Here is a 57,671-nt window from a genome sequence, read left to right as displayed (position 1 = left end):
AGGCTGCCTTGTAAGTTCACTGTCGCCACTGTTACTTGTCGCTCTTCTCGGTGGCGGGCCGGGCTTTGACGTGGCCGTAGGTGCGCGGCACGGTGTAGTAGTCGATAAACGGCGCGGCGATGTTCATCAGTAGCACCGCGAAGGCGACCGCATCCGGGTAGTTGCCCCAGACTCGAATCACATACACCAGGATGCCGATGCCGGCGCCGTATATCAGCCGGCCGCGCTTGCTCACCGCCGACGATACCGGGTCGGTGGCGATAAAGAATGCGCCCAGCATGGTGGCGCCAGAGAGCAGGTGCAGCCAGGGTGAACCGCCGCTGTTGGAGCTGCCGTTATCGTAAAACAGCACCGACATCAGGAAGATGGCAGCCAGCATGCTGACCGGGGTGTGCCAGGTAAATATCTTGCGGTAGAGCAGGTAGCAGCCGCCCAGCAGGAAGCCGATATTGACCCACTCCCAGCCCGCCCCGGCCCAGCGCGCGGTGGCGTACAGGGGCTCGCTGGCGTAGAGGTGTTCCACCAGCAGCGAGTTGTTCTGCTTGAACAGGTCCAGCGGCGTGGCGCCGGTGTAACCGTCCAGCGGCAGGTCAAACCAGATGTGGCCGAGGCCGCTGAGCGGCCCTACCAACTGCTGGCCTTCGGCCAGCACGGTGCGCGGCGCGGCCCACTGGGTCATCTCCACCGGAAAGGATATCAGCAGGATGACATAGCCCACCATGGCCGGGTTAAAGGGGTTGTAGCCCATGCCGCCGTAGAGGTGCTTGGCCAGGATAATGGCCGAACCGGTGCCGATGGCGACGATCCACCAGGGGCAGTAGGGCGGCAGGGCCAGCCCCAGCAACACACCGGTCACCAGGGCGCTGTAGTCCTGCAGGAAAAACATAACCGGGCGGCGGCGCAGTTTCAGCACCGCGGCCTCGCACAGCACCGCGGTAAAACCGCACATGACCACATTGATGACGCTGCCGGGGCCGAAGAAATAGCTCAGTGCCAGCAGCCCGGGAATGGTGGCCAGCAGCACTTGCTGCATGACGTCGGCGGTACTGGTGATCCCGTGCGCGTGGGGCGAAGACGCCTTCATAAAAGCCATTACTGCTCGCTCTCCAGTTCGGCGCGGGCCTGCTGCAGCCGGGCCCGGGTTTTTTCGACGCCAGTGCGGAAGGCGTCGAGGTTATCGTCGTTGTCGGCCTCGGCTTTGGCCAGCCGCTCCAGGGCCTTTTCCAGCCGCCCCTCCAGTGACTTCACTTGTTGGTGCAGCTTGTCGCGCGGCGCCATGCTGGCCAGGGCGGCGGCGCGCTGCTGGGCCTTGGCGATGGCGACGCTGGCGGCATCCGGTTTCTCCGGCTTGGGCGCGGCTTTTACCGGGGGTACGGCCGGGGACGGAGCGGCGGCGGTGGGGCGGGCTGCGGGTTCAGGTTTGGTTGCCGCAGTCGGCGCCGCCAGCGCGGCCAGCTCCTGTTTGGCGGCGGCAATTTTCTCGTTCATCTTGTCGACGCCGGCCTGCAGGGCCGCCACCGTGTCGCCGTCGTTGGCCCTGGCGGCGGCCAGTTTGGCTTCCGCTTTGGCCAGCCGCTGTTGCAGAGAGTCGATGTTGGCCTGCAGTTTTTCTGCCGGCGGCATGCTCATTTTGGCCTGGGCGCGGGCAATGGCGGCGGCCACCGGGTCGTTGGCATCGGTAGTCGCGCTGGCTGCAACGCCGGCCACCGCCTCGGCCGGTGCCGGAATGGCCTGCCTGGCGTCCAGCTTGGCCTGGGCCTCTTGCAGGCGCAGGGCCGCCTGTTTCAGCTGCGCGCTGAACTTGTCCCGCTGCGCCGCATCCTCGCTTTCGTCGTGCTTCTGCTGCAGCTTCTCCAGCCGATTCTGGGCGCTGGCCACGGCGCGCTGCAATTTGGCCAGTTCGTCTTCGGCCGATATCGCTTTCGGCTTCGCGCTGGCCAGTGCCGCGCTCACGACATCCGCCTTGGCCGCGCCTGGTTTATCGGCCTGCTGCTGGCGCGCCTTTTCGGCGGCTTTTTTCCGCGCCAGGCGCTTGGCTTCTTTCTCGGCTTCGGCGCGGGCGATGCGCTCCTGGCGAAACTCAAAGCGCTGGCGTGAGCGATCGGATTTTTGCCGTTCGATGTCCATCTGCCGGAGGGTGCCCTTGGCAGCGCGGTAGTATTGCACCAGCGGAATATTGCTCGGGCAGACAAACGAGCAGGCGCCGCACTCGATGCAGTCGCCGATGTTGTGGGCCTTCAGACGGTCGAAGTCTTCCGCCTGGGCGTACCAATACAGCTGCTGGGGCAGCAGGCTGGCCGGGCAGGCCTCGGCGCACATGCCGCAGCGGATGCAGGCCTGCGCCGGTGCCGCAGGCGGCAACTCGGTTTTGCTCGGCGCCAAAATGCAGTTGGTCGATTTGACCACCGGCACGTCCGGGGTGTCCAGGGCGAAGCCCATCATGGGGCCGCCCATCACCAGGCGCGAGGCCCGCTTGGCCTGGAAGCCGTGTTCGGCGAGGATGTGCGCTACCGGAGTTCCCAGTCGCACCAGTATGTTGCGCTGGGTGTCCAGCGCCTCGCCCACCACGGTGGTGATGCGCTGGATCAGAGGCTTGCCGAAGCGCAGCGCCTCGTAGGCCGCCACCGCGGTGCCGACATTCTGCACCACCACGCCGATGTCGGCGGGCAGTTTCCGGGACGGCACTTCGCGCCCGGTGAGAATCTGGATCAGTTGTTTTTCGCCGCCCGAGGGGTACTTGGTGGGAAACGACACCACCTCGATGGCTTTGCCCTTGGCTGCCTCGGTAACCGCGGCGATGGCCTTGGGCTTGTTGTCTTCGATGCCGATCACCACCCGCTCCGGGTCACCCAGAATATGGGCCAGCAGTTCGGCGCCCAGCACCACGTCGGCGGCGCGGGTTTGCATTAGCATGTCGTCGGCGGTGATGTAGGGCTCGCACTCGGTGCCGTTAAGAATAAAGGTGTCTACCGGCTGGTTGGACTTGGGGTTGAGCTTTACCGCGGTGGGGAAGCTGGCGCCGCCGAGACCGGTGATGCCCGCCGCCCGCACTCGCTTTACCATTTCCGCCTTACTCAGCTGCATATAGTCTTCGCAGGCCTGGTAGGCGATGTGCTCATCCTCGCCGTCGGCTTCGATAACGATGCATTCCCCCGGCATGCTGGAGGGGTGGGGCAGCGGGCGCTCTTCGATGGCGCTGACAGTACCCGAGGTGGAGGCGTGGATGGCGGCGCTGAAGATGCCGTGGGCGGCGGCAATCAGTTGCCCGCCCAGTACCCGTTCGCCCACCTTGACCACCGGGTCGGCCGGGGCACCTATGTGCTGGCTGAGGGGGAACACCAGTTCTTTAGGCAGGGCGATTTCCGCCAACGGCAACTGCAGGGATTGTTCTTTGCGCTCTTCCGGGTGGACGCCACCGGGAATGGTCCAGATTTTCGTCACGCCGCGGCTCCGCTGGTTTTGTCGCTGGCAATTATGTTGCTGGCACGTTGGTAGTAGGGTTCGGGCTTGTGCCATTTCCAGTCGCTAACGGTACTTTCCACCGGCAGCATGTCGATGCAATCCACCGGGCAGGGCTCGACACAGAGGTCACAGCCGGTGCATTCGCTGGCGATGACGGTGTGCATTTGTTTGGCGGCGCCGAGGATGGCGTCCACCGGGCAGGCCTGGATGCATTTGGTGCAGCCGATACACTCGTCTTCGCGAATGTAGGCGACCTTTTTGACTTCCGATTCCTCGCCGTGTTCTTCGTCGAGGGTGGGGGCTTCCACGTCCAGCAGGTCGGCGATGGTGTTGATGGTGGCCTGGCCGCCGGGTGGGCATTTGTTGATGGCGTCGCCGTCGGCAATGGCCTGGGCGTAGGGGCGGCAGCCGGGATAGCCGCACTGGCCGCACTGGGTTTGCGGCAGCAGGGCATCGAGCTGTTCGACGATGGGGTCGCCTTCCACTTTGAATTGCACCGCGGCGTAGCCGAGCACGGCGCCGAAGGTGACGGCCAGTGATACCAGCGCTACCAGCGCCGACAGGAACGGGTTGTCGAGGAGGAATTGAATCATGTTGTTACACCAGTCCGCTGAAGCCCATAAAGGCCAATGACATAAGCCCGGCGGTGATCATGCCGATGGCGGCACCCTTGAAGGGCAGCGGCACGTCGGCGGCGGCGAGGCGTTCGCGCATGGCGGAGAAGAGTATCAGCACGAAGCTGAAGCCGAGCGCGGCGCCGAAGCCGTAGAGGGCGGATTCGGCAAAGGTGTGGGCCTTGGCGGTGTTTTGCAGGGCTACGCCGAGGACGGCGCAGTTGGTGGTAATCAATGGCAAAAAGACGCCCAGCACGCGGTAGAGCAGGGGGCTGGTCTTTTCGATAAACATTTTGGCAAATTGCACGACCACGGCAATAACGAGGATAAAGGCGATGGTCTTGAGGTATTCGAGCCCGAGGGGCTGGAGTACGAAGTTGTGTACGAGGTAGCTGCAGATGGAGGCAAGGGTGAGCACGAAGGTGGTGGCGCCGCCCATGCCGATGGCGGTTTCGAGCTTGTTGGAGACGCCCATAAAGGGGCATAGCCCGAGGAATTGGACCAGTACGAAGTTGTTGACCAGGATGGTGCTGATCAGTATCACCACAAAGTCAGTCATAGACCTTCTGCTTGGTTGGTTGCAATGGACAGGTGTGCGCTCATAATTTTAATTGATAAATCAGTGTGTTGTTAACGGTTTTGCCTGTTAGTGATAGCGGTTGAACGGGTTTGTTTGCCTGGCTTGTCGCCATGGTGCCGTCTTTGTTGCCATGGCGCCGTCTTTGTTGCCATGGTGCCGCCGGGGCTGGCGCTGGCAGACACGCCGTGAATCCGTCCTTGGAGGCTCTCTGTGGCCGTCCTGGCCACAGAAGGTCTGCCAGCGCCAGCCCCGACGACACCTTGGTAGTCTGCTGCCGTCTGTGATAAAAAATACCTGAAACACTTTATGTGAGTCTTGTATTAGCACTATCCATTGCCATAGAAGGTCAACTAATACCAATCCCGGCAATGCTCCGGAGTTCACGTGGCTGGCCAGGTTTTTAAAAAACTAAATTGCTAGCTAGTGTTCCTCAAGAAACATGTTTTTTGTCATCCCCGCGCAGGCGGGGATTCAGTAAGTACTTGAAACCTATGGGGTTCTGGATGCTGAGCTGCCGTCCCAGTTTCTACTAACAGATCAAACCCAGTGTAATCCTGCGCGCAGAGCCTCTGCCGCAGTCTGCGGTGGCCGACTAGAGCTCTGCGGAGCTCGCTGCCTACATTATCCTCTGCCCCGGCTTGGCGCCGCTGTGGGGTTCCAGCAGGTAGATTTCTTTTTTGCCCGGTCCGGCGGCCAGTACCATGCCTTCGGAGAGGCCGAATTTCATTTTCCGCGGGGCCAGGTTGGCGACCATGACGGTGAGCTTGCCTTCCAGGTCTTGCGGTTGGTAGGCACTTTTGATGCCGGAGAAGACGTTGCGGGTTTCGCCGCCCAGGTCGAGGGTGAGGCGCAGCAGTTTGTCGGCGCCTTCGACGTGTTCGGCTTTGGCGATGAGGGCGACGCGCAGGTCGACTTTGGCGAAGTCGTCGAAGCTGATTTCGGCGGCGATGGGGTCTTTGGCCAGTTCGTCGGAGGCGGTCGCGGCGCTGGCCTGTGGGGCTGGAGCGGCGAGGGCTTCTTTGCTGGCTTCGAGCATGGCGTCGACTTTGTCGGCTTCGATGCGGGTCAGCAGGGGTTTGAATTTGTTGATGGCGTCGCCGCCGCGGAAGGTCACGGGCTGGCGCCAGTCGAGGCTTTCGCCGAGGAATTGTTCGGCGTCGGCGGCCAGGGCCGGCAGCACGGGCTTCAGGTAGGTGACCAGGGCGCGGAACATGTTGATGCCGAGGCTGCAGACGTCGAGCACTTGTTGTTCGGTGCCTTCCTGTTTGGCCAGTGACCAGGGGGCCTGGGCGGCGATGTATTCGTTGGCGAGGTCGGCCAGGGCCATGATTTCGCGCATGGCTTTGCCGAAGTCGCGGGCTTCGTAGTTGGCGGCGATCTGGCTGTCGGCGTCGCGGAATTTTTGCCACAGGGCTTGGTCGGCGACGCTGTTGGACAGGGTGCCGCCGCTTTTCTGGATAAATTTGGCGGTGCGGCTGGCGATGTTGACCACTTTGCCCACCAGGTCGCTGTTGACTCGTTGGATGAAGTCTTCGAGGTTGAGGTCGAGGTCGTCGACGCCGCCGCTGAGTTTGGCGGCGAAGTAGTAGCGCAGGTACTCGGGGTTCAAGTGTTCCAGGTAGGTGCGGGCGTTGATGAAGGTGCCGCGGGACTTGGACATCTTTTTGCCGTTGACGGTGAGAAAGCCATGCACGCAGACCTTGGTGGGGGTGCGGAAGTCAGCCGAGCTGAGCATGGCGGGCCAGAACAGGGCGTGGAAGTTGACGATGTCCTTGCCGATAAAGTGGTACAGCTCGGCGCTGGAGTCTTTGCCCCAGTACTCGGCGAAAAGGGCGTCTGCGTCGACGCTGGCGTCGGCTGCGGCGCGGCGGTCGAGCAGGTTTTTGAAGCTGGCCATGTAGCCGATGGGGGCGTCGAGCCAGACGTAGAAGTATTTGTCTTCGGTGCCGGGGATCTTGAAGCCGAAGTAGGGGGCGTCGCGGGAGATGTCCCACTCCTGCAGGCCGCTGTCGAGCCATTCGGCCAGTTTGTTGGCCACTTCGTCCTGCAGGTGGCCGGCGCGGGTCCAGTCTTGCAGGAAGGCGGTGAACTCCGGCAGCTTGAAGAAGAAGTGTTCGGATTCTTTCTCGATCGGGGTGGCGCCGGAGATGGCGGACACCGGGTTGATCAGTTCGGTGGGGGAGTAGGTGGCGCCGCAGGCCTCGCAGTTATCCCCGTACTGGTCTTCGGTTTTGCACTTGGGGCAGGTGCCCTTGATGTAGCGGTCGGCCAGGAACAGTTGCTTTTCCGGGTCGAAGGCCTGGGTGATCATGCGGCTGGCGATGTGGCCATTGGCCTGCAGGCGGCTGTAGATCAGCTCTGACAGCACCCGGTTTTCCTCCCCGTGGGTGGAGTGGTAGTTGTCGAAGTTGATCAGAAAGTCGCCGAAGTCGCGCTCGTGCTCGGCCTTGACCCGGGCGATCTGCTCTTCCGGGCTGATGCCCAGTTGCTCGGCCTTGAGCATGATGGCGGTACCGTGGGCGTCGTCGGCGCAGACGTAGGTGCAGTCGTGGCCGCGCAGTTTCTGGAACCGCACCCAGATATCGGTCTGGATGTATTCCACCAGGTGGCCCAGGTGAATGGAGCCGTTGGCATAGGGTAAGGCACTGGTGACCAGAATTTTGCGGCGTTCTGTCATGACGATCGGTTACTCACGGAAATGGGTGTTAGCGGTAAATTGACGCAGGGCGCTAAAAAAAGCGGGAGACTATAGCATTTTTTGCCGCCGGTATCAGCGTCAGGCGGCGATTTGCGCCCATCAGGGCCCGGATTTTTTGCGGCGGGCCTTGGTTTTTTGGCGGCGGGCCTGAATAATAGCCGCCTTTGGTGTGTGCAGAGTGTGTGCCAGCGCCGTCCTCAACGTCTCCCGGGAGTCATCATGACCGACAATAACATGCAGTTAACCCTTGAATCGCGGCTGTTGCCCCTGCGCCTGCCCGACAGCGAGGTGGCGCTGGGCGACGTCGGCCGCATTGCCCGGTTTGAGCACAAGGGCGCTGAACTCACCGTGTTTGTGACTCTCGCCATTCCGGCGCGGGGTCTGCAGGAGCAGCTGGCGGAAGCCATCTGGCAGGCGCTCAACGACCTCGACGGCATCGACAAGGTGATTGTGGATATCGGCTGGGAGGTGGCGGCGGCCAAAGTTGTGGACCAGGCCATGGCCGTGCCGAAAGTAAGAAACATCATTGCGGTGGCCTCCGGCAAGGGCGGGGTGGGCAAGTCCACCACGGCGGTCAACCTGGCGCTGGCACTTGCGGCGGAAGGGGCCCGGGTGGGCATCCTCGACGCCGATATCTATGGTCCCAGCGTGCCGACCATGCTGGGGGTGGCCGAGCAGCGCCCCAATATCATCGACAACAAGTTTATGCAGCCGGTGCCGGCCCACGGTATCTGCTCCATCTCCATGGGCTATATGGTCAACGAGAAGACCCCCATGGTCTGGCGCGGGCCCATGGCCAGTGGTGCCCTGCAGCAGTTGTTGCGCCAGACCGCCTGGCCGGAGCTGGACTACCTGGTCATCGATATGCCCCCGGGCACCGGTGATATCCAGCTGACCCTGTCCCAGTCGGTGCCGGTGACCGGCTCCATCGTCGTCACCACGCCGCAGGATATCGCCCTGCTGGACGCCAAGAAGGGCATTGAGATGTTTCGCAAGGTGAATGTGCCGGTGCTGGGAGTGGTGGAGAATATGGCCACCCACATCTGCAGCAACTGCGGCCACGAGGAGCATATTTTCGGCAGCGGTGGCGGCGAGCGCATCGCCCGGGATTACGACACCCGGCTGCTTGGGGCCCTGCCGCTGGCACTGACCATTCGGGAGCAGGCCGATGGCGGCAAGCCCAGTGTGGCGGCGGATCCGGAGTCGGACATCAGCCTGGTCTATCGCCAGATCGCCCGCCGCCTGGCCATTGCCCTGCACCTGGCCAACCAGCAGGCCAGCGTGCCCAGCATCGAGATCAGCGACGACTAGCAGCGCCGGGCTACGGGTTTTGCCCGCTGCGGCTAAAGCCAGTAGAATCCCGGCTTTTGCCGCGCGGCAATATTAGCTGCAGCGACAGCAGTAGCAGCAACGAACGACTAACCTATGACGAATTGGGGAAAACATGGCCATTAAATCCGATAAGTGGATTCGCCGCATGGCGGAGAATGAAGGGATGATCGAGCCCTTCGAGCCCGGCCAGGTCCGTTTTGGCGGCGACAGTGAGCGCATCGTGTCCTACGGCACCTCCAGCTACGGCTACGACGTGCGTTGCGCCAACGAGTTCAAGATATTCACCAACGTGCACTCGGTGGTAGTGGACCCCAAGCAATTCGACGAGAACAGCTTTGTCGATATCCAGGAAGACGTGTGCATCATCCCGCCCAATTCCTTTGCCCTGGCCCGCACGGTGGAATACTTTCGCATTCCCCGCAGCGTGTTGACCATCTGCCTGGGCAAGTCCACCTACGCCCGCTGTGGCATTATCGTCAATGTGACGCCGCTGGAACCCGAGTGGGAGGGACACGTGACCCTGGAATTCTCCAACACCACCCCCCTGCCGGCCAAGATCTACGCCAACGAAGGGGTGGCGCAGATGTTGTTCTTCGAGTCCGACGAGGTTTGTGAAACGTCCTACAAGGATCGCGGCGGCAAGTACCAGGGCCAGACTGGCGTCACCCTGCCGCAAACTTGATCGCCGCAGGCGTTCGGCCCCGGCTGTTTGACTCGCCGGGCCGCGCATCCCAACAGAGACGCTGCGCATGACATCCAGTATTCCCACCCAGGCCGATGTCATTATCATCGGTGCCGGCGCCGCAGGTCTCATGTGCGCCATCACCGCCGGCCAGCGCGGTCGCAAGGTGCTGGTGCTGGACCACGCCAACAAGGTGGGCAAGAAAATCCTGATGTCCGGTGGTGGGCGTTGCAATTTCACCAATATGTATTCGTCCCCCGCTGACTTTCTCTGCAGCAACCCGCACTTTGCCAAGTCCGCATTGGCTCGTTACACCCAGTGGGATTTTATCGAGCTGGTCAACCAGCACGGCATTCCCTACCACGAGAAGAAGCTGGGCCAGCTGTTTTGCGACAATAAGGCCAGCGATATTCTCGCCATGCTGCTGGATGAATGCGCCAACGCCGGTGCCGAGATTTATACCCACTGTGAAATTACCCGTGTCAGTGCGGCTGACTCCGGCTTTAATGTCGCCACCTCTCTCGGTAACGCGAGTTGCGAATCGCTGGTGGTGGCCACCGGCGGACTTTCCATACCCACCATGGGTGCCACCGGCCTGGGCTATGAATTGGCCGAGCAGTTTGGTTTGCGCCTGTTGCCGCGCAGCGCCGGTCTGGTACCCTTTACCCTGGACAAGCAATTGCAAGAAGTTCTCACCCCGCTGGCGGGCAGCTCAGTGGAGGTGGAAGTAAGTTGCGGCGAGCGCAGCTTTCGCGAGAACCTGCTGTTTACCCACCGCGGCCTCAGCGGCCCGGCCATACTGCAGATTTCTTCTTACTGGCGCCCCGGTCGGGAGATCATAATCAACTGGTCGCCGGGCACAGACCTGGCCGAGTGGCTGCTGGCCGCGCGGCAGGAGCGGCCGAAGGCGGAGTTGCGCACAGTGCTGGGGCAATTGTTTACCAAGAACTGGGCCGGGGTATTCTGCGAGCAGTGGCTGCAGAGCAAGCCGCTCAACCAGTATAGCGACACCCAGCTGCGCGCCATCGCCGACCAGCTGCACCACTGGCGCCTGCGGCCGGCGGGCACCGAGGGCTACCGCACCGCCGAAGTCACTCTCGGCGGGGTCAACAGCGACGATCTCTCCTCCAAGACCCTGGAAGCGAAAACACAAAAGGGGTTGTACTTTATCGGTGAGGTGGTGGACGTGACCGGCCACCTCGGCGGTTTCAATTTTCAGTGGGCCTGGGCATCCGGGTTCGCAGCCGGCGGATATGTGTAGATACTATGAAAAACCCAAGTAAAGATCCGCTGCCGCCGAAGGCCGACCAGGTCGCGGAAAAACCGGCCCCTAAAAAGAAGGTCGCCAAAAACCAGCCCGCCAAAAAACAGGCGGCAAAAAAGCGCGGCGGGAGCCGGGAGCGTCTGCCCGCCTACTTGTCGAGCCTGGACAAACGTGAGCTGGTGGAGCTGGTGCTGGACCTGCTGCCGGGTGACAAGGTCCGTCAGCAAGAGCTGGCCTTGCAGGCAGACCTGGCCGCCGACAAATTAACCGCGCCGGCGCTGAAAAAGCGGCTGACTGCGGCCATCCCCTATAACCGCTACCTGCATCGCTACCCCCAGGTGCGCAGTTATTTCCAGCAGCTGGAAACCACCCTCGAGACCCTGCGCCCCTTTCTAGTCAAGTTGCCGCCGGAGCGCACCCTGCAATTGCTGGACTACGCCCTGCAGCGGATTGCCCGGGCGCTGGAAACCATCGACGACTCCGGCGGCTTTCGCCTGCCGACACTGGAGCTGCTGGGCGATTTGCACATCGACGCCCTCGGCCGGGTGGAGTGGCCCGGGGCGCGGCGCATAGAGTACCTTTTCGGCATCTACAGCCAGCCGCTTGGCGACCTGTACCCGCCCATCCCGGAAGCCTATCGGGATGCCCTTGGCGACGCCGGTATGGATGCCTACCTGGCGATGGTGCAGCAGCAGTGGGATGCGCTGCCGCCACTGCAAGGCGACGAGTGGGAGATGGAAAGCCATTATATGCACCTGGCCTCGCCCCTGCTGGAGCACGCCCGGGAGCAGCAGGACAGCGCCAGTGAAATCGCCATATTGACCAAACTGGCCAACCGCTTCTACGACTACCTGCAGCTGTCCGAACTCTGTCTCGACGCCGGAGAATTGGAGCAGGCGCTGCACTGGCGCCGGCTCGCCGAGCAAGCGCCGCAGCGGCCGCAACAGGGCGAGCTGGCGCTGGAGGACAACCAGATCTCCATCTGGTGTCACACCGGTGACTTCGCCACTGCCGAAGCCATGCTCTGGGAGCGCTTTAGCGAAACCCCCGATTTCGACACCTACCTGGCCATTGAGCAGTTGCCGCGGCAAAGGCGCGGCGGTGATCGCCAGACCAAAGCGGTGCAGCTACTGCACTTCAAGATCGAAGCCCCGTCCGCTGACCAGAGGGAAAAACTCAACACCATCGGCACTCTGGCTCACCTCTACCTGCACATGCAGCAGCCGCTGCTGGCGCTGGAAGTGGCCGACAACAGTGCCATGGAGCCGTACCTGTTACTGGCGGTGCTGGAAGCCAACGACATCGAGGAGCCGCGAGTACTGCCGCTCTATTTCCAGCTGGCCGACTTCTGGGTCAACCGCGGCGATCGCGAAAGCTACCGCGAAGCCATCCGCATACTGCAGAGCCTGCGCAATTTAATGCCGGATGATATGCGCTCGCTGTTTGTCGCCGGCCTGATCGATTTGCTTGACAGCTACCCGCGCAAGCGTAATTTTTGCAAGTGGTTGAACGAGGCGTTCGGGGATTTGCTGGACGGGGAGTGAGTAGGGAGACGGTCTTGCTCCGTGCCAATTGGTTGTTTACTCAACGAGTGAGCAGGGGGGTGAGCAGGGGGGCACCCATTGCCTGCCAGGCTAAAAGGTAAGGTCTATGTCAAATTTGATCAGAATCCTGGCGGCGGGGATGACGCTGCAGTTGTTGGTTGCCTGCAACACCCTGCAGCCGGCGCGAATGGCGTTGCCGACTCAACTGGCGCAAGGCGCGCAGGTGGTGGAAATTGAAGGTGTCGGTGGCGGAACCCGGGGTGAATTTACTCTGGGCCAGAGGCCTGGTAAGTTTTTCCGCTCCTCGTCGCGGCTCCAAATTTTTGATATCTACGATGGCCGGGGCGCTCGCCTGGAGTATGAATTTGATGGCGTGAAAGCCACTTGCCAGGCACGGGAGCGCCAGCTCAATTTGTCATTCCTTAACTTTTCACCAAAACCCATGGCGTATGCCTGTTCCTTCAGCGCAGCGGGTAAGCCAGTAGCCACCTCCCTCGAACTGCAAGAGAACAAAGCGGGAGTCGCCGGTGCCCTGGGGCAGCAGTCACGGCGCGGGCAGTTGCTGTTCAGCCAGAGCCTGCTACAGATTACATCGGTGCATGAGTTGCAGGGCAGCCCGATCCGGTTGCGCCAGCCGATTGGTTATCGGTTTGAACTGGAAGGTAAAGTCATCGGCGCAGTGGAAATCAATGGCGGTGCAAGAATCATTTATCCGCACGGCCAGCCCCCGGAAGTCCGCAAATCGGTGGAGCTGGCGTCACTGGCGCTGGGGTTATTCTGGGATCCGGGGGAGTATGACCTGGTTGAGTAGAGGTGGTGGTGCTGTTTATTCCAGAACCACGGAATACTGGAATTTTTCCAGGACCTGCTGCAGCCACTTCAGCTGGCACTCCGGAAACAACAAGCCATGGCCTGAAGAGTCAGCGCGAAGGCTAAAAAAAACCCTGTATTCTCGCGTTCGTCAAAAATACAGGGCAACTGCGGAGCAGAGATTTCAGGGTTAAATCGCGTTAAAACCAGATCTGGTTTAATTGCCCGGATTCGAGCTCATTGGCATAGCTGAGGTAATAGTTGCGGTTGGGGGCGTTGTATTCGCGCTCAGCCAGGCCGCGCAGGGCCTTGATTTTTACCTCACGGGCCAGCTTTTGGTCTCCGTCAGGCAGCCATTTCACCTGGTCCGCAAGCTCCAGGGCCCACTGGTAATCGCGCTTCTTTAATGCCCCTTGCATCTGCCTGGTCAGCTTGCGGGTACCGCCGGCGAGCTCGGCAATTTTCTCCGCCCTCAACCTTGGCTCCAGCGGATTCAAGGTGGTCGGGTTGCCATCGAACCAGCCCAGCAAGCCCACGTAAATCGCTCGCACCGCATGGTGTACCGTACCGTAGAATTCAGTGAGGTAGGGCTTGTCGCGCAAGTGCTCCGGCAGCGCGACTTCATGTGCGATCTGCTCCGGGCTCTTGCCCTCGTTGATACCCGTCACGGTTTGATCATACACGCTGCGTATCGCCTCACTGTAATCCGCCAGTGCGGTGGTGGCAGCAGCACCCTGAATTGGCAGTGTGTGCCCGGGTACCAAAGAGCGCGGCTTCAGCTCGGCCATCTTCGCGACGCTTGCTGACCAATCCAGAACATCGCGATAGGCGGTGCCGCGGATTGCATACAGGTTGGGAAACGCGCTGTAAAAATTATCGCCGGAAAACAGCACCTTCTCGGCAGGCAGCCAGACAAACATGGCGTCGTCGGTTTCACCCGGCCCATAATGAAATTCGAGATCCACACCGGCGATCGTTGTTTTGTGAATGCCGTGGGGAATTTTTACCGTGGGAGCCAGGAAACCCGTGCCGCCATCCCGATCCTCGGTGCCCGCCGGGGCAACACCCCGGTTGGTTCTTTCGTGTGGTGGGAGGTTGCGACCGAACTGGCGCACATTGCGCTTTATCTTGATGGGATTTACCGACTTGTTCAGGCCTTCTTCGGCGCTGCCGAAGCTCTCCATGGCATAGATTTCGACCTGTTCAGCGCCGGTAAAGCCACTGGCGCCGCCGATATGATCCCCGTGACTGTGGGTGTAGATGATCGCCTTGACGGGCTTGTCACTGTACGCACGAAATGCGCTGTAGGCGCTGGCCGCACTTTTCGGCCCTCGTAGCGTGTCGACGATAATGACGCCGTCGTCTCCCACAATCATCGAGGTATTGGCACCGTGAAAGCCAACTGCGGTGTAGACGTTGTCGGCAACCTTGACCACCTGCTGCTCAAACTGCTGGTTCTGCGCCTTGAGCATGCTCAGTGCGGTGGCTGGATCTACCTGTGTGCCCGCAGACACGCCTTGAGACGCGGCCAGCGACAAAGCCAACACGCCCATAAAACCTGATTTGATCGTCATTTCCAGATATCCCCTATTGTGTGCAGATATACAGAGCCCTGAGCCCCTGACATGCCGGGTAGTTACTATAGTTGGTAACCACACAGGCAACAATGCAGCACTGTGCATACACAGCGTTCTTAAAATTCGAACGATCTGCGAATCTTGCAGCAGCGGCGGGGTCTTGCCCCCATAGCGGCATCGCCACCCGCGGGCATGACTCGATCCGGTAATTCTCCGGTTCATTGCAACGGCATACACCCTGGCCATACAATTAGTCGCAAGTAAAATAGTGGGTATTTACAAACTTTTTCTCTGGGGTGCGACCATGATAATTCCCGTGATGCCAACTTGGTTGTTACCTCGGAGTGGCTGTTGCGGCCGGGCAATCGGTACGCTGATTGTGCTGCTGCTGAGCCCGGTATTAAACGCTGAGCCCCAGCAAGCTTCGGATCCTGCCAGCGAGGAGGGTGAGCCTTTGTGGCAATTGGGTCTGGGTGCCGGGGCGGTCCGGGTGCCCTATTACCCCGGTGCCAGCGAAAGTGATAATTTCGCGTTTCCGGTGGTTTTTCCGGTCTACCGGGGTGAATTCCTGAAAGCGGACGAGGATGGTGTGCGTGGCGAGCTGTTCGCCAATCGACGCTGGCAACTGCAGGTGAGCCTGGATTTTAACTTCTCCATAGATAGTGACGAGGTTGACGTGCGTGAGGGTATGCCTGACTTGCCGGCAACTCTGCAAATCGGGCCGTTGCTAAAATATCACGCCTACCAATCGGATGACCTGAACTTGTGGTTGCAACTGCCAATAAGGGCCGTTGTCGGTGGGGAAGATTTAGATATCGACTATGAGGGCTATCAAATTAACCCCAGACTGGTACTGGAAAAGCCTCTTGCCAGTGCCTGGGGGCGCTGGCGCTGGACGCATCACCTGGGGCCGGTTTATGGCAGCGAAAAATATCACCGCTTTTATTTCGGCGTGGCACCGCAATTTGCCACAATTGATCGGCCGACGTATGAGGCAAGCTCCGGCTACGGTGGTGTACGTTACCAGATGTCATTGACCAAACTGGATGAAAAACACTTGTTTTCGGTGTTCTTGCGCTACGACGATGTCTCGGCGGCCAGCTTTCGAGACAGTCCGCTGGTTACCGAAGATCACACCTTTGCCGTGGGGTTTGTGTACAGCTATTTTGTCCTGAATTCGAAGGCGCGGGTTGTTCGGGGTAAAGCAGGGCGCAATGAGCGATAACATAGAAAGCTGTATTTCTGATCCCATTGCATGGTAGAAACTATTGCTGGTTGACCACCGCTGCTGTCCTCCTGACCTGATAGCCCTGCCTTGTCACTTTCTGGAAAAAGGTATAGTTTCTTAACTACCCTGCTTAAGCTATACCAGCGACTATCGGGGGCCGAGGAATCTAACTCTAAACAATATAAGTGCTACTTTCTTGATATCCAACCGATCTAATTAGGTGTTGGTTTTATCAAGGTTAAATCCAGAGCAGATGACGAGTCTGGCTGTGGCGTGAGAGGCAGTTCGCGGGCAGTGGTCGCTTGGCATCGATCGTTGTTCATAGCTCAAAAAGTATTCGCTTTATTTCCTTCGCTGGCTCTTGCTCTTACGACCTAATAATAACAGGAGAGAGTTGTGACCATTCCTATAGACCAATTGGAAGGCGTTCTGGTCAGGGTTGAAGCCGCTGTCAACAGTGAATTTCTCAGCAAGTGGTCTTTCGAACGGCAACTGGACACAGTCGCGCGTGCGCTCAAACGCTATATGGAAGACAGTCTGAGCGCCAATGACAGCGCCGTGGAAGTTGGGTGTTCGATCCTCTATCGCCTGCCCGAGGATCCCAATCGATGTGTACTCGGCGGCGGGTCGACCGATCGGCGCCGGATGTCTGCGGGTGCTCGCTGCTATAACCTCGCCGACGAGTCAACCGGTTTTACCGCCTTTTCTGTTGCCAGGGACTACAAGCTTGTATTCGACGACTTTAAAAAGGCTGTCGACCAGTTTGGTAACACTATGCCACCGCTGGTGCGACATCGAAACCAGGATTGTGAACAACAAGCGAGTCAAACCCGAAGCTTTCTCTGTTACCCGATTTTGCATGATGCCTCTGCGACTCTTCAGGCACGCAGGGTCAGAGCACCGGAAGAGGTAGAGGGTGATCGCGGCCAGTCGATGGCTATCGGCGCGGTAAGATTTTCGTCGTCCGCAGGCAGTATCGGCAATCGCCTCGACCAGTTGCTAGAGCCGAGTCTCGTACATCGGCTCTGCACGATCATCCAGGTTGGCAGGTCCAGTGTGCAGAGCAACGCCGTCGTCAACCAGGGGCTCGCAGTGGCTGACCTCTATCTCGATATGTTGCGTTATCGGACCAGGGAGTATGTCGGCCTGGATCAACTGGCGTTTCATCTGCAGACAATTTTCGGGCGCTGCGAAGTGTCGGTATTTGTCGCCCATGAAGTGGCTGGATGCAATATCGTACCTCTGTATTTAGCTGTGACGACGGCCCTTGGCAGGCAGGACCAGCAAGCCAGGTTCAGGGAGACGTTCGGTGCCGATGGCCAACACTACCTTTGCCATTACGACAGGGATGGCAACCCGCTGGAAAACCAGTCTCGCTGGACGAAAACAGAAGCGGCCTATTACAAGCCGAATGAAGTCTTGCTCGAAGTTCAAGACCCCACATCGATTCGGTTTGCCGGTAGGGGCGAGGTCAGTGAGAGTGGTTCCTTTATGGCAGTTGCGATTCCTGGCCAGGCAGGCTCTCGCCCCTATGGCGTCATCCGTGTGGTAACAGAGAAGGAGCGCAAGTTTGAGAATGCGGATAAGCAGCTCTTAAATGCGGTTGCCCGATTACTGGGGCCATGGGCCGAGCTTTTTCCCTACCAGAGGCAGCTGGAAATTGATTGGGGCGATCTGCGTCTGCGCAATGAAGCGGTTAAAAATTTGCAGGGAAGAAGCAACCTGCACACCATCGACGACGAAATCGAATGGCTGCTGCGCAAGCTGTTCTGTGAAAGTAAAAAAATTGCGATCAATAGTTGCCTGAGTATTGAACCAGAAAAGCCCCAATGGGGTGTGGTGGAATTGAGGGTGACAGACGCGGACGGTATACAGAAAAAAGTCAGGTGCGAACGGAAGAACCTGAAATATGCCTTTGATACTGAATTGTTGGCGCGGATGGGCTCTCGAGAAACTCGGCACTTGATTGGTTTCGCCGAGGTGTTGATACCCTCCGCCGAAGTGTTTTATGAAAGGGAGCTCGAACCGGAAACTGAACAGAGACTGATTGCCTTATTAACGGATGTGATTACGCAGACGCAGCGGGAAGATCAAAAGGATTTCAGTTTGAGAATCAAGCACAAACACGGTAGACGTTTCTGTACTATCGAACATCTACCCGATACGCCGAAAACGGACATCCGCCCGCCGCAGCGGGAATCCGGCATAGATCAAATTGTCGACGAGGCGCTGACGCCCCATGATTCCATGTCCTACTCCAGAGCGGTAGAAAAAATAGTACAAGGATTGCTGGTCGGTCAACTGGGAGTGATGCCTGCTTCGCAGCAGCCAATTCAAATTTATGTGCAACAAACGGTGGGTGATCGGCAGGCTGATCCCCATATATATGAGGCTATCCAGGCGCTGCAAAATGCTCGAGAAGAAGAGAGCGACGGGGCGGTTTTGAGCGCGCTGAGTGCAATCGAGCAAGAGATTACGGCGCTTAAGCGCGATAAAGATCTTAAGCAAGAGGTGGTTGAGTCAGGACTCACCCGTATTCGCAAAGGCCTGGAAGAGCTCGGCAAAATCGCCGGTGCTGCAAACAAAACCTACAGCAATGTAGCGCCGGCGGTGCGAGGCGCAATTGAAGTGTTCAGCAGGCTTATTGGTTGAACCTATGGACTGACTATTGGGAGGTCTGAAGGGAGCAAATCATAACCCCGGCGATACACGATTGAACCGGTTAAATCGTTTCAGGAGCAAAGGCAACATGTACGGTGTATTGTCGTATAAGCAGATAGTAGAAATTGTCAAACAGCGCTTTGAAAATCGCGATTACCACGCTCCGAAATCACAAAACGCAGCGGACCAGCCCACCTTGGTGCGAATGGTCGGCCTGCTGTTTACTCGTCCGGATTCGAACCTTGCTCAACAGGAAATCATTCCCGGTCTCGATTACTTTCACGTCCGCTCCGGAAATCACATTGATTTCCCCGGTGCCACAACTTAACCTGTCTCCTTTCTTACAGGAGAACAATTCATGGCGCACTTGCCCCGCCTCCGCCTGTCCGGCTGCCCCAAGCGATGAGCAGTGCGCAGCGCCATGACACTGGCCCAAATGCTTAATGTAATTCTTTCTTGCGCCACCCTGGCGCTCGTCACGGTGACCCTATTGCCCTTGTGGCACCACCCGCATTGGCTGGTGCGTGGCCTGGATTTTCCCCGGCTGCAGCTGGCGACGCTTGCGGCGCTATTGTTTTTACTGCAGCTGTGCTGGCTTGACCTGGAGCTGGGAATTAACGGGATCCTGGCCGGTGTTACGCTGGCCTGCCTGGCCGGACAGCTTTGCTGGATCATCCCCTACACCCCCGTTTGGCCGCCGGAAGTGAAGGCGTCGAACAACGCTGACTCCGAGCGCAAGATCAGCATCCTCACGGCGAACGTGCTGACCCCGAATCGGCAAGCCCAGGCCTTGCTCGAGTTGGTCAGGCAGTATCAGCCCGATGTGCTGGTAACCCTTGAGTCAGACGCATGGTGGCAACGTCACCTCGACACGCTGCAGACTGAAATGCCCTACAGCATCAAGTGCCCTTTGGATAATCTCTACGGCATGCATGTCTATTCGCGCCTGCCGCTCGAGAATAGCGAGATCTCGTTCCTGGTCGAGGAGGGCGTTCCTTCAATGCATGCGCAGCTGCGATTACGCAATGGTGTTTTAGTCGACATGCATTTTCTCCATCCGGCCCCCCCCAGCCCTACCCAAAACCCCGAATCTGCCGAACGCGATGCCGAGTTGGTGATTGTCGCCCGCAGCGTTGCGGGCAGGAATCAGCCGGTCATTGTGACCGGCGACCTCAATGACGTTGCCTGGTCGGCCACCACGCGCCTGTTTCGCAAGCTCAGCGGATTATTGGATCCGCGAGTGGGGCGAGGAATGTTTAATACCTTTCATGCGCACTACCCCTTCCTGCGCTGGCCGCTGGATCACCTGTTTCACAGCCAGCACTTTACGGTCGACTCGATTCAACGCCTGCCCTCGTTTGGCTCGGACCATTTTGGGTTGTTCACTGAGCTGTCGTACGCCCCAGCCCGCGGAGCTGAGCAGGAAGGGTTAGACGCAGACCATTCTGATCGTATGCGGGCTCGATCTATTGCAGACCGGCAAAATGTAAGCGCTGCGGATGTGCCTCGGCCGGGTACGTGAGAGGTTAGTTCGGTGCGCGGGCTGCAATTATGTGGTGCAAGCTGACTGCCAAAACAGTGGCTGGCGCGATATTCGTGCAGTCTTCTGGTGCTAAAAAAATTCCTTTAAACCTGTCTTGGTGCGGTCGGCGAATGAACCCGGGCCAAGCATAATTTATTCACTTTATTGTCACCCTATACCCTTGTTTTTAATTTCATTGCTGTTGATATGGTAACTGCAAAAGCATCATTTCCAGATGCATTAATGAGGTGCATTATGACAGCTGAATACATAAGTAGCAGTACGCCACCCAGGGGTAACGACAAGTCGGACCGTCCACACGAAGCCGCTGGCAAACTGGTTCAGATGGGGGTGAAGGAGGGCTCCGAGAGTTTGGTTCGCGATATCAACGTCAAGATCGCCGATATTGAAAATCAACTGATGCTCATGTCCCTCGACGTTGGTGGCGCGCACAAGGAGCTGCGCGAAACCGTGGACCTGTTGAGTCAAACCCAGCAGGCGCTGGGAGAAAACCTGGCGGAAGTCAGTGCCGAGGTTCGTATCAGGGGCCGGCAACAAAGGCAGTTCGTCGCAGTATTGGAAGAACGTTTTACACAGGTTTTCCAGCAGCTGGGCGAGAGCCTGAACAATGCCAACGAGGCAATTGACAGCCAGCGCGAACGCATTGATTTACTTGACTCCGGTCACGCGGAACTTGGCCAAATGCACGCGGATCTCGCGCAACGTGTCGCGCACCAAAGCCAGCAACTGGCGCGAGTCGAAGAGTTGGCAAAAGACGGTATTTCCAGCAACCGCATGGAGATCGTCGCGCTGAATGAAAAGCATCGCCAGCAACTGGAAACCTTGCGACTGTTGAGCGATGACCAGGATGCCACCCGCACTTATACGCAAAAGTTAAATGGCTATATTGCTGAGCTGGAAACCAACCTTGCCGCCCAGGCGCGCAAGGAAGACAAGCGAGCCGGCCTGATACTGGGCCTGTTGGCGGCGGTCGCCGTTGTGACCATGGCATCAATCACTTACCTGGAATTAAACCCGAGTCGTATTCCGGCGCCGGTTAGCGCCCAGATAGATGGACTGGAAATGTCGGTGACCAGCCTGAATAGTGATGTGGCCGCCGCCCAATCGGTGGTGGCCAGCAATCGCAGCGATATGCTGGCGCTGGCAGAGAATCTGCAAGCCGGGTTAAACAGCCAGGCGCAGAAAACGGAAGAAGAAGTGCAACAGCTGAACTCCAGGTTTGAAGACCTGCAGTATCGAGCCCTGGGCCCGGGTACTCTTGCCGAGGTCACCGCCAAGCCAGTGCTGCCATTGCAGGATAATGACTGGCTGGCAAGCCAGGACAGCCAGCACTACAGCATCCAGCTGGCCGGTTTTTTCCGCCAGCAACAGCTGGTGGATTACATCAACTTGAACGCCGCCAGTCTTGGGGAGAAGACCTTGTTTTCTACCCAGGTAAAGTACGGCACCCGGGATTGGTACAACCTTTACACGGGTAGCTATGGCAGCCTCGAAGAGGCCGAAGCGGCACTTGATACGCTGCCGTTGCGCTTGCGCAGCAACAGCCCTTACGTGCGCTCCTTCGGCACCATCCAGCGCGCGGCGACGCGCTGATCAACGGAGATCATTGGGGCGCGCAACAGGCGCCTCATTGATCCCCGATCCTATGCCAGCCTCGCCAGAATCGTCTCCATCACGCTAACCACCTTAGCGCACTAGCGCGAGTCCAGGGCGTCGGGGTGGGGCGCGGCAAACTGCCCTGTATCGTTGTCGAAATACTGTCCGGATGCAGCCGCAAACTCTTCAGCGAGGGCGGCGCGAGTGAGGATGTCAGCGCCGATGCGGATATCATCGCCGTTGGCCAGTTCAATCCGTCCGGCCAGTGCGTCCAGGTTCACCGATGCCATCGGTGGCGCCGGTAATCAGAATGGTCTTTTGCATGTTTGTATTCCTCAGGCACGGAAGTCCGGCAGTACGTCGTCGGCCAGACGCTGGAGTGTGGTCTCGATATCGGCCTGGTTGAAGCGCAGATTCAAGGCGACATGGTTGACGCCGATCTCCTCCAGCGCGCGCAAGTGGCGAGTGCCCAGGCGAAGCCCAACTGCTCCGCCAGCTGGATCCGCTGCAGCTGGTCGAGCATGCTCGGTACCGGGCTGTGGGCATAGGTTTCCAGCGGCAGCACCAGGCCGAGGCTCAAGCGCCCCGGGCGGAACACGGTGTTATAACCGCGATTGATGGGGCGGAAACTGAGGTTGTCAGTATTGACGGCCTGGTTCATTGAGTTCTGTTCCTGAGTCAGAATCAATGCGGCCCGCGACACTGGCCCCATTGATTGCTCCTGATTGTTATCCAGTGGTTTAGATGTCAACCACTACTTTGCCCATGCCAGCACCGCTGGCCAGGCGCGCGTGTGCCTTGCCTACGTCTTCCAGTGCGTAGCGATTCTCATCCACGACCGGTTGCAGGCCACCGGCTTCAACAATCTCGGTCAGGGCATTGAGGATCAGGGCGTGCTGCTCGCGCTTGTGGTTGTGCAGCATGGGTATCAGCATAAACACCACGTGCAGGGACAAGCCCTTGAAATGGGCCAGGGTCAGGTCCAGTTCCAGCATGGAGACGGTGGTGGCAACCTGGCCGTTAAGGGCGGCGGCCTCGAAGGAGGTGACGATATTGGCACCGCCGACCGAGTCGAAGACGATATCAAAACCGGCACCACCGGTATGGCTGGCGACGTAATCCGCCACCGTTTCGGTCTTGTAGTTGATGCTCTTGGCACCGAGTTTCTCGATCAGCGCCAGCTGCTTGTCGCCGCCGCCGGTGGCGTAGACGCTGGCGCCGAAATGACGGGCCAGCTGCAGGGCGACATGACCGACACCGCCGGAACCGCCGTGGACCAGCACGCTTTGGCCTTTGCTGATGCCCGCGCGCTGCAGGCCTTCATAAGCGGTAATGCCCACCAGTGGCAGCGCCGCGGCTTCGCGCATGGACAGGTTTTTCGGTTTGCGGGCTATCAATTGGGCATCGGCGACGATGTACTCGGCCAGGGTGCCCTGCAGGTCTGCCAGACCGCCGGCGCAGCCATAGACCTCATCGCCGACAGCGTAGTTACTGACACCCTCGCCAACCGCTTCCACCGTGCCGGCGAAATCCATGCCCAGTACTGCGGGCAGCGCCGGGGAGAGGGGCAGCTCCTCTCCCATCTCGCGGATCATGGTGTCGACGGTATTGACGCTGGTGGCTGCAATGCGCACCAGTACATGGCCGGCTTTCACTTCGGGCTTGGGTATCTCGGCGGATTCAAAAACTTCAGGGCCACCAAATTTGCGGATCAGCATCGCTTTCATGAGTAATTACCTTTTTCTTTGTTTGGGTGAAAGTTGTCTCGATTGATGGGTGCAGTGTATTCAATTGTTTATTGGTTGATAATGGCGTATTTTAAGTAATCACTTTATGGATAATATTGATAATTGCTTATGAATATTGAGCACCTGAAACTGTTTGTGCGGCTGGCCATCACCCATAACATCAGCTCAGCGGGGCAGGAGCTGGGCCTGTCACCGGCGGTGGCCAGTTCCTACATCATCAAGCTGGAAGAGGGGTTGGGGGTGCGATTGCTGCATCGCACGACGCGCAAAGTGTCACTGACGGAAGAGGGCAAGGCGTTTTTGCCTCACGCAGAAGACGTGCTGGCCAGTGTCGAAGCGGCGCGCGCCTCGGTGGGGGCGGGCAGTGCCTCCCCCAGGGGCACGCTGCGGGTTGCGGCGCCGGCCTCATTCGGCCGTATGCACCTGGTGCCGGCCATGGGGGGCTTCCTGGCCCGCTACCCGGACCTGACGGTGGATCTGCGCTTGTCTGACTCCATCATCGATATGGTCGAGGGTGGCTTTGACATTGCGGTGCGCAATTCCGAGTTAAAGGATTCAACCCTGATTGCGCGCAAGCTGGCGCCGGACCAGCGCATTGTCTGCGCCGCGCCGGACTACCTCGCCAGGTACGGTGAGCCGGAGTCGCCCCAGGCGTTGCAACAACACCAGTGCATTACCCTGATGGGCTTGGAAAGCTGGACCTTCGAGACCCCCGACGGCCAATTCACAAGCAAGGTAAACGGCAGCTTTCGCACCGACAACGGCGAGGCGGTCAGGGATGCCTGCGTCAGTGGGCTGGGCATTACCCTCAGTTCCACCTGGAGTATTTATCAGCACCTGCAGCGCGGCGAGCTGGTGCAAATACTGCGCAACTACCCGCTGGTATCCAATACCGCCATCTGGGCGGTATACCCCAGTTCGCGCCTGCTGGCACCCAAGGTGCGGGCGTTTATCGATTATTTTGCCGAGTGTTTTGGGGATGCGCCTTACTGGGATAGAACATTGTCCGCTTGATTCCTCTAGTGCCCCGGACCAACAAACTGCGCGCCGACCTCAGCCCTGCGGCCCGGGTGGGCAGCGTGGACAAGTTCCACGGTCAGGAGGTCCCGCGGGCGTTGCTCAGAATGTGCGCCAATAACGTATGCTGGTGGTGTTTGCATCAAAAAAATTGCGGTATTCTAGGTTTGTACAAATAATCTTTGGCGGGTACTAAAAACATTGGCTATACGGGTTGTATAGACAGCCGCGTGGAGCAGGGTAGTTATGCAATGAAAGCAGGGTATAGCTGGTTGATTGACCAGGGGCATGCAAAAGCACCATTGCCAGATCACTATGCTGAGATTCGGTCTGTGACTCGGATTGAGGTCATCGGGAGCTGTATCGCTGTGCCAGCCACTGTTGCACCGGCCAGGCAGACCCTGCTTGACCACGTTCTCTTTGCCCTGAAGCATGAAGGGGTTAATTTGACTGTGCTGGCCCAAGTACTCCCCCAGATACCGGAGATTGAGCTGCGAGCCGCTTGCGACGCCAGCCCTACCAGCCAATACCTGCGCAAGGCCGGTTACTTGTGGGAGCATTTTACCGGCAGTGCAATCAGGCGTCAGCAAACGAAGCTGCGTTCAAACTATGTCCCGTTGTTTGACCCGAGCCAATACCTGACCAGTACCGGGGTCCGCAATAGTCGCTGGCGCATACTGTTTAATGGACTTGGCTCACTGGACTATTGCGTTACGGTGCGCAGAACACCTGAACTTTCGGCGCTTCTGGATAAAAACCTGCTGCAACTGGCTGGCGAATTTACCGAATCGCTGCCTCCGGATATTCTCAATCGCGCTTTGGCGTGGGCCTATCTGGATGAAACCCGTAATTCCTTCGCTATTGAGAACGAGGTTCCCAGCGGTGATAAAGCGAATCGCTTTGTCAGCCTGCTACAACAGGCCCATGTAGCCCGGAAGCTGGATGAAGACTATCTGGTGGCTTTGCAAAATGCAGCTATCAGCAATGTATATTATCGCGCCGCTTCATTCAGGGCGGTGCAGAATCACCTGAGTAATGGCCTGCGTGGTGCGATCGGTGTGAGCTATGTGCCGCCTGAACCCGAGCTGTCCAGGGCTCTTATGGAGCGGTTAATGGAGTTGGCTAATACCCCGCCACAGGGCCTGGATCCTCTGGTGCTGGCGGCCATCGTTTCATTTGGATTCGTCTTTATTCATCCATTTATGGATGGTAATGGCCGCTTGTCACGTTTCCTCTTCCATCAGGTGCTGTGCCAGCAAGGAGGGCTAAAAAATGGCCTGTTGCTACCTGTATCCGCAGTGCTAAAGCAAAATGAGGCCGACTACAAAGCCACGCTGGAGGCGTGGTCTGCTCCCACCCGGGCGTTCTGGGATGTCACTTGTATCGACGATGAACACATCGAGTTTGATTTTCAGGGGCACCCGGCACTTTACCGCTACTGGGATGCCACTCAGTGCGCCACCTTTATGGCAGGGGCCGCGGAGCAGGCGATTGAGAATCACCTGAAAGAAGAGACGGAATATCTCGGCCACTACGATGAAATTTACCAGCGCGTCGATCGTGTTTTCGATGTAGCCAATGCCGACCTGTCCAGGCTGGTTATGTTTTGCATGGATCAGCAGGGCAGGTTATCGGCCAAGCGCCGCAGACAATACCAGTACAAAGTGCCAGAAGAATTGTTTGAAGTTCTCGAGCAGGCATATCAGGACGTCATGAATCCGGGAGGGGCAAGCCCGGAGGGCAAAGGCTCTGCTTAGGTCGATGCAAGAAACCTGGTGTATGGGGCCTATTCAGTATCGACGAGTGCCGGAAAATGAGCATATAGGTGTCGAGATCATGGAGAGCCACTTAGGGTGGGGTATTGATCCCGTCATTTGTAGACACCGGAGCGGTGCCCTACCTTGACCACGTGAACAACCAGTATTTCGTCTCGAATTTCGTACACGATTCGATACAACCCTTGCCTGACCCGGTATCGCTCCTGGGCGGAAAGCTTGATACAGCCTTCGCCGCGGGGTTCATCGGCGAGGGCGTCAATTCGTTTAAGGATGCGGCTGACATCCTTGTTGGGAATGTCGCGCAGATCTTTGACAACCGACCTTTTGAAGGTGATTTTATATTTTGCCATGCTTTTTCAAATCATTGAGCAGGGCTTCATAGCTGATTTCTTTTTCGCCGGCCCGCTCCGCAAACGCAGCCAGGTCTTCCTGGTCTTCGCTCATCAGCAAGCGCACCGCTTCGTCTATCAGTTCTGACACAGAACGCTGGGAGGATGCCGATTTCAGCTTCAGTGCCTGATGGATTTCAGGTTCGAAGTAAATGGTTGAACGCTTGGACAAATTGCTCATAACTACCTCCATTGATAGCATTATAACGTTAAACATTGTGATGCTATGATGTCTCGAGTGTCAATGGCTCCCATTGACTCCAACCGCTAAATGACTATAATTTCGCCACTTTAAAATTTGTCAGGATTGCAGCAGGCGCTCTTCGGAGCCTCATGCCGCGTTAGGCTGCCATCCTTCCCTAGCCGCTGTCTGTCTCATGATCCATTGATCCCTGCACGGCTGATTCTCAACTCTCGATCTTAAACCAAACCTTCATGGTTGCTGCCTGTGCTTTTCAGCATGAACGTGGCTGTCGCAGGTTAATTATTTAATAGGTTGTTCATGCTCGAAAAAATGAAACTCGAATGGTTCTCCAATATCCGCGGGGACCTGCTGGCCGGTACCGTGGTGGCACTGGCGCTTATTCCGGAAGCCATCGCCTTCTCCATTATCGCCGGGGTCGACCCCAAGGTCGGCCTTTACGCCTCCTTCTGTATCGCGGTGGTGATTGCCTTTGCCGGCGGCCGGCCCGGCATGATCTCGGCCGCTACCGGCGCCATGGCGCTGCTGATGGTGACGCTGGTGCGGGAGCACGGGTTGGAGTACTTGCTGGCGGCCACCCTGCTGACCGGGGTTTTCCAGATTGCCGCCGGCTTTCTCAAATTGGGCAGCCTGATGCGCTTTGTGTCGCGCTCGGTGGTCACCGGCTTTGTCAATGCGCTGGCGATCCTGATCTTTATGGCCCAGTTGCCGGAGTTGACCAACGTCACCTGGCATGTGTACGCCATGACCGCTGCCGGCCTCGGCATCATCTACCTATTTCCCTACCTGCCGGTGATCGGCAAGAGTGTGCCTTCGCCGCTGGTGTGTATTGTGTTGCTGACCGCGCTGGCGATGGTGGTGGGGCTGGATATCCGCACGGTGGGCGACATGGGTGAGCTGCCGGATACCCTGCCAATTTTCCTCTGGCCGGAAGTGCCGTTGAACCTGGAGACGCTGTACATCATTCTGCCTTATGCCATCGCCTTGGCGGTGGTGGGACTGCTGGAATCCATGATGACCGCCACCATTGTCGACGATTTGACCGACACCAAGAGCGATCGCAATCGCGAGTGCAAGGGCCAGGGCATCGCCAATATCGGCTCCGGCCTGATGGGCGGTATGGCGGGTTGCGCCATGATTGGCCAGTCCATCATCAATGTGAAATCCGGTGGCCGCGGCCGCCTGTCGACCTTTGTCGCCGGACTGTTCCTGATTATCATGGTGGTGTTCCTGGATGAGTGGATTTCGCAGATCCCCATGGCGGCGCTGGTGGCGGTGATGATCATGGTCTCCATCGGTACCTTCTCCTGGGAGTCGGTGCGGGACCTGAAGAAGAACCCGGTGTCCAGCAACACGGTGATGATTGCCACAGTGATCGTGGTGGTGGCCACCCACAACCTGGCGCTCGGGGTGCTGGTCGGGGTGTTGTTGGCGACGCTGTTTTTTGCCAACAAGATTGGCCGCTTTATGGTGGTCAAGTCCATTACCGGTGAAGCCGGCGACGAGCGCACCTATCAGGTGGTGGGCCAGGTGTTCTTTGCCTCGTCGGAACAGTTTGTCGAGTCGTTTGATTTTCGCGAGGCGGTGGCCAAGGTAAAAATTGACCTGTCTCAGGCCCATTTCTGGGATATCACCTCGGTATCGGCGCTGGATAAGGTCGTGATAAAGTTTCGTCGGGAAGGCGCTGAGGTGGAGATCCTCGGTATGAACGACGCAACCGCCACCGTGGTGGACAAGTTTGGGGTCCACAATGATCCCGCCGAAGTCGAAAAGCTGTTGGGCGGACACTAGGGAAAACTTATGAACAAGATAATTACCTGTATCGATGGTTTCGTCATGGCGGATGCGGTGTGCCAGGCGGCGATTTGGGCCTCAAAACGGCTCGGCAAGCCGCTGCTGTTTTTGCATGCCATTGAAAAGGAGCAGCAGCACGGCGCCGATGACCTGACCGGCGCCATTGGCCTCGGTGCGCGCTCGAACTTGCTGGAGCAGATGGCGAACCTGGATGAGCAGCGCAGCAAGCTGGCCTTGCAGTACGGCAAGGAGTTGCTGGACGCCGCAGCGGCCAAGGCCCGGGAGCAGGGCATTGCCGAGGTGGAGCAGAAGCAGCGCCACGGCGACTTCGTGGAGGCGCTGGCAGAACTGGAAAGCGAGGCCCGCCTGATGGTGGTGGGGCGCAGCGGCGAGGGCCGTAAAAACGACTTTAAAGCCCTGGGCTCCCACATAGAAACCCTGATCCGCCAGGTGCATACGCCGCTGGTGATCGTGCCGAAAGATTTTGCAGAACCGACCAATTTTATGCTGGCCTATGACGGTCGCGACACCGCCGACCGGGCCCTGGCCCGCATCATCAGTGGCGGCTTGCTGAAAGGGCTCAAGTGTCACCTGGTGATGGTCAGGAACAATGAGTCCGCGCAGCAGGAAAAGCTGGACCAGGCCAAAGCGCTGCTGCAACAGGAAGGGTTTGAGGTGCAGGCCGAGTTGCTGGAAGGTAATATTTACGAGACATTGATGCAGTACAAGCGTGAGCACAGCATCGATATGCTGGTGATGGGAGCCTTTGCCCACTCCAAGGTGCGGCAGTTCTTCCTCGGCAGCAATACCATGCGCATGCTGGAAAACAGCCAGATTCCGCTGGTGGTGTTGCGCTAGCCCGGGTAATCTGGTTGTTGCGGTTGTCCCCGTTTCTATAACCCGGTGAAAGGAGAATCAAACGATGAATCCTGCATTTGAGGAGCTGGAAAAGTTAATCCAGGAAAAGGTCGATATGGGGCTGTTTGGCTCCACGGAGCAAGCGATAGCCAGCATCAAGCACTGGCTTGAGGAAATCGAAGACCACTATATCGACGAAGACATGCACAACCAGGATGCCTGACCCGCTTATTTATAAGCAATGGCGGCGCTGGTGGGGCCGGTCAGGGGGATGACCTCGAAGCGTTTAAAGCCGACTTCACTGCACCAGCGCTTGAAATCGGCGCCGGTGTAGTCGAATCCGCCGCCGGTTTCGATCAGCATGTTGAGGGACATCAGCAGGCCGAAAGCGTTCTCCCTGCGCTCGTCGTCAATGATGTTCTCAATGGCGATAAACGCACCGCCCTCAGGCAGTGCCGCATAGGCCTTGCGAATCAGCAGCATCTTGGTTTCCAAATCCCAGTCGTGCAGGATATTGCCCATGGTCACCACATCCGCGGGCGGGATCGGGTCGCTAAAAAAGTCGCCGGCCACAGCCTGGATACGGTCGCTTAAACCCGCCGCCTGGATCGCCTTGCTGGCGTGCGGCGCGACCGGCGCCAAGTCAAAACTTTGCAGGCGCAAATGCGGGTGGCGTACCGCAACCAGGCGCGACAGCAGCGCCAGCGCGCCACCCACGTCCGTAACCGTCCGGTAGCGGGCAAAATCAAAGACATCGGCCAGAGCGGCGAAGTTACCGCCCTGAATGCCACTCATTCCCTCGAGAAAAACAGTTAAGGCGTTGTCGTCGGCGTACAGCTGATCGAAGATCGACTGGCCGCCTTGCTGCAACTCATTCTGCGGTTCTCCGCTGCGCAGGGCCTCGCCGAGGTTATTCCAGAAACCGAACAGCCGGGCGTTGAGCATTTTCGGCAAGCCACCGATGTAAGTGGGGCTGTTCTGGTTAAGGAAGGCGTTGGTTTCCGGGGTGTTGCGGTAGCGGGAATCCGGGCCATCGCCGTCCCGTTCCAAAAAGCCCAGCGCCACCAGCGCGTCGAGGAAGTCGCGGCTGGCGCGCGGGTGCAGGCCCAGCTCACCCTCCAGCTCCCCGCCGGTCATGGCGGCAGCGTCGAGCGCGGTGAATAAATCAAACTCGGTCGCGGTAAGCAGTACCTTGGACGCCCAGAAGGCGGTGGCGGTTTGCAGAATACGGGATGGATCCAGCGGGTTGCTCATTCGATTGCTCCTTGCTGTCTGTGAAGACCTGTAGCCTTGGGTGACGGTTACTGCAGCGCTAAAATATTAGCTCATTGCCGCATGTGGGCAAAGGGGGGTGGGTGGTCGTGCAGCGTACCTGCACTGCGTTACGGCCACCCGGGCTGGCGCATTGTTCCGGCTGCCTTGCTTCACGTCTGCAGCGATTGCTGCTGCTCTTGCAGCGCAATTCTACGGGCCACATCCCCGGGAGAACCGGTTTTACGGGCAATCAGGCTGTAGGCGACCGGCACGATCAGCAGGGTAAAAGCGGTGGCCGCGATTACTCCGGCCAAAACCACGATGCCGATCACGACCCGGGTTTCCGCGCCGGCGCCGCTGGCCAGTACCAGCGGGATGCTGCCGGCGATGGTGGTCAGCCCGGTCATAAGAATCGGCCGGAAGCGGGTGGCCGAGGCTTCCTGCAGGGCCTCGTCGAAGGACTTACCCTGATCGCGCAACTGATTGGCAAACTCAACGATTAAAATACCGTTCTTGGCCGCCAGGCCCACCAGCATAATCAGCCCGATCTGGGAATAGATATTCAGGGAGTTGCCGGTGATATAGAGTCCAAACAGTCCACCACCCATGGCCAGTGGCACCGTCAGCATGATGATAAAGGGGTGAATATAGCTCTCAAACTGCGCCGCCAGTACCAGGAACACGACCAGCAAGCCCAGCAGAAATACAAACACAATGGAGCTGCCGGCGTTGACAAAATCACGGCTGGTGCCCTTGTAGTCGATCACTGCCTCCGCTGGCAGGTTGTCGCGCACCAATTGTTCCAGGTAGGCCAGTGCATCACCGAGGCGGTAATCGTCTGCGAGGTTGGCCTCCAGGGTAATGGCGCGAATGCGGTTGTAGCGGGAAAGCGTTTCCGCCGCGCCATACTCTTTGATGCTGACCAGGTTGGATATGGGTATCAGTTGCCCGGTGCGCTCCGAACGCACATGGATATTGCTGACGTCGGAAAATGAGTGCTGTGCTGCTCGCTCCCCTTCGACGATGACATCGTACTCCTCGCCCTTGCTGAGGAAGGTGGTGACGTTGCGGCCGCCCATCATGGTTTCCAGGGTGCGACCGATTTCGGTTATGGTGACACCGAGATCGGCGGCGCGATCATAGTCCACCACAAAATCAATTTGCGGCCGGGTTTCCTTGTAGTTGCTGTCCAGTCCCAGCAGTCCCGGATTGTCCGCTTCTACCTTGGCCAGCAGCAGGTCGCGCCATTCGGCCAGTTCTTCGTAGCTGGAGCCGCCGAGGACAAACTGCACCGGTTTGCCGGCGCCACCACCCAGCCCCTGGCGCATAATTGGAGATGCCTTGATGCCCGGCAACTCGGCCAGGTCGTTACGGATTGCAGTCATGACTTCAGCGGCCGGGCGGCGATCCGCCCAGTCGTTCATAATGGCGATGACAAAGCCGCTGCTGAAGTTTTCAATGTTGCCGAAGGCCCTTGGCGCGCGCACCAGCAGGCGCTTGATCTCGCCGCTTTCCACATACTTCATCAGGCGCCGTTCGACCTCGGTCATATATTCTTCCATATAGGCAAAGCTCGCCCCTTCCGGGCCGTCAATCGCAACGAAAAACGCGCCGCGGTCTTCGTAGGGGCTAAACTCCTGGGCGACACGGGGGTAGATCAGTGCGGTCGCGGCGATCAACAGGGTGAACACCAGCGCCACAATGGCCGGCCGGCGCAACGCCTTGCCCAAGAGCAGCATGTACCAGCCGCGCAGCAGACCAATACCCTGGTCCACCCGTTCGACCAAGCCCACTGACCCCGGCGTCCTTCGGGGCGGTAGCAGAATTTTAGAAGCCAGCATCGGGCACAGGGTCAGCGCCACCAGCGACGAGAAGCTCACCGCGGCGGCGATGGTAATCGCGAACTCGGTAAACAAACGGCCGAGGTCGCCTTCGAGGAAGGTGATGGGCACGAACACGGCGATCAGTACCAGGGTGGTGGCGATAACCGCGAAGCCCACTTGCTTGGCGCCGCGGTAGGCGGCGATCAGCGGTGTTTCGCCGTATTCCTGCATGCGCCGGACAATGTTTTCCAGCATTACAATGGCATCGTCCACCACCAGCCCGATGGCCAGCACCAGCGCCAGCAGAGTCAGGATGTTGACCGAAAAGCCGAAGGCGTGCATGACGATAAAGGTCGCGGTCAGGGAAATGGGCACGGTCACCGCGGGAATCAGCATGGCGCGGGCACTGCCGAGGAACAGGAAGATAACGAAGATCACGCAGCCGATGGCAATAAACAGGGTCGCATAAACCTCGTGAATGGACGCCTCGATAAACACTGCGGCGTTGTAACTCTCCTCGATCTTCATGCCCTCGGGCAAGCTTTTGTTCAACCGCTCCGTCAACTCGATGACCGAGCGGGCCACATCAATGGTGTTGGCGGTGGACTGGCGGATAACGCCAATGCCCACCATGGGCACTTCGTTGCCGCGGAAAAACGTGCGATTTTCCACCACACCCAACTCCACCCGGGCGATATCGCCGAGGCGAACCAGGTAGCCGTTGTCCCCTTCGGCGAGGACCAGGCTGGCAAAATCCTGTGGCTGTTTGAAATTGCGATCCACCCGGGCGCGAAACAGCCGCTCCTCGGACTCCAGCGTGCCGGCCGGCAGCTCCACGTTTTCGGCGCGCAGGGCCTGTTCCACATCGCTCACACTCAAGCCGCGGGCGGCCATCTCCTGGCGGTCGAGCCAGATGCGCATGGCGTAGCTGAGGCCGCCGCCGATGCGAATCCGCGCTACGCCGTCGAGGGTGGAGTACTGGTCCACCAAAAAGCGCTCGGCGTAATCGGTCAGCTCCGGTACCGTCATATTGTCACTGGTCAGGTTGCGCCAGATAATGACGTCGTCATTGCTGTCGACTTTCTGTACCTGGGGCGGGTCGGCCTCTTCCGGCAGGTTGTCGATCAGGCTGGCTACCCGGTCGCGCACATCGTTGGCGGCGGCGTCGATATTGCGATTGATGGAAAACTGGATGGTCACCGAGGAGCGGCCATCCCGGGAGGCGGACTCGATAAACTCAATGCCTTCAATCCCGGCAATGCGCTCCTCCACCAGTTCGGTAATCCGGGTTTCTACGGTATTGGCCGGCGCGCCGGGGTAGTCGACCTCGACCGTGACAATGGGCGGGTCGATATCCGGGTATTCGCGTAGAGACAGGCGCTCATAGGACACCAGGCCAAAGGCCACCAGCAGGATGGAGAGGACGCTGGCAAAGACCGGTCGTTTGATCGAAACATCGGACAGGATCATTGCCCGGGCTCCCTGGCCGGTGCCTGCCCCAGCATGTGCGCCAGGCTTTCGTCGGCGTTGGCCTCGGCCTTGATGATTACCTCGGCGCCGGAACTGACCCGCAAGCTGCCGTGGGTGACAATTTGCATGCCTTCCGTGAGGCCACGGGTTATTTCGATTTCACCTTTGCGCCGGGTGCCCAGTTCCACGGCGGTTTTTTGCACCCTGGTGGTGCCGTCGGCGCTCACAATCACCATAACGGCCGTTTCATGGCCCCGGTTAATCAGCGCTTCTTCCGGTATAACCAGCGCCTGGCGGGGGTTGTTCTGCAGGCGCACCCGCATCAGCATCCCGGGCCGCAGTTTGTAGTCGGGGTTGGGGAGCAGCGCCCGCACCGACAGGGAGCGGGTGGCTGGATCGATGCGGCTGCTGATGCTGGCAATGGCGCCGCTAAATACCTCGCCTGGCCAGGCGCTGGCCCTGGCGGTCACTTGCCCGCCTTTTTTAAGGGCTGCCAGGAATATCTCCGGCACCGCAAAGTCCAGTTTCATGACACTGTCGTCATCGATGGTGGTGATGAGCGCACCGGGTTGGGCGAGGGCGCCAACACTGATATTGCGTTGGCCCAGCACGCCATCGAAGGGGGCAGTGATTTGGCGCTTGCCAATCTGCGACTCGATGGCCTGCAGGCGCGCCTGTGACGTTTGCCGCTGCAAACGCTGTTCGTCCAGTTCCGCCACCGCGGCCGAGCCGCGACTGATCAGCGGCTCCAGCCGTTTGATCTGCCGCTCGGCTTCCCGCAGGCGCGACAGCTCCTCGGCTTTAAGCGCGAGTTCTTCGGCGGCATCCATCTCTACCAGCACAGCACCTTTTTTCACCCGCTGACCGTCGTCAAAAGCCACCCTGGTGACCAGCTCGGTCACCGTGGAAGAGAGCTCAACATTTTCGTTGGCCTGCAGCGTGCCCAGCGCCTCAATCTCATCGACGAAGTGCTTGCTTTTCACCTGGGCGACAAAGACCGGCACGGCGGCGGTTTGGGTGTGGCCGCTGGTGGGCAAGAGTATGGCAAAAGCCAGAAATATGGGGAGAAGGAGCTGCTGCATGGAAGTCCTTTTACGCGTCAGAAGAGGTGAATCGGATCGGGGGTGACAATACACAAATCCGGGCGTTAGATCACCTGTTGGGAAGCAAGTTCCGCGCCGGAGCAGGGCGACAGTATGTCAACTAACACCCGGTGCCAAATACCGGTCAGTCCAGTGGCAGAACTTGTGCTAATTGCAGGCTGCGATCCTTCTGCTGTATCGGCGATTAATGCGTATCGAACCGCTACAGGAACAGGCAGTGATTGCTACAGCCTTCGGCTTGAGCTGTGTGTGTGCTTGTTATTTGTATTGCAGAGCAATACCATTGGCCCATTAAATTTCACAACAATTGGCCGTGCACTACCATGCCTGAGACTCTACAAGCAAAAACGGAAAACGCCGGAAAAAGTAAAACGGGTGCAGAGAGTGGCAGGAGTGGCGCTGGAATTCAGGTGATTGCGCGAGCCGCCTCTATTTTGCGAGTGCTGGAGAGTGAAAAGGAAGGTTTGAGTTTGGGGCAGATCGCCAAACGGGTCAATTTGCCACGCTCAACAGTGCAGCGCATTGTCTACGCCCTGGCCAAAGAGAATTTTTTAATTGGCGCGACCCCTAATGCCCGGGTAAAGCTGGGGCCTGCGATTCTGAGAATGGCGGCCAATACCAGTTTTGATTTTGCCACCCACGTGCGGCCCCATCTGGAAGCACTGGCGCAGAGTACCGGTGAAACGGTGGATCTTTCCATGTGGCGTGGTGAGAAGATGGTATTTGTCGACCAGATTGCCGGCAGTCGCCGTTTAAGTGCCATCTCGGCCGTCGGGGAGAGTTACTTCGCCTACAGTTCCGCCAGCGGCAAAGCCGCGCTGTCCCTGCTGGATGACGTGGAAATTAAAAAACTGTTTGACGGCAAGCTCGTCAGGGAAACGCCCAGCACCATTACCAGCATGGGCACCCTGTTGCAGGAAATTAATGAGATCCGCACGAGCCATATCGCCGTGGATAACGAGGAGAATACAGAAGGCATCTGTGCCATAGGGACGGCGTTTCACGATTCTTTGGGGCGTATCTTTGCTGTTTCGGTGCCGGTGCCCACCATTCGCTTTATCAAGTCGAAGGCAACAATTGTCAAGTTGCTGCACGATTTTCGCGCAGGATTAATGGCTTCCATTCACGAGTGATTTGGCGCATGTCATACGGACGCTGGATTGACTTTGGCCTCAACCCTCACAGAACATTTCTGCCGCTGGCGAATACCTCCATCCTGCTGTTGCCGCCACGCTAACGTATGCGGCAATCATTGTTGCTGGTATTTATCTGACTTTCGCGCAGCCGTTGCCGGGCCACATTGAAGCGTCGGTCGGCTTGTGTTGCGCTCTCTTTTTTGGGCGGGATCCGTTTCAGCGAGGAGCAACTCTGCGGCGCACAAAAAAGGCCCCGAGGGGCCTGTAAAGGCGCGAGCCAATATGCCAGGCTCCCGCAAGCGGATGTATGTCTGGTTTTTACCGGCTAGCGTTCCAGGGTGAGTGCCACACCCAGACCGCCACCAATGCAGAGGGTGGCCAGCCCTTTCTTCGCGTCACGACGCTGCATTTCATGCAGCAGTGTAACCAGCACGCGAGTACCGGAGGCACCGATCGGATGGCCTATGGCAATGGAGCCGCCGTTGACGTTTACCTTGTCGGTATCCCAGCCCATCTCGCTGTTGACCGACATGGCCTGCACGGCAAAGGCCTCGTTGGATTCAATCAGGTCCAGGTCTGCCACGGTCCACTGGGCTTTTTCCAGGGCGCGTCGCGAGGCAGGAATAGGGCCCGTGCCCATGATTTTGGGGTCGACCCCGGCGTTGGCGTAGGAGGCAATTTTAGCCAGCGGGGTCAACCCCAGTTCCTGGGCTTTGGCGAAAGTGGTGACCATAACCGCTGCCGCACCGTCGTTGATGCCCGAGGCGTTACCGGCGGTCACAGAGCCGTCTTTGGCAAAGACGGGGCGCAATTTACCGAGACTCGCCACCGTAGTGCTGTGGCGCGGGTACTCATCGGTATCGAAAACAATGGGCTCGGCTTTGCGCTGGGGAATGCTCACGGGCACAATTTCGTCGGCGAATTTATTGGCTTGCTGTGCGGCTGCGGCTCTTTGCTGCGAGGCGGCGGCGAATTCGTCCTGGGCCTGGCGGTCAAACTTGAATTTTTCGGCGATATTTTCCGCGGTGACGCCCATATGGTATTGGTTGAAGGCATCCCACAGTCCGTCTTCGATCATGGTGTCCTTCAGGGCCCAGTCACCCATGTTATGGCCCGTGCGAGACTTGGGCAACACGTGGGGAGCCAGGCTCATGTTTTCCTGGCCACCGGCGATAATAATGTCGGCATCGCCGCAGCGAATCGCCTGGGCAGCCAGGTGCACCGCTTTCAGGCCGCTGCCACAGACCTTGTTGATGGTCATGGCCGGTACACTGTGGGGCAGGCCGGCGGCGATGCTGGCCTGGCGTGCCGGGTTTTGGCCGACACCGGCGGTGAGCACCTGGCCCATAATCACTTCATCGATCTGGTCCGGGGCGACCCCGGTGCGTTGCAGTAATCCACTGATCACTGTTGCGCCCAATTGGCTGGCGGGAATATTGGACAGACTGCCACCGAAGTTGCCGATGGCTGTGCGGCAAGCGCCGACAATTACGATATCTTGCGGATTCATAGTGAGCTCCTGGTAAGGTGAGCGAATTAACGCCTGGTGTAGCTGCTTGTCCGTTAGTGACTCGACATAAACGCTACTTTTTGTCATTTTGATCCGGTTATAACGGCATCTCCATACGATCAGCTACTGGCTGCCGGACACCGTCAAGTGCGGTGTAAAGCATATAGGCCTGATAGTGTTTGCCTGCTAATATCTGCCCAGATTGCGGCAAAGTCTTATATTTGTCTAATTTAAATAATTTCATTATTGATAAAATATTTTAATGGGTTCGTTTTTATAGATGTAACGCGCGGCAGTGACAGACGGGTGGCAGGTTTGGCGTGCAATCAGTGGCAGGCTTGGGCTGGAGTGCGTGGGTCGTAGCGGTCGGCGCTGATTGAACAGCAGGTGCTGGCCATTGCGACTGCGCCGGCAAGCGGCGCCGAATAAGAGACAGGTTGCCCGCAGGGCGCGGGCAACCCGGTTCAGGTGGCGGGCATCCGCACCCTATCAATCACCGAAGTTGTAGCTGAAGGTGACACCGGCCCAACGCGGTGGTGCGTACACTTCCTGGGTAAAGCCAACCACCGCCAGGTCGAGGTGGTAGAGGCGATACTCTTCATCGGTAAAGTTCTTCAACCAGGCCGCTACTTTCCAGCCACCTTCGTTGGAGGTATAGCTGACGCTGGCGTTGCCGACAAAGTAGCTGTCCTCTTTGGAGGCGGGGTTGTTGGTGCCTTCAAGGAACTGCTCGCCGGTATAGACGCCGTCGAATTGCAAGGCAACCTCACCGCCGGCTACCTCCCAGCCGTAGCGGACCAGGGTATTAAAGCTGACATCCGGGGCATTGGGGAATTCGACATTGAAGTGCTCAACACCAGGGAAGGCGGTGGGGGCACTGTCAACTTCCGAATCAATAACCGACACGCCGAGGACGATATCCCAGTGGTCGCCAGGAGTGAGGAACAGTTCGACCTCCCCGCCGCGGTTGGTGGCATCCCGGTTGACCACCTGGGGGGTCGCATCCAGCAGTGAGAACTGCTGGTAATCCTGGTAGTCGTAGTAGAAGACCGTGGCGTTGAGGCGCGCCAGGCCGTTCAGCAGGGTCAGCTTGGTACCCAGTTCGTAGGAGTGCAGTACTTCCTCGTCGTGGCGGAAGTTTTCAATCTGTATGGCGCGCCCCGGAGACCAGTTGCCGCCCTTGATGCCGCGATTATAGGCGGCAAAAAACAGCCCCGCCTCGGTGGTGTAGTTGAGCTGCAAGCGCGCGGCGTAGTCACCGTAATCGATGGTGTTGACGCCGGAGATATCCTGCGGTTGCACCACTGGCGGCAGACCGTCGTCGCTAAAATCCGGGTTGCTGGTGTCATCGGTGGTGAGGATGGAGATGTCCTTGTCGTCCTGGGACCAGCGTAAACCGGCAATCAGGGTCAGGCTGTCGTTCAGGTCCAACTCGCCCTGGCCGAACACAGACCAGTTGCTCGAATTCAGTTGCGTAGTCGTGATCGCCTTGTTGGGCACAGGGCCAAACAGGTTTTCATCAACGATGGTCTGGTAGTCGCCCTCGATGTCGAGGTAATACAGACCGGTTTGCCAGCGAAAATTATCGCCTTCACCGGAGAGCCTGAATTCCTGCGACCATTGGCTGTAATCGGCGGCGGTGGAAAACTCAAAGAAGGCACCGGTCACTGCAGTGGGCGAGCCGTCAGCGTCTTCCAGGTAAAACTTGTCCAGCGCCAGGGTGTTGGTAATGGAGGTGAATTCCAGGCTGTCGTCGATGGCCCAGACTACCTTGGCGGTGACACTGCTGGAGTCACGATCGTAATAGCCGCCATCGGAAAAATCCTTGTTGGCCGGGGCATCGGGAACTGAGGGGTCGTTGACACCGAGGCCGATGGAGTCGGCGAAGGCGGCCTGTACGACATAGGTGCCGGTGGGCACATCATCGTCTTTGGAGTAGGCGGCAATGATGTCGGCGGTCACATCATCGCTTACATCAAACTGCAGCGCAGCACGCAGCGCGTAACCGTCAGCTCCCTGGGAGTCCCGGGCGCCCACTTCGTTTTCTACATAACCGTCGGATTTTTCCCAGCGCGCGGCGATTCGGCCGCGGGCCTTGTCGGAGAGAGCTCCGCCGATGGCGCCTTCGAGGCTGTACTTGTTGAACTCGGCAATGGATGTTTTCACATAGCCGTTGAGCTCGTCTTCGTTGGCGTTTTTGGTGACGTAGTGGATCAGGCCGCCGGTGGCGTTGCGTCCGAACAGGGTGCCCTGGGGACCGCGCAATACTTCGACCCGCTCCACATCAAACAGTTGGCCGTTGATGGCGTTCATGCTGCCCACATAGGCGTCATTGACGTAGACGGCTACCGGGGCTTCCAGCACATCCTGGAAGTTGTTCTGGGAAATACCGCGCAAATTAAATGCGGTAAAAGCCGGGGTAAAGGACTGCAGTTGTAGCCCTGGCACCTGCTGGATGATATCGGTGGTGTTGGTCGCACCCAGGGCATCCATCTGTTCGCCACTGAAGGCGCTGACCGAAATTCCCACGTCCTGCATATTCTGTTCGCGCTTGTTAGCGGTGACCACCACCTCTTCCAGCACCGCGGCAGTGGTGATTGCCGGAGACAGTGCCAGTGCCAGTGCCGCGGCGATCGGGGTGATCCGGCCCGGCCGAATTGTTTTCTGTGTAGGGTTTTTCATAGGCTGCTCCTCAGGGGGTATTGTGATTTGTGGGTCTGTTTAACAGTTGTTATTTTTTAGGTACTGCGGCGGTCTCTGGCGGGCGCAAACCTGTGTGCAGAGACCGCGATTTATTCATGGGTGCTGATCCGGAAGCGTTAAAAGAAAAATGCTCAGCTTGTGGATGTGCACGAACTAAGGTTAGGTGTTTTGGCTGCGGCTTAAAATCATCTAAAACGATGAGTTGGGCACAATGCACCGCCGGCTTACTTCGGCGGTGGTTAATAGCCGCTTAACCAGTCCGGCAGGATGACGGCGTTGTCGCTGGCGTATTTTTGCCAATAGCTGACCATACGCTTGAGCTGCTCCGGGTGGCTGGCCGCCAGGTCGCGCTGCTCGCCGATATCCTCGCGCAGGTTGTAGAGTTGCCATGCGCCTTTACCGTAGGGCGGCGGCATATGCACCAGTTTCCAGTCACCGGCGCGCACTGCACGCTTGCCCATCAACTCCATGCCGAGCACCCGTTGTTGCAAGTCTGCGGGCACCGACTGGCCTCGCCAGGCGTGGAGCATGGAGGTGCCCGACGGGGGTGCGATGGCACGGCCTCGATAATCCGTGCCCGGGTGTTCAATACCGGTGAGTTGCAGCAGGGTCGGGGTGATATCGGCGACGGAGACCAGCTCGTGGCTGATATGGCCAGCGGGCAGTTGCCGAGGAAAATGGGCAAACGCTGCCACCCGGGTGCCTCCCTCGCTGGTGGCCCCTTTGTAGAGCCGCAGCGCCGGTGAGCTGGCGTGAGCCCAGCCGGCGCCAAGAAAGACATAGGAGTTCGGCTTGCCCATATTGGCGTAGCTGAAATCGTGGGTGGTGTCGATGACCTGGCGGATTTTTGGATACATCGCGGCGGACCAGGTGGAGTCCAGATCATGGCCCTCGGCACCATTGTCCGACATAAACAGGATCAGGGTGTTGTCGAGCAGCGCATTGGCCTTCAGGTAGTCCACCAGGCGGCCGGTGTGGTGATCGACCTGGTCGATCATGGCGGCGTAGATTTCCATTTGCCGGGTCTGCTGCTTTCTCGCGGCCGGGTCCAGAGCGGACCAGGGCAGAGTGCCCGCCGGTTTCGGCGTGGCAGTGGCTTTCGGGTCGAGCAGCCCCAGGGTCTTTTGCCGCTGCAGGCGCCGCTGCGCCAGGGCGTCGTAACCGTCATTATAGCGGCCGGCGTATTTGGCGATGGCGCTGTCCGGTGCCTGCAGCGGCCAATGGGGTGCAGTGTAGGCGAGGTAGGCGAAAAATGGCTTGCCGCTGTCTTTGTCCTGTTCCAGGTAGTCGATCATTTCATCGACATAGAACTGGCTGGAGTAGTCAAAGTTGGCGGGCAGCTGCTGCAGCAGCTCGCCGTCCTTGCGGTAGGGTGCCTTGCTGTCGGCCGTGGGGGAGTAGGCCGGTTTCATGTCCGCGTAGTGACTGGCGCCACCGCTCAACATGGCGAAGGAGCGCTCAAAGCCCCGCGCCGCCGGGCTGGTTTCCGGGCTTGTGCCCAGGTGCCACTTGCCGGTCATATAGGTGCGGTAGCCGGCGTCGCGAAGGAGGCTGGCGACAGTCACTACCCGCTGGTTGAGATAGCCTTCGTAGCCGGGCTGGCCCTGCTGGTTGGGTGCCATTTCCTCGGCCATATTGCCGAGCCCGGCGACGTGATTGTCGGTGCCGGTGAGCAACATGGCCCGCGTCGGTGAGCAGGTGGGGGCGGCCTGGAAATTACTGAAGCGCACGCCGGCATAGGCCAGCGCATCCAGGTTCGGGGTGTCGATCTCACCGCCAAAACTGCCGAGATCGGTGAAGCCCATGTCGTCTACCAGGATCAGCAGGATATTGGGCTGTTTGTCAGTGGCGGCAGCAGGAGCGACTGCACTGTTCGAGGCGCAGGCCAATGGCGCCAGGCATACGCTTAACAGCAGGCCAAGCCGCCGCAGGTATGCCGGTAAAATGCAGTCGCCGGGCGGGCGATTGCTGCTGTTCATTACGTCGAGGCGTCTGGTAGCCATGCTGTGCAACCCTTGTTGTTATCTAAAGTGATGGAGGGGTAGAGTCATGAAGCGTAAGAGTAGAAGGCCGTAGCGCTGACGACTATCATCAAAACAGATGAAGTGCCATGATTGTGGGAGAGTCAGGGTGAGTTTTGACTCACGTCGAGGGAGTAACCCAGCTCCCGATAGAGGTTGGCAATCAATTCGTTGCCGGAGTGCACGCCGACCTTTTCAAAGATGTGCTGCAGATGGGTCCTGACCGTCGGCAAGCTCATACCCAGGTGTTGGGCGATGGCCTTATTGTTGGCGCCGGTCATCAGGTATTCCAGTACATCGAGTTCGCGCTGGGTGAGTGCGTACTTCTCCTCAATGGATCTGCGCTCGGCAAAGCGTGCAGGTAAATACACCGTGTTGAGGGTGTATTCCATATAGGGCTGGATTTTTTCCAGCAGCTCCAGTTCAGCGTCTGAAAACTCACCATCGTCCTCGCTGCGCAAGAGCGTAAATACCGCGATGATCTCCCCTTCGCGACGAAAAAAAATATCCGTGTCGTACATGACGTCCATGGGGCGTATAAAATCCTGGTAAAAAATGGATTGCAGCCACTGGCTGCGCGGTACCAGTTTATTGCTGCAAATGACGGTTTTGGCGGAGTTCTTGAAGTGTCGCGGGTGCATCGGGTCGAGATGCCAGAAGTGCTTGTGATAAGCCGTTTCGATATCGACGTCTATGTTGTCACAGACCAGGCCCTTGATGTTCATATGCGGGTCGATAACGAAAAAGCGATAAGCACTGGCGTGCACCAGGCTGCTGACCAGCTTGAGGCTTTCCGCCTGGAACTCAGTGGGTAAGTGGCTGGTTCCTCGATTGCTTTCTGCGGTCATGGTAAGCCTCGGGGGCGGCATTCAAAATGGTAATGGCTTGGCGAGCATAAGTTGTAATTATCCTGATAGTTATGCGCAGTTTAAACCATGGCGTGAGCAATAACAGGACTTTAAACCGTATTAGTGCCCGGGTTTCGGTGACCGGGTTGAGATGATTCGACGGCCGTATTTTTCCCCATATCATCGATATGGATGATTCTATCTTTCTCCGGGGCTGGCTATGCTGTGGTTGTTGTGTGCAGATTCCAGGGCTCCAGCGACCCGCTTGTGAAGCCATGCTGGTCCGGAGCGAGAATAAAATGAGCACCCGCCAGTAGCTCCAATCATTACTGGCATTTTTTTCCAAATCGTTCATTACCGGCTGTTCTTTGCAGGCTGTTTATCGCCGCACAGGTCAGCTGCGCCGCGGGCGGCACGCCTTTATTCACTGGCAGTCATTGGCAGCTGCCAGGGGTGCGATTGCGGCAAACCATTTTAGCAACAGGATAATAACGACTATGACAGAATACAAATTGATTGTTGACGGCAAGCCACTGGCAACCACCGACACTTTTGGCGTGGTCAATCCCGCAACCGGCGAGGTCTTCGCCCAGTGCCAGGCCGCCAGCAGCGAGCATTTGGACCAGGCGGTTGCCGCCGCCAGGAAAGCATTTCCCGGCTGGAGTCAGCAGCCGGATGAGGTGCGGGTCGGCAAGCTCAAGGAAATTGCCGCGCTGTTGCAGGAGCACAGTGAAGAGTTGGCGCAGTTGCTGACCCGGGAGCAGGGCAAACCCCTGCAGGGCTTTGCCGGCCTGGGGGCTCACTTTGAGGTGGGTGGGGCCATTGCCTGGACCGAGGCCACCGCCGCGCTGCATATGCCGGTGGACGTAATCGAAGACTCGGACCAGTTGCGCATTGAAGTGCATCGCAAGCCGCTGGGTGTGGTCGGTTCTATTACCCCCTGGAATTACCCGCTGATGATCGCGGTGTGGCATGTATTGCCAGCCCTGCGCAGCGGCAATACCGTGGTGCTCAAGCCGTCCGAGATGACGCCACTGGCGACCGCGCGCTTTGTCGAGTTGTGCAACCAGGTGCTGCCGGCGGGCGTGCTCAATATCGTCGCCAGCAATGCGGGCAGCCTCGGCGCGGCCATGTCCAAACACAGTGGCATCGACAAGATTGTCTTCACCGGCTCGACGCCGACCGGCAAACGTATTATGTCCGCAGCGTCGGCAACCCTGAAGCGCCTGACCCTGGAGTTGGGCGGCAATGATGCGGCGATTGTGCTCGCGGATGCCGACCCGAAAAAAATCGCCCCGGCAATCTTTGCCACGGCGTTTATCAACTCTGGCCAGACCTGTGCCGCGCTCAAGCGCCTCTACGTGCACGAGGGTATCTACGAGGAGCTCTGCGCGGAGTTGGCCGCGATCGCCAATAGTGTGAAAGTCGGCAATGGCCTGGAGCCAGGTATTGATTTTGGCCCGGTGCAAAATGAGGCACAACTGAACATTGTTGCCGAGCTCGCCGATGATGCCCGCCAGGCGGGGGCCCGCTTTTTGAGCGGCGGCGTACGACCGCAGGGCCCGGGCTATTTTTACCCCATCACCCTGGTGGCCGATATCAGCGACGGCACTCGCCTGGTGGATGAGGAACCCTTTGGCCCCATCCTGCCGATCATCAAGTTTACCGATGTGGAAGACGCCCTGCGCCGCGCCAATGCCAGTGAGAATGGGCTGGGCGGCTCGGTGTGGTCCGCCGATGTGGAGAAGGCCACCCAGCTGGCCAGTCGCCTCGAGTGTGGCAGTGCCTGGATTAATAACCACGCCATCTTGCACCCAATGGCACCCTTCGGCGGCGTCAAGCAGTCGGGGTTTGGGGTGGAGTTCGGGCAGTTTGGCCTGGATGAGTACTGCTCGTTGCAAACACTGCATATCAGCAAGTAATTCCGTTGCCTTAAGTATTTATGCCACCCAGGGAGAGCAGATCCATGGCAGCCAAATATCCTGATCTGGGCAGTGCCGCCGGCAAGGCGAAGCAGGCCCGCCAGACCTACGAATTTATAAAACCCGCGGCGATTGACTCAGGCGAGGTGGCGCACCTGCCGGTGATTATCGTCGGTGGCGGTCCGGTCGGTTTGGCTGCGGCCATTGACCTCGCCGGACACGGTATTCAATCCCTGATCCTGGAGCGCTCCAACACCGTCAGTGACGGCAGCCGGGCAATCTGCTGGGCCAAGCGCACGCTGGATATTTGCGATCGGCTGGGCACCGGCGAGCGCATGCTGGACAAGGGTGTGACCTGGGATGTGGGCAAGGTTTTTGTCGGCGCCGACCGGGATCCGGTCTATACCTTCGACCTGTTGCCGGACAAGGAACAGAAAATGCCGGGCTTTATCAACCTGCAGCAGTTCTACACCGAGGAATACTTCGTCGCCGAAATCGAGGCAATGGATCGGGCGGAGATACGCTGGCAGAACGAAGTGATTGCCATCGACAACGAACCGGACAAGGTTACCCTGACGGTAAAAACGCCCGAAGGTGAATACCATGTGAGCTGCGACTACCTGATTGCTGCCGACGGTCACCGCAGCCCCAGTCGGGCACTGTTGGGGCTCGGTTTCGAGGGGCGTATATTTGAAGATAACTTCCTGATCGCCGATGTGCGCATGAAAGCGGATTTTCCGGCAGAGCGTCGCTTCTGGTTTGATCCGCCGTTTAATCCGGGCCAAACCTCGCTCATGCACAAGCAGCCGGATGATGTCTGGCGGCTGGATTTCCAGCTGGGTTGGGATATCGATCGCACAGAGGCCATGCAGCCGGAAAACGTCGACAAAAAAGTGCGGGCGTTTATTGGCCCGGATGTGGAGTTCGACTACGAGTGGGTGAGCATCTACACTTTCTCTTGCCTGAAGATGAAAAACTTTGTCCATAACCGGGTGATTTTTGCCGGTGATGCAGCCCACCTGGTGTCGCCTTTTGGTGCCCGCGGCGCCAATGGCGGCCTGCAGGACGCAGACAACCTGGCCTGGAAAATTGCCTATGTCCTGCAGGGGCTGGCGCCGCCAGAGTTGCTCAACACCTATGACGACGAGCGCATCTGCGCGGCCAACGAGAACATTCTCAATTCGTCCCGCAGCACTGACTTCATGACGCCAAAAACCAAAGTGAGCCGGTTTTTTCGCGACGCTTGCCTGGAGTTGTCGCGGGAGCTGCCCTTCGCCCGGGCGCTGGTCAACAGTGGCCGCCTGTCGGTGCCCTGTGTGCTGGACCAGTCACCGTTGAATACTTCCGATACTGACGACTTCAGCCCCAAGCAGCGCCCCGGTGCTGCCTGTATGGATGCTCCGGTACAGCTGGATGGCAAGGACAGCTGGCTGCTGGAACAGCTGGGCTGGACCTTCAAAGGCTTGTACTTCGCCGCCGAAGATGAAGACTTTCGCGGGGCAGAGGCATTGGCCCAGGGTTCACTGCCGGTTGAGGTGATCGTCGTGCGCACGCGCGGCAGTGCCGGGCTGGTGGACCAGCAGGGGCTGGTGGCCAAACACTACGATGCCCGTCCCGGAACCTTTTACCTGATTCGCCCCGACCAGCATGTGGCCGGGCGCTGGCGCCAGTTTGATGCGCAGCAGGTGCAGCAGGCCTTGCGCAAGGCAACGGCGCAGGCATGAAATCAATAGCAACCCTGGGGAGACAGGAGCCATGACTGTTCACAGTGACAATTTGCAGACCGACTTGCGCATCAATAGCCCGGATGACTTTTACCAGGAGTTGATTGAACTGCACGCCGGGCTGTCCGATGACGAGAGCCAAAAACTAAACGCCAGGTTGATCCTGATTCTGGCCAATCATATTGGCGATATAACGGTGCTGCGGCAGGCTTTTCAATACGCTCGCCCGAGGGACGCCGGGAGCCATACCGCCTTTACCAACCAATAGTTCACAACCAAAAGGTACAGCATCATGTCCAAGAAAGCATTTGCATCCTCCGCCGACCTGGGCGATAAGCAGGAAACCCTGGAAGTTCTCGCCGACGGGGTCTATGCCCTGACCGCCGAGGGTGACCCCAATGTGGGCGCCATCGAAGCGGAGGATTTCCTGATCGCCTTCGAGGCGCGCGCGACCCCCAAAGCCGCCCGTGACTGGTTGGTCAAATTGCGCGAGCACACCGACAAGCCCATCAAGTACCTGGTGCTGTCCCACTACCACGCGGTGCGGGTACTGGGTGCCTCCGCCTTCGAGGCGGAATCCATTATCGCCCATGAAAAAACCAAATTCCTGATCGAGGAGCGCGGCAAGCAGGACTGGGACAGCGAGTTTGGCCGCATGCCGCGCCTGTTCCGCGAACCCGAGGGCATTCCGGGTTTGACCCATCCCGATATTGTCTTCAACGATCGCCTGGAGATTCCCCTGGGGGGCGATCGCGGCAGCCTGATTCTGCAGTATTGCGGCCGTGGTCACACCGCCGGTGACATTGTCGCCTGGCTGCCGCAGAGCAAGGTGCTGTTTGCCGGCGACCTGGTGGAAGCCGAAGCGGCACTCTATACCGGCGATGCCTTCCATATGGACTGGTCGAGCGGCACCCTGGATCAGGTCAAAGCCTTCCAGGCGGAGGCGATAGTCGGTGGCCGCGGCAAGGTTGCTCGCGGTCGCGCCGAAGTCGATGCGGCCATTGAACAGACCCGCGGTTTTCTTTTGGGGATGATCGAAAAGGTCGGTGAAGTGCATCGCGCCGGCGGCACGCTCAAGCAAGCGTTCGAGGCCACCCACGCCCACCTGGGCCCCAAGTTTGGTATGTGGCCGATCTTTGAACACTGCCTGCCGTTTGATGTGCAGCGGCTGTGGGACGAGTTTGACGGTATTGACTGGCCGCGGATCTGGACTGCAGAGCGGGATCTGCAAGTATGGGATCAGCTGCAAGGTTGACCGTATTCAGCGGCAGGCCCAACGCCTGCCGCTGCCGCCAAAACACTGGGCCAGGAAAGGGCGCCAATGATGAGACTCAATGAGACCCATGCCTCTGCTTTGACCAGCTGGGTGGCGTCAGCCAACAGTCCCGGTTGCGATTTCCCGATCCAGAACCTGCCTTTTGCCCAGTTTCGGCGCCGGGGCAGCGCTGAGGCTTTTCGCGGCGGGGTTGCCATTGGCGAACAGATTGTGGATCTGGGGGCCGGCAGTAGCGCGGGTCTGTTTACCGGGCTTGCCCGGACAGCAGCGGAGGCTTGTGCCCAGCCCAGCCTCAATACCTTTATGGCCATGGGGGCCGAGTCCTGGTCGGCCCTGCGCCTGGCCCTGTCCCGGGGCCTGCGGCGCGGCGCGCCCCTGGCCGAGGCTCTGGCGCCCTACCTGGTGCCCCAGGCCGAGGCCGAATTCAGCTTGCCCTGCCAAATAGGTGATTACACCAATTTTAATACCTCACTGCACCACGCTGCCCGTGCGGGGGCCCTGTGCCGCCCGGATAACCCGCTGCAGCCCAACTACAAGTGGATGCCGGTCGGCTTCCACGGGCGGGCATCGAGTATCCAGGTATCAGGCCAGGGGTTCCATCGGCCCTGCGGCCAAACCCGGGGAGCGGAGGCGGCCGAGCCGGGCTTCGGGCCTTGCCAGTGGCTGGATCACGCCCTCGAAGTGGGTGTTTTTATCGGCCCTGGCAACGAGCTGGGCGAGCCGATCCCCATTGCGGCCGCGGAGCAGCATGTGTTTGGGGTGTGCCTGTTAAATGACTGGTCGGCGCGGGATATCCAAGCCTGGGAGTATCAGCCGCTGGGGCCGTTTCTGTCGAAAAACTTCGCCTCCACGTTATCGCCCTGGGTAGTGACCATGGAGGCCCTGGCCCCCTATCGGGCGCCGCTGGCCCGCTCGGAGGGCGATCCGGAGTCAATGCCCTATTTGACGTCGACCGCCAACAGCACTGCTGGTGGTATCGATATCAATCTGCAGGTGTTGATCCAGACCAGCAAGATGCGCGCCGCCGGCCAGGTGCCGGAGTCTTTTGCGCAATCCTGTTTTGCCCATGCCTACTGGACCATTGCCCAGATGGTCGCACACCACACGGTCAATGGCTGCAATCTGCGCCCTGGCGACCTGTTTGGCAGCGGCCCTCAATCCGGGCCGGCCCATGAAGAGGCCGGTTCAATGCTGGAGTTGAGTCGCGGCGGCAAGGAGGCTGTCTACCTGAGCAACGGTGAGACTCGCACCTTTATCGAAGACGGCGACAGTATCCTTGTGCGTGCATATTGCCAGCGGGCGGGGGCGGCGCGGATTGGCTTTGGTGAGGTTGTGAGCCGGGTGCTGCCGGCCCGTGCCCGTGTTCAGACAGAGCGCAGCTACCACGTTGCCGACCGGGCACCACTGCAGTTGGTCTGCTCTGGCGCGAGGCAGAGCCGTGGATGAGCAGTGGGGGTGCGGCCGCGGCTACTGAAAAACAACTGTTCAGCTATCAATCCCCCCCATACACAGGTATTTAATCTCCAGATAATCTTCGATACCGTATTTGGATCCCTCGCGGCCCATGCCGGACTCCTTGAAGCCACCAAACGGTGCCATTTCATTGGAGATCAGCCCTTCGTTGATGCCGACGATGCCGTACTCCAGCGCTTCCGAGACCCGCCACACGCGGCCGATATCACGAGTGTAGATATAAGACGCCAGGCCGACGTTGGTGTCGTTGGCCAGGGCAATGGCTTCCGCTTCGGTGTCGAATTTGATCAGTGGCGCCACCGGGCCAAAAATCTCATCGGTGGCTACGCGCATGCGCGGCGATACATCCCCGAGCACTGTGGGGGCGACAAAACAGCTGCCCCCGGGGTTGTTGTCAGCATCGGTCAACACGCTGGCACCATCGGCCACAGCACTGGCAATCAGGTCGCGCACATTCGCCGCCGCCTTCTCGTTGATCAGGGGGCCGATATCGGTGCCGGCCTCGCTGCCGGAGCCGACCTTCAACTGCCCGACTGCAGCGACCAGCTTGGCGGCAAAGGCCGGGTAGATATCACTTTGCACCAGTAATCGGTTGGTGCAGACGCAGGTCTGCCCGGCGTTGCGGTATTTGGACGCCATGGCGCCCTTGACTGCGGCGTCCAGGTCGGCATCGTTAAAGACGATAAAGGGGGCGTTGCCACCCAGTTCCATGGAGGTCTTTTTGACGGTGCTGGCGCATTGCGCCAACAGTATCTTGCCCACTGCGGTGGAACCGGTGAACGAGAACTTGGCGATGCGGGGGTCACTGGTCAGCACCGCGCCAACCTCTTGCGAGCGGGTGCTTACCAGTACATTGAAGACGCCGTCGGGTACGCCCGCCAACTTGGCCAGCCCGGCCAGGGCCAGGGCCGAGAGCGGGGTTTCATGGGCGGCCTTGACGATAAAAGTACAGCCGGCGGCGAGGGCCGGAGCTGCTTTGCGGGCGATCATGGCATTGGGGAAATTCCACGGGGTAATGGCGGACACCACGCCGACGGGCTGCTTGATCACCACGATGCGAGAGTTGGAATTGGCGTGGGGTATGGTGTCGCCGTAAACGCGCTTGGCCTCTTCGGCGAACCACTCCACGTAGTTGGCCCCGTAGGCGATTTCACCCTTGGCTTCGGCCAGCGGCTTGCCTTGCTCCGCGGTCAGGATGGCGGCCAGCTCGTCCTGGTGTTGCATAATCAAATCGAACCAGCGGCGCAGAATATTGGCGCGCTCTTTCGCGGTTTTCCCGCGCCAGCCGGGCAGGGCGGCAGCGGCGGCGCTGACGGCGCGCTCGGTGTCGGTGACGCTGGCGTCACTGAGGGTGCAAAGCTCGGCCCCGGTGGCCGGGTTGCTCACGGCGAAGGTGTGGTCGGACTTCAGCCACTGACCGTCGACGAAACTGCCGTTTTGAAACAGTTGCGAGTCTGAAATGGATTCCATTGTGTACGCCTTATGATTTGTCATCGTCTTGCTTGTCATCGTCTTTGGACAGGGTGGCGACCAGCTCGTCCAGCAGTTCGTAGAGCAACTCCAGCTTGCCGTAGCCAAATTTCTCGGTGATATATTGGTAGCGCTCGATGGACGCCGGCGCGATTTTTTCAAACAACACGCGGCCGGAGTCGGTGAGCGCCATGGTCGAGCGGCGCCGGTCTTCGCTATTGCCGCGCCGCTCGATCAGGCCCCGGGCCTGCAGGTTTTGCACGATGCGTGACATGCTGGGTTTAAGGATGTAGCACACGTCCGACAGCTCCGAGACTTCCATGTCGCCGCGCTGTTCCAGCGCGCGAATAACCCGCCATTGCTGGGAGGTAAGTTCGTGGGCTTTTAGCGCCGGCATGAATTTCTTCATGACCGCTTCCCGGGCTTTTAACAGCGACATCGGCAGCGAGCGATCAAACTGGCGCAGGTGCTCCGTGTCGTTGGTTACCGGCCTTAGGGGCGCCAGTTTTTTGCTCTTTTCAGAGGGGCTCATCAATTACTCCGTTGACCAGGGTGCCGACCCCCGCCACTTCGACTTCGACCGTATCGCCAGGCTGCAGGTATTTGGGTGGGTCAAAACGTGCACCGGCACCGTTGGGGGTGCCGGTGGCAATGACATCGCCGGGCTGCAGGTGAAAGAATTTTGAACAGTAGCTGATTATATAGCGAAACGGAAACATCATGCTGGCGGTGGTGTCGTCCTGGCGAGTCTCACCGTTGACACGGGTGGTGACCCGCATATTCTCATATTGCTCGGCACTGAATTCATCGGCGCTGACCATCCACGGGCCAATAGCACCGGAGTTGATAAAATTCTTGCCCTGGGTGACATTGAATTTGGCGTGGCGAACCCAGTCGCGCAACGTGCCTTCATTCATGATGGTCAAGCCGGCAATGTGCTCGTAGGCGTCGGCTTCCCTGATGCGACGGCCGGCTTTGCCAATAATAATAACAATTTCCCCTTCGTAATCCAGTTGCTCGGATTCTGGCGGCCGCCACAGGGGTTGGTTGTGACTGGTGAAGCTGTCCGCGGTGCGCATAAACAAGCTGGGGTACTTCGGCGCCTCTGAGCCGTCCTTGTACTCTGCATTGCGATTGGCGTAGTTGACGCCGATACAGGCAATTTTCCCCGGGTTGGGAATCGGAATCTGTAATTCCACTTCCGCCAGCGCCAGCTCTGGCTGCTGTTCCCGCGCCATTGTGGCGGCGGCCGCGAGACGGTTTTCACTGATGGCGGCCTTGAGGTCGCCGCCCAGGCGAGTGCCCAAATCGACAATCCTGTCGTTGTTACCGGGCAGTGCGCCCCAGGATGGCAGGCCATTGTGGGTGTAGCTGACAAATCGCATGTTAAAAACTCCTGTGCCGGGCTGAGGGTCTGGGGCGCGGCTGTTGGGCTCCGGCCTGCTGCTGGCGGTTCTGGTTACTGGAAGGATTAAGGGTGAATTTACATCTGCATTAAAGTTAACACGTTAATTAAAAATATTCAATATAAAGCTTTGTGTTGGTTTTTAATGGGTAAAAAAGCTTGTTTTTATGCGAGCATTCGTTTCTAATAGTTAACAGGTTAAGTAATTAGGTGGTTTGATAGAGGTGAGAAGACAGCGATGAGCGTTTTAGCGGAAAACCAGGCCAAGGCTGCCAAATACCTGGAGCAGTTCAGGCAGGCCCCTGTTGGCCATTTTATTAACGGCAAACATGTGCTGCCGGAGGGCGCGACCTTGTATGACAATGTCACCCCGACCGACAACAGTGTGTTGGGTCAAGTGGTTGCCGGTACTGCAGCGGACATGAATGCTGCTTGTGCGGCGGCGGAAGCCGCCTTCCCGGCCTGGCGCGATGTGCCCGGGGCCGAGCGCAAAAAGCTGCTCAACCATTTTGCCGACAAGATCGTTGAGCGCGCTGAGGAAATAGCGCTGGTCGAGTCGATGGACTGTGGCCAGCCGATCCGCTTTATGCAGGCCGCAGCAATTCGCGGTGCGGCGAACTTCCGCTTTTTTGCTGACAAAGCACCGGAGGCGCAAAATGGCCAGGCCCTCTACCAGGCCGAGCATACCAACTACACCATGCGCAGCCCGATTGGCCCGGTCGGTATTATTACGCCCTGGAATACGCCATTTATGTTATCCACCTGGAAGATTGCTCCGGCACTGGCTGCCGGTTGCACCATCGTCCACAAGCCCGCTGAATTGACCCCCCTGAGCGCCATGCTGCTGGCCGACATTGCCAGGGACGCGGGCTTGCCCGATGGCGTCTGGAATACGGTCAACGGTTTTGGTGAAACCGTGGGCAAGCGCATGACCGAGCACCCGGCCATCAAGGCGGTGGCGCTGGTGGGTGAAACCGCTACCGGCAGCCACATCATGCGCCAGGGGGCGGATACCCTGAAGCGCATGCACTTTGAACTGGGCGGTAAAAACCCGGTGATCGTGTTTGATGACGCCGACTTTGAGCGGGCCCTGGATGCGGTGGTGTTTATGATCTACAGCCTCAATGGCCAGCGCTGTACCTCCTCCAGTCGCCTGCTGATTCAAAGTGGTATCCAGGACAAATTTATGGCCGCGCTCAAGGCGCGGGTAGAGAGTCTGCGTGTCGGCCATTCGCTGGATCCGGCAACCGAAGTGGGGCCACTGGTGCACGGCGGTCACTACGAAAAGGTGTGCAGTTATTTTGATATTGCCAAGACTGACGGTGCGACCACACTGGTGGGTGGTCACAAGCGCGAGGATCTCGGTGCTGGCAACTACGTCGCGCCGACGCTGTTTGCGGATGCCAACAATGACATGCGCATTGCCAAAGAGGAGATATTCGGGCCGGTATTGACCGCCATCAGCTTTGATTCCGAAGCCGAAGCCATCCAGATCGCCAACGATACGGATTACGGTTTGGCCGGCTATATCTGGACGGAAAACACCGGTCGCGCCATGCGCATGGCCAAATACGTGGAGGCCGGCATGCTCTGGGTGAATTCAGAAAACAATCGCAACCTGCCGTCGCCGTTCGGCGGTATCAAGATGTCCGGTATTGGCCGCGATGGTGGCGACTACAGTTTTGACTTCTATATGGAGACGAAGAATGTCTGTATCGCCCACGGCACCCACAAAATAACCCGCCTGGGCGTCTAGGGGGGAGGTGTTTATGAGTCTCTATTATGTGCAAAAACTGCTGTATGAACTGAATCGCGATGAAGATCTGCAAACACAATTTTTTGCCGACAAGGACAGCGTGTTGGCCGATTATAAATTGACCGAAGAGGAGCGACTGGCGCTGACCACGCCGGATATTGGCCTGTTGTATATTCTCGGCGTCAACGGCCAGATACTGATGCACTACGCCGCCATGTGCGGCTACGCCTGGCCCGAGTATATCCAGGCGATGCGCGATGCACTGGAAAAATACGGCAATGTACGGGCCGGTCTATACGTGACTACTGACGGTAAGGGGGCAGTATGAGTTTGGTGTTCGCAGGGGTCTGTTCCCACGCACCCGGTATTACCGGCCGCAAACATATGGCGGCCAGGGACGATGTGGATACGTTTTACGCGGCGCTGGATGGCATGCGCAGCGCGCTGGAGGCGAGCAAGCCCGACGCGCTGGTTGTTATCTCCGCCGAGCATTTCGCCAACTTTTTTATGAATAATATGCCCGCCTACTGCATCGGTATGGCGGATGAATACTACGGGCCGATCGAAGATCCGCAGTGGCTGGGCATCGCGCGCACGGCAGTGCCCGGCAACGCGGATTTATCCCGGCGCGTGATCCAGCAAGTGTTACAGGACGTCGATGTCGCCTACGCCGAAGAGTGGAAGTTTGACCACGGTATCAGCGTGCCACTGCATTTTCTCACGCCCAATTACGACCTGGATATTATTCCGGTCAATATTAATTGCCAGGGCCCGCCACTGACCCCCTTGCACCGCGCCTGGGCTTTTGGCGAAGCCCTGCGCAAAGCCTGTGACGCGGTGCCGGAGCGCATTGCGATCGTCGGCACGGGCGGCATATCCCATTGGCCGGCGACACCGGATTCCGGCAAGATCGACGCAGACTGGGACCGGGATTTTCTCGATCGCTGGCAGAAAAATGACAAACAGCAGCTGCTGGCCTATACCGACGAGCAAACCTGGCGCGAAGCCGGGCAGGGCGGCTTTGAGATCCGCACCTTTATTGCCGTTGCCGCGGCTACCCAGGGGCTGCCGGCGCGGGTGGATTACTACCGGCCGATACCCATTTTTGCCGTTGGCTGCACCGTGGGTACAGTGGATTTGGGTGAGGTGAAATAGTGGCGCACCTGATGCTCGAATACTCCGCAAACCTGGACCCCGAGACGCTGGCGCTTGATGCTTTGCTGGCACGCCTGGTCGACACGGCGGTTGCCACCGGCCTGTTTCCGCTGGCGGGCATTCGGGCGCGGGCCCACCGCTGTGAGCATTTTTACATTGCCGATGGCAATCCGGATTACGGCTTTGTCCACCTGGAGTTTAAAGTGGGCTCAGGCCGCAGCAGCGCAGAAAAAGCTGCGGCCGGCGATGCCCTGCTGGCGGCTTTAACGACTCACCTGCAACCGCTGTTTGACCGCCAGGGGTTGGCCATTTCTTTCGAAATGTCCGAGTTGCCGGAGATCAAAGCCAACAAAAATAATCTGCGCGAGTATCTGGCCCGAGCCTGAACTGAGCGCGCAGTGACTGTCGGTTTAACCCGGGTTGTCGGTAACATCCGAACTGTATTAAAGCCTGAAAAGTGAGAAGACCCATGTTAACAGAAGCAGAAATAGCCGCTGCGGCCAGCGATTTGTACCACGCGGAAATTCAGCGCCAGGCCATTGACCCGGTAACCCTGCGCCACCCTGAGATGACCATGGACGATGCCTATGCGATCCAGAGCCAGTGGGTGCAACAAAAAATTGCCAACGGCCGCCAAGTCATCGGTTACAAAATTGGTTTGACCTCCCGCGCCATGCAGGAGGCCATGAAAATCGATGTGCCCGACTACGGTGTGTTGCTCGACGATATGGAATTTGCCGATGGCAGTGATATCGAAGCGGCGCAATTTATCGACCCGCGCATCGAGGTAGAACTGGCCTTTGTCTTGAAAGATCGGCTGGAGGGCGCCAATGTATCGATTTTTGATGTGATCAACGCCACCGACTACGTGGTGCCGGCGCTGGAAATTATCGCCGCGCGCAGCCACCGGGTGCACCCGGAGAGCGGCCGGGCACGCACGGTACTGGACACCATCGCAGACAACGCCGCCAATGCCGGCATCATCATGGGCGGCCGACCGGTCAAGCCCAATGAGGTGGATTTGCGCTGGGTCGGCGCCCTCTGTTATCGCAATGCGGTGTTGGAGGAAACCGGCCTGGCGGCGGGAGTGTTGAATCACCCGGCCAATGGTATTCGCTGGATTGCCCGGCGTTTTGCCCCCCACGGGATCGCCCTGGAGCCCGGCCAAATACTGCTGGCCGGCTCCTTTACCCGGCCGCTGGCGGTCAAAGCCGGTGATACCATTCACGCTGATTACGGCCCGTTGGGCGGTATATCCTGCCAATTTGTGTAACTGCCCGGGAGAGGGATGTGGACGTTATTGAGAACAAATTCAAGCAGCGCCTGCAGCAGCCGGGCACCCAATACGGGCTGTGGCTGGGCATACCGGACCCGACCTGTGCGGAGATTTGCGCCGGTGCTGGTTTTGACTGGCTGTTGATCGACGCTGAACACGCGCCCTACGATGTGGCGGCGGTACAGCGGCACTTGCAGGTCATCGCGCCCTACCCGTCGCAGCCGCTGGTGCGGCCGGTGGAAGGGCGCACAGCACTGCTCAAGCAATTGCTGGATGTGGGTGCCCAGACCCTGCTGGTGCCCATGGTCGACAGTGCCGAACAAGCCGCGCAACTGGTCAAGGATGTGCGCTATCCGCCGCAGGGCATTCGGGGCTTGGGTACTTCTATGGCGCGGGCCGCCAGGTACAACCGCCTGCCCGGCTACTTGCAAGCCGCCAACCAGCAAATCTGTTTGCTGGTCCAGGTCGAATCCGTTACGGCGCTGGCCAACCTGGAAGCGATCGTCGCGGTGGACGGCGTCGACGGCGTCTTTATCGGTCCCTCGGATTTGTCCGCCTCCATGGGTTATATCGGCCAGCCCGGTCACCCGGCGGTGGTTGCGGCCATTGAACGTGCCATCCAAACCATTATCGCTGCCGGCAAGGCGCCGGGGTTGTTGGCGGTGGATCCGAAACTGGCCCGGCAATACGCCGCGCTCGGGGCAAAGTTTATCGGGGTCGGGGTCGACGCGGCGCTGTTGGCCAGTGCCACCACCAATCTTGCCCGCCAGTTTATTGCGGCTGATGATGACCAACCGATTGGGGGCTATTGAGGCACTGCCTTGTTCGAAAACGGGAAGCAGCCAATATGCCTGTTCGATAAAGACATGGTGCACCTGAATCGCAGCGCGGTTGGGTCAGGGGCGGAGCACTAATCACTCCCGCGGTGGCATCTGCTTGATGTACAAATCGTGTTTTGAGTAGGGGATT

49 protein-coding genes (1 of these 49 running past the window's edge) are annotated in these 57,671 nt (G+C 58.7%); 27 read left to right on the top strand and 22 right to left on the bottom strand.

Translation table 11 applies throughout. The annotated features are described in order from the left end of the window. Positions 1-31 precede the first annotated feature (31 nt). The 5 genes from rsxD to metG form a co-directional block, all read right to left on the bottom strand. Entirely contained in the window at positions 32-1,093 is a 1,062-nt protein-coding gene (gene rsxD, locus G8764_RS12200; RefSeq protein ID WP_166164917.1) for an electron transport complex subunit RsxD, read from the bottom strand. After that, a complete protein-coding gene (gene rsxC / locus G8764_RS12195; protein WP_341806382.1) occupies positions 1,093-3,441 on the bottom strand; it encodes an electron transport complex subunit RsxC in 2,349 nt (782 codons plus the stop codon). Before rsxC ends, rsxD begins: the two co-directional genes overlap by 1 nt. Beyond that, complete coding sequence (gene rsxB, locus G8764_RS12190) at positions 3,438-4,055, bottom strand: electron transport complex subunit RsxB (protein ID WP_166164915.1); 618 nt, start codon at positions 4,053-4,055, stop codon at positions 3,438-3,440. The genes rsxC and rsxB overlap by 4 nt, the downstream gene beginning before the upstream one ends. A gap of 4 nt (positions 4,056-4,059) precedes the next feature. Beyond that, positions 4,060-4,635 carry an electron transport complex subunit RsxA gene (gene rsxA / locus G8764_RS12185; protein WP_166164914.1) on the bottom strand — a complete coding sequence of 192 codons (576 nt, stop codon included), beginning with the start codon at positions 4,633-4,635 and terminating at the stop codon, positions 4,060-4,062. Between the two features lie 637 nt (positions 4,636-5,272). After that, positions 5,273-7,333, bottom strand: a complete 2,061-nt coding sequence (metG, locus tag G8764_RS12180) for a methionine--tRNA ligase (RefSeq protein WP_166164913.1) — start codon at positions 7,331-7,333, stop codon at positions 5,273-5,275. Between the two features lie 240 nt (positions 7,334-7,573). Here metG and apbC point away from each other — a divergent pair, with 240 nt between their 5' ends. The 5 genes from apbC to G8764_RS12155 all read left to right on the top strand — a co-directional run bounded on the left by apbC (position 7,574) and on the right by G8764_RS12155 (position 12,987). Then, a complete protein-coding gene (apbC, locus tag G8764_RS12175) occupies positions 7,574-8,665 on the top strand; it encodes an iron-sulfur cluster carrier protein ApbC (RefSeq protein WP_243748766.1) in 1,092 nt (363 codons plus the stop codon). A gap of 133 nt (positions 8,666-8,798) precedes the next feature. Further along, a complete protein-coding gene (gene dcd, locus G8764_RS12170; protein ID WP_166164912.1) occupies positions 8,799-9,368 on the top strand; it encodes a dCTP deaminase in 570 nt (189 codons plus the stop codon). A 67-nt stretch (positions 9,369-9,435) separates the two neighbouring features. After that, positions 9,436-10,629, top strand: a complete 1,194-nt coding sequence (locus G8764_RS12165) for a BaiN/RdsA family NAD(P)/FAD-dependent oxidoreductase (RefSeq protein WP_166164911.1) — start codon at positions 9,436-9,438, stop codon at positions 10,627-10,629. Positions 10,630-10,634: 5 nt separating this feature from the next. Beyond that, a complete protein-coding gene (locus G8764_RS12160; RefSeq protein WP_166164910.1) occupies positions 10,635-12,176 on the top strand; it encodes a hypothetical protein in 1,542 nt (513 codons plus the stop codon). A gap of 106 nt (positions 12,177-12,282) precedes the next feature. Further along, positions 12,283-12,987, top strand: coding sequence for a VV20781 family protein (locus G8764_RS12155; protein WP_166164909.1), 705 nt, complete (start codon positions 12,283-12,285; stop codon positions 12,985-12,987). A gap of 199 nt (positions 12,988-13,186) precedes the next feature. Here the strand turns inward: G8764_RS12155 and G8764_RS12150 are convergent, their stop codons facing one another. Continuing rightward, complete coding sequence (locus G8764_RS12150) at positions 13,187-14,560, bottom strand: alkyl/aryl-sulfatase (protein ID WP_166164908.1); 1,374 nt, start codon at positions 14,558-14,560, stop codon at positions 13,187-13,189. Between the two features lie 382 nt (positions 14,561-14,942). On the opposite strand from G8764_RS12150, the gene G8764_RS12145 reads away from it, so the two are divergent. From G8764_RS12145 to G8764_RS12125, 5 genes are all read left to right on the top strand, one after another. Beyond that, positions 14,943-15,788: a MipA/OmpV family protein gene (locus G8764_RS12145; protein ID WP_166164907.1), complete on the top strand. Its 846-nt coding sequence runs from the start codon at positions 14,943-14,945 to the stop codon at positions 15,786-15,788. A 399-nt stretch (positions 15,789-16,187) separates the two neighbouring features. Continuing rightward, entirely contained in the window at positions 16,188-18,443 is a 2,256-nt protein-coding gene (locus G8764_RS12140; protein WP_166164906.1) for a hypothetical protein, read from the top strand. A gap of 97 nt (positions 18,444-18,540) precedes the next feature. Further along, positions 18,541-18,780, top strand: a complete 240-nt coding sequence (locus tag G8764_RS12135) for a hypothetical protein (protein WP_166164905.1) — start codon at positions 18,541-18,543, stop codon at positions 18,778-18,780. A gap of 93 nt (positions 18,781-18,873) precedes the next feature. After that, positions 18,874-19,974: an endonuclease/exonuclease/phosphatase family protein gene (locus G8764_RS12130; protein ID WP_207951849.1), complete on the top strand. Its 1,101-nt coding sequence runs from the start codon at positions 18,874-18,876 to the stop codon at positions 19,972-19,974. 255 nt (positions 19,975-20,229) lie between these two features. Then, positions 20,230-21,588: an SPOR domain-containing protein gene (locus tag G8764_RS12125; RefSeq protein ID WP_166164904.1), complete on the top strand. Its 1,359-nt coding sequence runs from the start codon at positions 20,230-20,232 to the stop codon at positions 21,586-21,588. A 101-nt stretch (positions 21,589-21,689) separates the two neighbouring features. Here the strand turns inward: G8764_RS12125 and G8764_RS12120 are convergent, their stop codons facing one another. The 3 genes from G8764_RS12120 to G8764_RS12110 form a co-directional block, all read right to left on the bottom strand. Next, the gene (locus tag G8764_RS12120) at positions 21,690-21,881 is read right to left on the bottom strand and encodes a hypothetical protein (RefSeq protein ID WP_207951848.1); all 192 of its coding nucleotides are present in this window, start codon (positions 21,879-21,881) and stop codon (positions 21,690-21,692) included. Positions 21,882-22,006: 125 nt separating this feature from the next. Beyond that, positions 22,007-22,252 (bottom strand): hypothetical protein, encoded by a 246-nt coding sequence (locus tag G8764_RS12115; RefSeq protein ID WP_166164903.1) that lies wholly within the window; start codon positions 22,250-22,252, stop codon positions 22,007-22,009. Between the two features lie 79 nt (positions 22,253-22,331). Further along, positions 22,332-23,318: a zinc-dependent alcohol dehydrogenase family protein gene (locus G8764_RS12110; protein ID WP_166164902.1), complete on the bottom strand. Its 987-nt coding sequence runs from the start codon at positions 23,316-23,318 to the stop codon at positions 22,332-22,334. 129 nt (positions 23,319-23,447) lie between these two features. Here G8764_RS12110 and G8764_RS12105 point away from each other — a divergent pair, with 129 nt between their 5' ends. Together G8764_RS12105 and G8764_RS12100 are read left to right on the top strand one after the other, a co-directional pair. Beyond that, the gene (locus G8764_RS12105; protein WP_166164901.1) at positions 23,448-24,353 is read left to right on the top strand and encodes a LysR family transcriptional regulator; all 906 of its coding nucleotides are present in this window, start codon (positions 23,448-23,450) and stop codon (positions 24,351-24,353) included. A 185-nt stretch (positions 24,354-24,538) separates the two neighbouring features. Then, positions 24,539-26,113, top strand: a complete 1,575-nt coding sequence (locus G8764_RS12100) for a Fic family protein (protein WP_207951847.1) — start codon at positions 24,539-24,541, stop codon at positions 26,111-26,113. A 113-nt stretch (positions 26,114-26,226) separates the two neighbouring features. Here the strand turns inward: G8764_RS12100 and G8764_RS12095 are convergent, their stop codons facing one another. Together G8764_RS12095 and G8764_RS12090 are read right to left on the bottom strand one after the other, a co-directional pair. Continuing rightward, positions 26,227-26,484 carry a type II toxin-antitoxin system RelE family toxin gene (locus tag G8764_RS12095; RefSeq protein WP_166164900.1) on the bottom strand — a complete coding sequence of 86 codons (258 nt, stop codon included), beginning with the start codon at positions 26,482-26,484 and terminating at the stop codon, positions 26,227-26,229. Continuing rightward, positions 26,471-26,704, bottom strand: a complete 234-nt coding sequence (locus G8764_RS12090; RefSeq protein WP_166164899.1) for a CopG family transcriptional regulator — start codon at positions 26,702-26,704, stop codon at positions 26,471-26,473. Before G8764_RS12090 ends, G8764_RS12095 begins: the two co-directional genes overlap by 14 nt. 321 nt (positions 26,705-27,025) lie before the next feature. Between G8764_RS12090 and G8764_RS12085 the strand changes: the two genes are divergently transcribed. The 3 genes from G8764_RS12085 (at position 27,026) to G8764_RS12075 (ending at position 29,600) form a co-directional block, all read left to right on the top strand. After that, positions 27,026-28,516 (top strand): SulP family inorganic anion transporter, encoded by a 1,491-nt coding sequence (locus tag G8764_RS12085; RefSeq protein ID WP_166164898.1) that lies wholly within the window; start codon positions 27,026-27,028, stop codon positions 28,514-28,516. A gap of 9 nt (positions 28,517-28,525) precedes the next feature. After that, entirely contained in the window at positions 28,526-29,377 is an 852-nt protein-coding gene (locus tag G8764_RS12080; protein ID WP_166164897.1) for a universal stress protein, read from the top strand. 64 nt (positions 29,378-29,441) lie between these two features. Then, entirely contained in the window at positions 29,442-29,600 is a 159-nt protein-coding gene (locus G8764_RS12075) for a hypothetical protein (RefSeq protein WP_166164896.1), read from the top strand. A gap of 5 nt (positions 29,601-29,605) precedes the next feature. On the opposite strand, the gene G8764_RS12070 is transcribed toward G8764_RS12075, so the two are convergent. The 3 genes from G8764_RS12070 to G8764_RS12060 all read right to left on the bottom strand — a co-directional run bounded on the left by G8764_RS12070 (position 29,606) and on the right by G8764_RS12060 (position 35,006). Then, a complete protein-coding gene (locus G8764_RS12070) occupies positions 29,606-30,631 on the bottom strand; it encodes a methyltransferase (RefSeq protein WP_166164895.1) in 1,026 nt (341 codons plus the stop codon). A gap of 170 nt (positions 30,632-30,801) precedes the next feature. Next, a complete protein-coding gene (locus tag G8764_RS12065; RefSeq protein ID WP_166164894.1) occupies positions 30,802-33,924 on the bottom strand; it encodes an efflux RND transporter permease subunit in 3,123 nt (1,040 codons plus the stop codon). Beyond that, complete coding sequence (locus tag G8764_RS12060; RefSeq protein ID WP_166164893.1) at positions 33,921-35,006, bottom strand: efflux RND transporter periplasmic adaptor subunit; 1,086 nt, start codon at positions 35,004-35,006, stop codon at positions 33,921-33,923. The genes G8764_RS12065 and G8764_RS12060 overlap by 4 nt, the downstream gene beginning before the upstream one ends. Before the next feature lie 431 nt (positions 35,007-35,437). On the opposite strand from G8764_RS12060, the gene G8764_RS12055 reads away from it, so the two are divergent. Further along, on the top strand, positions 35,438-36,160 hold the full coding sequence (locus tag G8764_RS12055; protein ID WP_166164892.1) for an IclR family transcriptional regulator domain-containing protein: 723 nt from the start codon (positions 35,438-35,440) through the stop codon (positions 36,158-36,160). A 328-nt stretch (positions 36,161-36,488) separates the two neighbouring features. Here G8764_RS12055 and G8764_RS12050 read toward each other — a convergent pair whose 3' ends face one another. The 4 genes from G8764_RS12050 to G8764_RS12035 all read right to left on the bottom strand — a co-directional run bounded on the left by G8764_RS12050 (position 36,489) and on the right by G8764_RS12035 (position 43,245). Continuing rightward, on the bottom strand, positions 36,489-37,760 hold the full coding sequence (locus G8764_RS12050; RefSeq protein ID WP_341806380.1) for an acetyl-CoA C-acetyltransferase: 1,272 nt from the start codon (positions 37,758-37,760) through the stop codon (positions 36,489-36,491). Between the two features lie 402 nt (positions 37,761-38,162). After that, positions 38,163-40,355 (bottom strand): TonB-dependent receptor, encoded by a 2,193-nt coding sequence (locus G8764_RS12045; RefSeq protein WP_166164890.1) that lies wholly within the window; start codon positions 40,353-40,355, stop codon positions 38,163-38,165. A 260-nt stretch (positions 40,356-40,615) separates the two neighbouring features. Beyond that, positions 40,616-42,379 (bottom strand): arylsulfatase, encoded by a 1,764-nt coding sequence (locus tag G8764_RS12040; protein ID WP_243748764.1) that lies wholly within the window; start codon positions 42,377-42,379, stop codon positions 40,616-40,618. A 122-nt stretch (positions 42,380-42,501) separates the two neighbouring features. Continuing rightward, the gene (locus G8764_RS12035; protein WP_166164889.1) at positions 42,502-43,245 is read right to left on the bottom strand and encodes a response regulator transcription factor; all 744 of its coding nucleotides are present in this window, start codon (positions 43,243-43,245) and stop codon (positions 42,502-42,504) included. A 497-nt stretch (positions 43,246-43,742) separates the two neighbouring features. Here G8764_RS12035 and G8764_RS12030 point away from each other — a divergent pair, with 497 nt between their 5' ends. From G8764_RS12030 to fahA, 5 genes are all read left to right on the top strand, one after another. After that, the gene (locus G8764_RS12030; protein WP_166164888.1) at positions 43,743-45,167 is read left to right on the top strand and encodes an aldehyde dehydrogenase family protein; all 1,425 of its coding nucleotides are present in this window, start codon (positions 43,743-43,745) and stop codon (positions 45,165-45,167) included. 44 nt (positions 45,168-45,211) lie between these two features. Then, positions 45,212-46,891, top strand: coding sequence for an FAD-dependent oxidoreductase (locus tag G8764_RS12025; protein WP_166164887.1), 1,680 nt, complete (start codon positions 45,212-45,214; stop codon positions 46,889-46,891). Between the two features lie 31 nt (positions 46,892-46,922). Beyond that, complete coding sequence (locus G8764_RS12020; RefSeq protein WP_166164886.1) at positions 46,923-47,159, top strand: DUF2783 domain-containing protein; 237 nt, start codon at positions 46,923-46,925, stop codon at positions 47,157-47,159. Between the two features lie 24 nt (positions 47,160-47,183). Continuing rightward, positions 47,184-48,146, top strand: a complete 963-nt coding sequence (locus G8764_RS12015) for an MBL fold metallo-hydrolase (protein WP_166164885.1) — start codon at positions 47,184-47,186, stop codon at positions 48,144-48,146. Positions 48,147-48,212: 66 nt separating this feature from the next. Further along, positions 48,213-49,613, top strand: a complete 1,401-nt coding sequence (gene fahA / locus G8764_RS12010) for a fumarylacetoacetase (RefSeq protein WP_166164884.1) — start codon at positions 48,213-48,215, stop codon at positions 49,611-49,613. 39 nt (positions 49,614-49,652) lie between these two features. Here fahA and G8764_RS12005 read toward each other — a convergent pair whose 3' ends face one another. The 3 genes from G8764_RS12005 to G8764_RS11995 are packed head-to-tail and all read right to left on the bottom strand — an operon-like array spanning position 49,653 to position 52,495. Further along, entirely contained in the window at positions 49,653-51,110 is a 1,458-nt protein-coding gene (locus G8764_RS12005; RefSeq protein ID WP_166164883.1) for an NAD-dependent succinate-semialdehyde dehydrogenase, read from the bottom strand. Between the two features lie 10 nt (positions 51,111-51,120). Next, the gene (gene hpaR / locus G8764_RS12000) at positions 51,121-51,642 is read right to left on the bottom strand and encodes a homoprotocatechuate degradation operon regulator HpaR (RefSeq protein ID WP_166164882.1); all 522 of its coding nucleotides are present in this window, start codon (positions 51,640-51,642) and stop codon (positions 51,121-51,123) included. Next, on the bottom strand, positions 51,629-52,495 hold the full coding sequence (locus G8764_RS11995) for a fumarylacetoacetate hydrolase family protein (protein ID WP_166164881.1): 867 nt from the start codon (positions 52,493-52,495) through the stop codon (positions 51,629-51,631). Before G8764_RS11995 ends, hpaR begins: the two co-directional genes overlap by 14 nt. A 258-nt stretch (positions 52,496-52,753) precedes the next feature. On the opposite strand from G8764_RS11995, the gene hpaE reads away from it, so the two are divergent. The 6 genes from hpaE to hpaI all read left to right on the top strand — a co-directional run bounded on the left by hpaE (position 52,754) and on the right by hpaI (position 57,514). Continuing rightward, complete coding sequence (hpaE, locus tag G8764_RS11990; protein WP_166164880.1) at positions 52,754-54,271, top strand: 5-carboxymethyl-2-hydroxymuconate semialdehyde dehydrogenase; 1,518 nt, start codon at positions 52,754-52,756, stop codon at positions 54,269-54,271. 13 nt (positions 54,272-54,284) lie between these two features. Then, entirely contained in the window at positions 54,285-54,599 is a 315-nt protein-coding gene (locus G8764_RS11985; RefSeq protein WP_166164879.1) for an aromatic ring-opening dioxygenase subunit LigA, read from the top strand. Continuing rightward, entirely contained in the window at positions 54,596-55,426 is an 831-nt protein-coding gene (locus tag G8764_RS11980) for a DODA-type extradiol aromatic ring-opening family dioxygenase (protein ID WP_166164878.1), read from the top strand. The genes G8764_RS11985 and G8764_RS11980 overlap by 4 nt, the downstream gene beginning before the upstream one ends. An 11-nt stretch (positions 55,427-55,437) precedes the next feature. After that, positions 55,438-55,812, top strand: a complete 375-nt coding sequence (locus tag G8764_RS11975; protein ID WP_207951846.1) for a 5-carboxymethyl-2-hydroxymuconate isomerase — start codon at positions 55,438-55,440, stop codon at positions 55,810-55,812. Between the two features lie 83 nt (positions 55,813-55,895). Further along, positions 55,896-56,699 carry a 2-oxo-hept-4-ene-1,7-dioate hydratase gene (gene hpaH, locus G8764_RS11970; RefSeq protein WP_166164876.1) on the top strand — a complete coding sequence of 268 codons (804 nt, stop codon included), beginning with the start codon at positions 55,896-55,898 and terminating at the stop codon, positions 56,697-56,699. A 17-nt stretch (positions 56,700-56,716) separates the two neighbouring features. Continuing rightward, a complete protein-coding gene (gene hpaI, locus G8764_RS11965; protein WP_166164875.1) occupies positions 56,717-57,514 on the top strand; it encodes a 4-hydroxy-2-oxoheptanedioate aldolase in 798 nt (265 codons plus the stop codon). A gap of 102 nt (positions 57,515-57,616) precedes the next feature. Here hpaI and G8764_RS11960 read toward each other — a convergent pair whose 3' ends face one another. After that, positions 57,617-57,671 carry the final stretch of a mechanosensitive ion channel family protein gene (locus G8764_RS11960; RefSeq protein ID WP_166164874.1) on the bottom strand. It continues 1,028 nt past the right edge of the window, so 55 of the gene's 1,083 nt are visible here — the last part of the coding sequence; its start codon lies off the right edge, out of view — the gene reads right to left on this strand; it ends in the stop codon at positions 57,617-57,619.

The organism is Pseudomaricurvus alcaniphilus (assembly GCF_011440395.1).
In the GTDB taxonomy this organism is placed as follows: Bacteria; Pseudomonadota; Gammaproteobacteria; order Pseudomonadales; family Cellvibrionaceae; genus Pseudomaricurvus; species Pseudomaricurvus alcaniphilus.
This window is presented reverse-complemented; position numbering and strand designations above follow the sequence as displayed.

What these genes read in the sequence shown, in the direction of transcription:
- G8764_RS12165 (WP_166164911.1), top strand. Translation starts at nt 9,436, where the DNA reads ATGACATCCAGTATTCCCACCCAGGCCGATGTCATTATCATCGGTGCC.
- metG (WP_166164913.1), bottom strand. Translation starts at nt 7,333, where the DNA reads ATGACAGAACGCCGCAAAATTCTGGTCACCAGTGCCTTACCCTATGCC.
- hpaE (WP_166164880.1), top strand. Translation starts at nt 52,754, where the DNA reads ATGAGCGTTTTAGCGGAAAACCAGGCCAAGGCTGCCAAATACCTGGAG.
- G8764_RS12150 (WP_166164908.1), bottom strand. Translation starts at nt 14,560, where the DNA reads ATGACGATCAAATCAGGTTTTATGGGCGTGTTGGCTTTGTCGCTGGCC.
- G8764_RS11995 (WP_166164881.1), bottom strand. Translation starts at nt 52,495, where the DNA reads ATGCGATTTGTCAGCTACACCCACAATGGCCTGCCATCCTGGGGCGCA.
- G8764_RS12050 (WP_341806380.1), bottom strand. Translation starts at nt 37,760, where the DNA reads ATGACAAAAAGTAGCGTTTATGTCGAGTCACTAACGGACAAGCAGCTA.
- hpaH (WP_166164876.1), top strand. Translation starts at nt 55,896, where the DNA reads ATGTTAACAGAAGCAGAAATAGCCGCTGCGGCCAGCGATTTGTACCAC.
- G8764_RS12095 (WP_166164900.1), bottom strand. Translation starts at nt 26,484, where the DNA reads ATGGCAAAATATAAAATCACCTTCAAAAGGTCGGTTGTCAAAGATCTG.
- G8764_RS12030 (WP_166164888.1), top strand. Translation starts at nt 43,743, where the DNA reads ATGACAGAATACAAATTGATTGTTGACGGCAAGCCACTGGCAACCACC.
- G8764_RS12135 (WP_166164905.1), top strand. Translation starts at nt 18,541, where the DNA reads ATGTACGGTGTATTGTCGTATAAGCAGATAGTAGAAATTGTCAAACAG.
- G8764_RS12085 (WP_166164898.1), top strand. Translation starts at nt 27,026, where the DNA reads ATGCTCGAAAAAATGAAACTCGAATGGTTCTCCAATATCCGCGGGGAC.
- G8764_RS12065 (WP_166164894.1), bottom strand. Translation starts at nt 33,924, where the DNA reads ATGATCCTGTCCGATGTTTCGATCAAACGACCGGTCTTTGCCAGCGTC.
- G8764_RS11980 (WP_166164878.1), top strand. Translation starts at nt 54,596, where the DNA reads ATGAGTTTGGTGTTCGCAGGGGTCTGTTCCCACGCACCCGGTATTACC.
- G8764_RS12105 (WP_166164901.1), top strand. Translation starts at nt 23,448, where the DNA reads ATGAATATTGAGCACCTGAAACTGTTTGTGCGGCTGGCCATCACCCAT.
- rsxD (WP_166164917.1), bottom strand. Translation starts at nt 1,093, where the DNA reads ATGGCTTTTATGAAGGCGTCTTCGCCCCACGCGCACGGGATCACCAGT.
- G8764_RS12025 (WP_166164887.1), top strand. Translation starts at nt 45,212, where the DNA reads ATGGCAGCCAAATATCCTGATCTGGGCAGTGCCGCCGGCAAGGCGAAG.
- G8764_RS12005 (WP_166164883.1), bottom strand. Translation starts at nt 51,110, where the DNA reads ATGGAATCCATTTCAGACTCGCAACTGTTTCAAAACGGCAGTTTCGTC.
- G8764_RS12070 (WP_166164895.1), bottom strand. Translation starts at nt 30,631, where the DNA reads ATGAGCAACCCGCTGGATCCATCCCGTATTCTGCAAACCGCCACCGCC.
- G8764_RS12060 (WP_166164893.1), bottom strand. Translation starts at nt 35,006, where the DNA reads ATGCAGCAGCTCCTTCTCCCCATATTTCTGGCTTTTGCCATACTCTTG.
- G8764_RS12125 (WP_166164904.1), top strand. Translation starts at nt 20,230, where the DNA reads ATGACAGCTGAATACATAAGTAGCAGTACGCCACCCAGGGGTAACGAC.
- G8764_RS12090 (WP_166164899.1), bottom strand. Translation starts at nt 26,704, where the DNA reads ATGAGCAATTTGTCCAAGCGTTCAACCATTTACTTCGAACCTGAAATC.
- G8764_RS12075 (WP_166164896.1), top strand. Translation starts at nt 29,442, where the DNA reads ATGAATCCTGCATTTGAGGAGCTGGAAAAGTTAATCCAGGAAAAGGTC.
- hpaR (WP_166164882.1), bottom strand. Translation starts at nt 51,642, where the DNA reads ATGAGCCCCTCTGAAAAGAGCAAAAAACTGGCGCCCCTAAGGCCGGTA.
- G8764_RS12120 (WP_207951848.1), bottom strand. Translation starts at nt 21,881, where the DNA reads ATGGCATCGGTGAACCTGGACGCACTGGCCGGACGGATTGAACTGGCC.
- G8764_RS11985 (WP_166164879.1), top strand. Translation starts at nt 54,285, where the DNA reads ATGAGTCTCTATTATGTGCAAAAACTGCTGTATGAACTGAATCGCGAT.
- G8764_RS12020 (WP_166164886.1), top strand. Translation starts at nt 46,923, where the DNA reads ATGACTGTTCACAGTGACAATTTGCAGACCGACTTGCGCATCAATAGC.
- G8764_RS12115 (WP_166164903.1), bottom strand. Translation starts at nt 22,252, where the DNA reads ATGAACCAGGCCGTCAATACTGACAACCTCAGTTTCCGCCCCATCAAT.
- G8764_RS12160 (WP_166164910.1), top strand. Translation starts at nt 10,635, where the DNA reads ATGAAAAACCCAAGTAAAGATCCGCTGCCGCCGAAGGCCGACCAGGTC.
- G8764_RS12045 (WP_166164890.1), bottom strand. Translation starts at nt 40,355, where the DNA reads ATGAAAAACCCTACACAGAAAACAATTCGGCCGGGCCGGATCACCCCG.
- G8764_RS12080 (WP_166164897.1), top strand. Translation starts at nt 28,526, where the DNA reads ATGAACAAGATAATTACCTGTATCGATGGTTTCGTCATGGCGGATGCG.
- rsxB (WP_166164915.1), bottom strand. Translation starts at nt 4,055, where the DNA reads ATGATTCAATTCCTCCTCGACAACCCGTTCCTGTCGGCGCTGGTAGCG.
- G8764_RS12035 (WP_166164889.1), bottom strand. Translation starts at nt 43,245, where the DNA reads ATGACCGCAGAAAGCAATCGAGGAACCAGCCACTTACCCACTGAGTTC.
- G8764_RS12110 (WP_166164902.1), bottom strand. Translation starts at nt 23,318, where the DNA reads ATGAAAGCGATGCTGATCCGCAAATTTGGTGGCCCTGAAGTTTTTGAA.
- G8764_RS11975 (WP_207951846.1), top strand. Translation starts at nt 55,438, where the DNA reads ATGCTCGAATACTCCGCAAACCTGGACCCCGAGACGCTGGCGCTTGAT.
- G8764_RS12155 (WP_166164909.1), top strand. Translation starts at nt 12,283, where the DNA reads ATGTCAAATTTGATCAGAATCCTGGCGGCGGGGATGACGCTGCAGTTG.
- fahA (WP_166164884.1), top strand. Translation starts at nt 48,213, where the DNA reads ATGATGAGACTCAATGAGACCCATGCCTCTGCTTTGACCAGCTGGGTG.
- G8764_RS12040 (WP_243748764.1), bottom strand. Translation starts at nt 42,379, where the DNA reads ATGGCTACCAGACGCCTCGACGTAATGAACAGCAGCAATCGCCCGCCC.
- G8764_RS12015 (WP_166164885.1), top strand. Translation starts at nt 47,184, where the DNA reads ATGTCCAAGAAAGCATTTGCATCCTCCGCCGACCTGGGCGATAAGCAG.
- apbC (WP_243748766.1), top strand. Translation starts at nt 7,574, where the DNA reads ATGACCGACAATAACATGCAGTTAACCCTTGAATCGCGGCTGTTGCCC.
- rsxA (WP_166164914.1), bottom strand. Translation starts at nt 4,635, where the DNA reads ATGACTGACTTTGTGGTGATACTGATCAGCACCATCCTGGTCAACAAC.
- G8764_RS12130 (WP_207951849.1), top strand. Translation starts at nt 18,874, where the DNA reads ATGACACTGGCCCAAATGCTTAATGTAATTCTTTCTTGCGCCACCCTG.
- dcd (WP_166164912.1), top strand. Translation starts at nt 8,799, where the DNA reads ATGGCCATTAAATCCGATAAGTGGATTCGCCGCATGGCGGAGAATGAA.